The organism is Oryzibacter oryziterrae (assembly GCF_021864535.1).
Classification (GTDB): domain Bacteria; phylum Pseudomonadota; class Alphaproteobacteria; order Rhizobiales; family Pleomorphomonadaceae; genus Pleomorphomonas; species Pleomorphomonas oryziterrae.
In genome coordinates this window covers 112,031-155,462 of record NZ_JAKJIC010000012.1, presented here as the reverse complement: position 1 = coordinate 155,462, position 43,432 = coordinate 112,031, and the positions used below count along the sequence as shown (strand labels likewise).

Below are 43,432 nucleotides of genomic sequence, written 5' to 3'. Positions count from 1 at the left end.
ATGACGGCTTCTCGATCTACTTCAACGAGATCGGCTATGACGGCCGCTTCAACCAGATCCACATGATGGCTGCCTCGAACCTGATGGCCGAGGGCTATGGCTATGCGGCGGAAGGCGACACCAACTGTGCCTCGCTGATGGTAGCGGGCCGGGCGATCCAGGCCGATCCGCAGTTCACCGAAATGTACGCCATGGACTTCAAGCTCGATGCGGCGCTGCAGAGCCACATGGGCGAAGGCAACTGGAAGGTGGCCCGCAAGGACCGTCGCCCCAAGCTGATCGACCGTCCGCTCGGCATCGGTGGCCTCGACAACCCGCCGACCGTGCTGTTCCAGGGCGAACCCGGCCCGGCGACGCTGGTCAGCCTGGTCTCGATCGGCGCCGACAAGTACCGCCTCGTGGTCTCCCAGGGCACCATCCTCGACACCGAGGAACTGCCCGGCCTCGAGATGCCCTACTTCTTCTTCAAGCCCGACACCGGCGTCAAGGAATGCCTCAACGGCTGGCTGAAGAACGGCGGCACCCACCATCAGGTCCTCCACCTCGGCGACACACGCGCCAAGTGGAAGGCCTATTGCGAACTCGCTGACGTCGAATACGTCGAAGTGTGAGCCTATTCGTCGCCCGCGTCCGAGGAGGGGTGGGCGGCGTTTCCTTGGAGCTTCCGTCACACGGAGAGACGTGGCGGAGAGCTCTGACTTCACGATCGCCGGGGAAGGGCGGTCGCGACCCGATCGGCCGGCGCATGACGCGTCAGGTCGGTCAAACGCGGTAACAACGCCGGCGCCTGGCGCCTGGCCATATTTCCAAGTTGGAGGAGACCAATATGAAGAAGACCAATCTGCTCGGTGCCATTACGCTCGGCCTTGGCCTGATGATCGCCAGCTCCGCTTCGGCGCTCACCATCGGCTTCAGCCAGGTTGGCTCCGAGGGTGACTGGCGTCCGGCTTTCTCGGCCGACATGAAGGCCGAAGCCGAGAAGCGTGGCATTGACCTGAAGTTCTCCGACGCCCAGGGCAAGGAAGAGAACCAGCTCAAGGCCGTCCGCGGCTTCATCGCCCAGGGCGTCGATGCCATCATCATCGCCCCCGTCGTCGTGACCGGTTGGGACTCTGTCCTCAAGGAAGCCAAGGATGCCGGCATTCCGGTGTTCCTCGCCGACCGTGACGTCGAGGCCGACAAGGACCTCTACGTGACCCGCATCTCCGCCGACTTCAACCTGGAAGGCCGTCTGGCCGGTGCTTGGCTCGCCCAGGCTTCCAAGGGCAAGTGCGACATCGTCGAGCTGCAGGGCACCGTCGGCGCCGCTCCCGCCATCGAGCGCAAGAAGGGCTTCGAGGCCGTGATCTCCCTGTTCCCGAACATGAAGATCATCAAGTCGCAGTCTGGTGACTTCACCACCGCCGGCGGCAAGGAAGTGACCGAGAGCTTCATCAAGGCGACCGACGGCTTCAAGGGCGTCTGCGCCGTGTTCGGCCATAACGACAACATGGAACTGGGCGCGATCCAGGCCATGAAGGAAGCCGGTCTGAAGCCGGGCAAGGACGTGCTGATGGTCTCGGTTGACGGTGTCGCCGACGAATTCCGCGCGATCAAGGCCGGCGATGCCAACGCCTCCGTCGAACTGCGTTCGGACATCGGCAAGGACATCTATGACGTCGTCCAGGCTTACCTCGACGGCAAGAAGGATTGGCCGAAGTGGGTGGTGATCGCCTCCGACCTGCACACCAAGGATGACGTCGACGCCCTGATGGCGGCCCGCGGCATCAAGTAATCAGGTCCGCAGCTCTCTGCCGGATTGCCATGGTGGCGGTCCGGCAAGGACTGAATTCCGGCGAGGGGAATGTCGCGGGCCAAAAGCCCGATGACATTCCCCTCATCCCTGAACGGGCATCAACAAGGCGGAACGGATGACACAAGAGATCGAGCCGCGCGTGACCATGCGCGGAATCTGCAAGGCCTTCCCGGGCGTCAAGGCGCTCGAGGATGTAGAGTTCACCCTGCATCCGGGCGAAGTCCACGCCCTGCTCGGTGAAAACGGTGCCGGCAAGTCCACCCTCGTCAAGGTGATGACCGGCGTCTATCAATGTGACGCCGGCACGGTCACGCTGGACGGCAAGGAGGTGCACATCTCCTCTCCCGCCGCCGCACAGGACCTCGGCATCAACACCGTCTACCAGGAAGTCAATCTGGTCCCGACCCTGTCGGTGGCCGAGAACCTGATGATCGAGCGCCAGTCGTCGGTCTTCGGCTTCATTTCCTGGAAGAAGACCCGCGAACGCGCCCGCGCTTCGCTCGCCCGCCTCGGCCTCGACATCGACGTCGGCCGGTCGCTCGGCAGCTATTCTCTCGCCGTCCAGCAGCTCGTGGCCATCGCCCGCGCGCTTGATCGCGAGACCAAGGTGCTGGTCCTCGACGAGCCCACCGCCAGTCTCGACGCCCATGAGGTGGAGACCCTGTTCGGCGTGCTGCGCGACATCAAGGCCCGCGGCATCTCCATCGTCTTCATCACCCATTTCATCGACCAGGTCTACGCCATCTCCGACCGCATCACCGTGCTGCGCAACGGCCGCTTTGTCGGCACCGGCCCGGTGGCCGAAGTGCCGCGCATGCGCCTCGTCACCATGATGCTCGGCCGTCAGGTCGAAGGCCACACCGGCGATCGTCCGTCGCCCGACACCATCAAGATGGAAGGCGAGGCGCTGGTCTCCGCCAAGGCGCTCGGCAAGAGCCGCTATCTGAAGTCGGTCGATTTCGACCTGCGTGCCGGCGAAGTGGTCGGCCTCGCCGGCCTGCTCGGCTCGGGTCGCACCGAGACCGCCAAGCTGATCTTCGGCGCCGAGCGTGCCGATCTCGGTGAGATCCGCATCGACGGGCAGCCGGTCTCGCTGCGCACACCCAAGCAGGCGATCAATCTCGGTTTCGGCTTCTGCCCCGAAGACCGCAAGCACGACGGCCTGATCCTCGATCTGACCGTGCGCGAGAACATCGTGCTGGCGCTGCAGAGCAAGCAGGGCATCTTCCGCCGTGTCGGCGAGGCCGAGCAGAACCGCTTGGCCGACGAGATGATCAAGGCGCTCGGCATCGCCACGCCGGATGCCGAGAAGCGCGTCGGCCAGCTGTCGGGCGGCAATCAGCAGAAGGTCATTCTGGCCCGCTGGCTGGTGGCCAAGCCGCGCCTGCTCATTCTCGACGAGCCCACCCGCGGCATCGACATCGGTGCCCACGCGGAAATCGTGGCGCTCATCCGCAAGCTCTGCGCCGAGGGCCTCGCGCTCCTGGTTGCATCCTCCGAACTCGAGGAGATCGTTGCCTTCAGCCATCGCGTGCTGGTCATGCGTGACCGTGAAAAGGTCAAGGAAATCGTGGGCCAGGACATCACGCAGGCCGCCATTGTGGAGGCGATCGCAAACTCATGACCGAATTGAAAGCAAAACCTGAAGCCAAGCGCAGCCTGCCTACGATCGTCTGGCCGCTGCTCGCGCTTGCCGTGATGCTGGTGATCGACGGCATCATCAATCCCAGCTTCTTCTCCATCCGCCTGGTCGAGGGGCGTCTCTACGGCAGCCTGATCGACATTCTCTACCGCGGCACGCCGATCGCCCTGATCGCCATGGGCATGGCCATTGTCATTGGCTCGCGCGGCATCGACCTGTCGGTCGGCTCCGTCGTCGCCATCTCTGGCGCGGTCATGGCCCACTATATCCACGCCGACTGGAATCCCTGGCTGATCGTGCTGGTCACCCTCGGCATGGGTGCCTTCTGCGGCCTGTGGAATGGCGCCCTGGTGTCGCTGCTCGGCATCCAGCCGATCATCGCCACGCTGATCCTGATGGTCGCCGGTCGCGGCTTCGCGCTGATGATCAACGGCCCGGGCATTCCCACCTTCCGCTCTGAATTCTTCGAGAGCCTGTCCACCGGCCAGTTCCTGACCATTCCCACCCGCTTGTATCTGGTGGTTCTGGTCTTCGTGATCCTGTGGGCGCTGCTGCGCAAGACCGCCTTCGGCCTCTTCGTCGAAGCCGTCGGCAGCAACGCGTCGGCCTCCCGTCTCGCCGGCGTCGGCACCCGCGTCATCACCATCGCCGCCTATGCCATCATCGGCGTCTGCTCGGCCACGGCCGGCATCATCATCACCGGCGACGTGCGCGCCTCCGATGCGGTGACCTCGGGCCTCTATACCGAACTCGACGCCATCCTCGCGGTCGTGCTCGGTGGCGCGTCGCTCAACGGTGGCCGCATCTACCTCGCCAATACCCTGGTCGGCGTGCTGATCATCCAGTCGCTCACCACTTCCATCCTGATGAGCGGGCTGCCGCCGGAATATAACCTGGTCGTCAAGGCCATCGTCATTCTGGTCGTGCTGCTGGTGCAGGCGCCGAAGCTTCGCTCAAGCATCGCAGTGCTGTTCGGCTCGCGCGGCGGAAAGGTCAAGTCATGAGAGAGCGCCGGCTTCCCATCCTGGCGACCATTGTCGTCTTCCTGCTGCTCTATGCAATCGGCGGCTTCTACTTCAACAACTTCCTGACGACCCGCGTCTTCGGCAACCTGCTGACTGACAACGCCTTCGTCATCATCGCCGCCATAGGCATGACCTTCGTCATCCTCTCCGGCGGCATCGACCTCAGCGTCGGTTCCATGATCGCCTTCGTCGGCATCGTCATGGCCGTGCTGGTGCGCGACGGCTGGCATCCGCTGACCGCCGCTCTGGTCCTCATCGTCTTCGGCTTCCTGCTGGGCGCGCTCATGGGCTACATCATCGATGCCTTCGAGATTCAGCCCTTCATCGTCACGCTCACGTCCATGTTCATGCTGCGTGGCTTGAGCGCGGTGATCTCGCAGGACTCCGTGCCCATCAACCATCCCTTCGCCGAGGCCTTCGGTTCCTTCCGCATCCCGTTCCCGATCGGCAAGGGCTGGCTGTCAGCCGAGGCTCTGGTGATGATCGCCTGCCTGATCGTTGCGCTGATCATTGCCCACCGCACCCGCTTCGGCGCCAACGTCTACGCCATCGGCGGCGACGCCCAGTCGGCGCTGTTGCTTGGCGTGCCGGTTCGCAAGACCGTGGTCGGCGTCTATGCCCTCAACGGCGTCTTCGCTGTCGTCGCCGGCATCGTCTACGCCCTCTACACCTCGTCCGGCTATCCGCTGGCGGCTGTGGGTGTCGAACTCGACGCCATCGCCGCGGTGGTCATCGGCGGCACGCTGCTCACCGGTGGCGTCGGTCTGGTCATCGGCACGGTGTTCGGCGGCCTGATCCAGGGCCTGATCCAGACCCTGATCATCTTCGACGGCACTTTGGACAGCTGGTGGATCCGCATCGTCATCGGCGGTCTGCTGTTCGTCTTCATCGTGCTGCAGAAGGGCATCATGCGCTCGGTCACCGCGCTGGGCTCGCAAGGAGCGGCCTGACGGCGGCGCGCCAGGGCGCGCCCGCTGGTCCCCCTTCCGGTTCTCCTCGCCCGTGTCGGCGCAAGGATGGGAAGGGGCAGGCCCGTGCCTGCGGTTGCCGCGGTGGGGCATCCCGGCCTCCAGCCGCTGTTACAGGCAACCGCTGACTTCCGCCTGCACGGCTGCCCTTGTGACAGCCTGCAGGCGGCCTTTTTGTGAAGCGGCCCCGGATGGCCGCAACACACCAGAGCAAAGCCCGCGGTCTCCCCAGGAGATCGCGGGCTTCGTTCATTCATCGGCAGGGGCAGGGCAGCCTACATGCAAGAGGGGTTGACCGGCTTGACGGTCACCGTTGCCCCGAACACCTCCTCGAAGGCCGCCCTCAACGCCACATCCGCATCCTCCATCGTCACCGGCAGACCGAGATCGACGAGGCTGGTCACGCCATGCTGGCGGATGCCGCAGGGCACAATGCCGCTGAAATGCTCGAGGTTGGGCTCCACGTTGAGGCTGATGCCGTGGAAGGTCACCCATTTGCGCAGGCGGATGCCGATGGCGGCAATCTTGTCCTCGGCGCCATCACCCCTGTCGGGCCGGCGCACCCAGACGCCAACCCGATCCTCGCGCCGCTCGCCGCGCACGTTGAAACGGTCGAGCGTGCCGATGATCCACGATTCGAGTGCCGCCACGAAGGCGCGCACATCCTTGGCCCGCCGTTCGAGGTTCAGCATCACATAGGCGACCCGCTGGCCGGGACCGTGATAGGTATATTGTCCGCCGCGCCCCGTCGCGTAGACGGGGAATCGGTCCGGCGCCACCAGATCGACCGGATTGGCACTGGTGCCCGCCGTATAGAGGGCAGGGTGCTCCACCAGCCATACGAGCTCCGAGGCTGTTCCGGCCGCAATGGCCGCCACGCGCGCCTCCATGAAGGCGACGGCGGCCGGATAATCGACCGGATCCGCCTCGATCCGCCACTCCACCGGTGGAGAACCGGCCAGAGGCATCAGCTCCACCCTGATTTCGTCACGCGCGTTAACCATTCGGTAACCTAATCCCGTCGAAACTGCATTTTGCCGAAGGGTAGGGCAAATTTTGCCTGCGGCCCTTGGCTGTTTCCGGTCTCGCCGCGCGGTGGCCGGAAAGCCTTGAAGGACTACATAGAGCCTATGACCACCTTCGAAAAGATCAACGTCGACATCTCCGTCGTGCTCGGCGGGCAGACCATGCCGATCCACCAGTTGCTTCGCATGGGCCGTGGCGCCGTGATCGAGCTCGACAAGTCCGTGGACGACGACGTGGAGATTCTCGCCAACGAACATCCCGTGGCGCGCGGTCAGGTGGTCCTGCACGGTGACCGAGTCACCGTATCCATCACCGAGGTGCTTTTCCGGGCGCCGACTTACCGCCGCGTCGACGACGTCAAAAAAATATGACGCGGATTTTCCTCGGTTTTTCGGCCTTTTGCCGACTTATCCCAAACTTCTCCAAATCCCCCCTTGTGCGCTTCGGAATCGTTTGCTAGAGAACCCCCCGCCGGCGCAAATCACCGGCAACTACCAAGATGCGGTCGTGGCGGAATTGGTAGACGCGCAGCGTTGAGGTCGCTGTGTCGCAAGACGTGGAAGTTCGAGTCTTCTCGACCGCACCAAACCCCTTGAAAGTCCTGAGCAGTCAGGGTTTTCAAGGGGTTTTTGCTTTCTGGCGACAGCGGTGTCTGGTCCGCCCGGAAAGCGGCGTCCACGCGCATCCTCGGCAATGATTGGACGCTTGCCGCTTGCGCGACATTCAAACGAAAGAAGGGCGCGACATGGCCGCGCCCGCAAGGTCTCGATCACTCCAGTCGGCGCTTACTGGACGCGGATCGGGATATAGGTCGCGTTGTTGGTCTCGACCTTCTCGGTGACGGCATTGTTGTCGTCGATGATGGCGCCGATCCAGTAGTTGGTGTTGAGCGACAGGTTCGAGGGAATCGTCAGCTGCGTGCGGGAGGTGTACACGTCGCCCCGCGAAAGCGTCATCGATACGCTGCCGATCTTGGTGTCACCGGTCGTGATGGTGTCGTTGGTGCTGACGTAGTACCCGATGTTGACGGTCTTGGTGCTCTTGCCGTTGTTCTCATAGGTGAACTCGGCTTTCACCGCCTGGCCCCGGTTCACGCGGTAGCCCGTTTCCCCCGCCACATTCACCGTCGCCAGGACCGCATTGCTCGAATTGAACATCTGCGTCTTGTCGTGGTCGGAATACTCGCCCGACGCGCCGGCGAACTTCCAGTGCACGACGCCCAGATCCTCCCAGGTTTCACTGCGCGTGCCATAGAGGAATACGGCGCCATCCGCGGCATCTTCGCCGAGATAGGCGGTCGCCGTGGAGCCGTTGACGTGGATGTGCTCGAAGTCCGCGCCCATCACGTTATACTCCGTGTTGACGTGCTTGAGCTTCAGTCCGTGCCCCAGTTCGTGAATGCCGGTGGTCTGGATTTCGCGGCCGGAGCCGAGATAGCGCGTCAGGTTGGCCTTGCTGGTGCTGGCGGTCCACTCGAAGGGATTGCTGGCCGTGTCGTGATAGTCGTAGATCACGTCCACTTCCGTCATGCCGACGTGATTGCCGAAGAACCAGTAGCAGTCGCGCCAGGTGTAGGCGATGGCCGGTGCGCCATCGAGCACGCCATTGTCGGTGGATCCCCAGACTTCGTTCTGCCCGTTGCCAAGGCCGACGCCACCGCTGTCGGTGGCAAGCGAGTAGCGGAAGTTGCTGGGATTGCGATTGAACTTGGTGATCGTGTCGTCCATCCCGTTGCGCCAATATCCCGACGGAAAGCTGGTGGGATCGGCGCGCAGCGTCACGCTGTTGCTCGACCACTTGATCTTTTCATCGAGGCACGAGGTGTAGACGAAGGCGAACGCATGCCCGGCCGTCGCGGCCAGGATTGCGGACGCAAGAAGTCCGGTGCGAATGGTCATGTCTGAAACTCCCTTTGGCATCGGCGCGCACCGATCCCGCACGCAGGCGGTCTCGTGGTCGCGCGACGCGAAAATCGATTAGCGCGGAAGAACGGGATTGCCGCCGTTGTCGGCGAGTGCCTTGAGTTCGGCCGCATCCTGGGCGGAAAGGCTCGACGCATTGGCGGTTGTCGTCGGCGTCTTCGGCGGTCTCAGACTGACCGTCGGGGCAAAGGTGATCTGTGCCTTCGGATCGACGCTGACCACCTTGCTGCGCGCCGGCTTGACGGAGCCATCCCCGGCCACGATCACCGCCGCAAAGGCGTCAAGGGCGATGGGCTTGCGGTTCTGGTCGCCCGTCGGGCTGGGACGGCTGATGCGGGAGCTGTCGCTCCCCTTGGGCGGCGTGTTCGTATCGGCAAAGGAGAAGCTCGTCGGTGCGAACTTCTCATAGTCCGCGCGCAGATCCTCGATCGGGCGCCCGAGCTTCTCGATCTGCACCTGAACGTCCGGGTTCTTGATCAGCTCGTCGAAGTCGGGCCGCGGAAAACTGAACTTCCGGAATGCATCAGGGATCTGGCCCGAAGCATTGATGCGGCGCTTGTCGGCCTGGAACACCGGCGTGCCGTTGTAGTCGTAGACGGCATTCTCGAAAATCCGGTAGCGTCCCGCTTCACAGAAGACCAGCGGGCAGCTGTTGTCGCCGCCATTGCCGGCAAGGAACATGATGTCCTTGTGGCCGGCCTCGAAGTTCGGCACGCCCTCGGCCTGCATGAAGCGGCCCTGTCCGTCGCTGCCGCCGATGAACCGCAGCGTGATGGTCTTGCCAGGGCTCTTGCCACGCAACACCTTGGAGATCTGGTAGGTCACCAGTGTGAAGGGCACCGCAACCGAGGTCTTGGATGCCACAGACTTCGTATACTGGACCGACAGCACCGTGCCGACGAAGATCAGGTTCGACTGTTCGATCAGGCTCAGTGTATTGCCGGAGTTCAGCTCTGGAATGGTAGTGTGTGCCGTGGCTGGTGCAAGCTGTGCAAGGCATGCCGCAGAAAAAAGAGCAGCAGAAAGCGCCATCGAAACGACCTTGGTCATATCGATCTCCCTTAAATGAAGATGTTATTGCTGGCGAACCGCAGGCGACACTGATGGGTGTCTGGAAACAGAATAGAAAATCAAAAGGACGAAAACTGGCTGCCAACACTCAAAAAATAACACATCGTGAATTCTTTACAATATGGCATTTGCTGCAGGCGCCAACGCCGGTTCCTGTCGTGGCGCAACGCGGTATCTCTTGAATTCTCTCATGAATTCAGTTCGTCGCCAGTCAAGGGACGGCTGCGCCGGTGCCTAGCTGGGGAGCGGCCTCGCGCCACCGCCTCATCCCCCCGTCAGGCCCAGCTTGCCCATCTTGTCGTGCAGCGTCGATTTCGGCACCTGCAGCGCCTGCGCCGCGCGGCCGATGTTGCCGTCGGCGCGGGCGAGGGCGTCGGAGATCATCGCCCGCTCGAAGGCCTCCACCGCCTGTGGCAGCGACAGTTGCGCCGATGCGGTCGGCGCCGCCTCGGCGAACGGCGGGAAGCCGCGCTCGATGCCGAGGACGCAGCGGTCGGCCACGTTCCTCAGTTCGCGCACGTTGCCCGGCCAGCGATAGGACATCAGCCGCCCCATGGCGGCCGCGTCGAGCTTGGGCACCGGTCGGCCGTGCACCGCAGCCTGCTCCTCGGCGAAATGGCCGAACAGCAGGGCAATGTCCTCCGGCCGCTCGCGCAGCGCCGGCAGGTTCAGCGACGCGACGTTGAGGCGATAATAGAGGTCGGCGCGGAAGGCCCCGCTCTCCGCCATCTTGCCGAGATCGCCCTTGGCCGCGGCGATGATGCGACAATCCACCGGGATCGGCGTGTTCGAGCCGAGCCGTTCCAGCGTTCGTTCCTGCAGCACGCGCAGCAGCTTGATCTGCACGCTGATCGGCATGGTCTCCACTTCGTCGAGGAACAGCGTGCCGCCGCTGGCATACTCGATCTTGCCGATCCGTCGCTTGGCCGCGCCGGTGAAGGCGCCGGCCTCATGGCCGAAGATCTCGCTCTCCACTAGATTTTCGGGCAGGCCGCCGCAGTTGATGGCCACGAAATGTCCGTTCTTGCGGGCGCTGAGGTCGTGCAGGCAGCGCGCCACCAGCTCCTTGCCGGCGCCGGTCTCGCCGTTGATCAGCACCGAGGCATTGGTGCCGGCGATGTCGCTGATGAGCTGGCGCAGCCGTTCGATGGCCGGGGACCGCCCGATGATCCGCTGGTCGAGCCGGGCCGTCTTGTCGAGCTTGCGGCGGAGATCCCGCACCTCCAGCGCCAGACTGCGCTTTTCGAAGGCGCGCCGCACCACGTCCACCAGATAGTCGGGCCGGAAGGGCTTCTCGATGAAGTCATAGGCGCCGGTGCGCATGGCCTGCACGGCGGTGGAGACGTCGCCATGCCCCGTGATCAGGATCACCGGCAGATCCGGGTCTATCCCCTGCATCTCCTTCTGCAGCGACAGCCCGTCGCGACCGGGCAGCCTGATGTCCGAGACGATCACCGCGGGCATTTGCGCCGATATCAGCCGGATCGCCTTTTCCACCGACTCTGCGCCAACCGTCGAAAAGCCTTCGAGCTGCAATGCCTGTTCGCAGCCAAGCCGCACATCGGGATCGTCCTCGACCACCAGGACATGGGAAGCACTCGACGGCATCAACTCTCTCCGTTCCAGATCGGCAGCACCATGGTGAACACCGCCCCGCCGCCCGCTGCGTTGCGGGCCGTAAGCTGTCCGCCGATATCGCGCAGAATACCGGCGGAGATGGCAAGCCCCAGCCCCAGGCCTACACCCGGCGCCTTGGTGGTATAGAACGGCTCGAAAATGGCGTCGATCTTGTCGTCGGCGATACCCGGGCCGCTGTCGGCCACTTCAAACAAGAGCCTGTCACCCTCGGCCCGGGCCGTGAGGCTCAGCACCTGCCGCGTCTGGCCCTCCATGGCATCGAGCGCGTTGCCGATCACGTTGAGCAGCACCTGTTCCATCCGGTTGGGATCGCAGCGCACCGCCGGCAGCCTGGCGGGTATGTCGCGCTCAACGCTGACAGGTCCGCGCGCGATGCGATGGCTGATCAGGAACAGCGCGTCATCAAGCATGCGCGGCAGCTCGGCCCGTTGCGGCTCGCCGGAGGACTTGCGGGCGAAGGTCTTGAGCTCCCCGGTCAGCCGCCCCATGCGATCCACCAGCGGCTGGATGCGTTGCAGGTTGGTCTGTACGGTCGCCGTGTCGCCGCGCTCCAGGAACTTCACCGCGTTGCCGGCCAGTGTTCCGAGCGCCGCCAGCGGCTGGTTGAGCTCGTGGGCAATGCCCGCCGAAAGCTGCCCGATCACCGCCAGCTTGCCGGCCTGCACCAGCCCCGTCTGTGCCTCGCGCAGGGTTGCTTCGGCCCGCAGGCGTTCGCCGACCTCAAGCTTCAGCCGCTCGTTGGACTGGCTGAGTTCGGACGTGCGCTCCGCCACCAGACCTTCGAGATTGTCATGAGCCTGCTGCAGGGCGATCTGCGCCGCGATCTGCTCGCGCCGGTGCCGCCGCTGTTGCCGCCAGGTCGCCCAAAGGCCGAACACGGCCAGCGTCGCCAGCCCGCCGAGCGCCGCCTGCAACCCCGCCATGTCGTTGGCTTCGCCGAGATTGGTATAGACCGTCAGCTGCCAGGGCGTCTCCGCCATGGCCCGGCTCTCGGCGAGATAGAGGCCGCCCGTGCTGAAGGCCGAGTCCGTTTGCCCCTCCGGCAGACGCACGATCTGCGTCTGTCCATCCAGCCGCTTCAGCACCGTGACACCGATCGGCGCGAGGTCGCGATCGTTGAACTGCTGTGCCGCCACGATCTGCCGTCGCGCTTCAGGGCTCAGCGGCGCCAGCGCGCCGAACTTCCATCCCGGCACCGACGACAGCATCACCACCCCGTGCTCGTCCGACAGGATGGCCGGCGATTCCACCGACGCCCAGGACTTTTCCAGCTGGTCGAGGCTCACCTTGACCACGCCCACGCCGAGAACATTCGCCCCCTCGTGCAGCGCTGTCGCCAGGAAATAGCCCGGCAACTTGTCCGTGGTGCCGATGCCGAAGAAGCGCTCCACCCGGTCGACGCGCGCGTTTCTGTAATAGGGGCGATAGGAGAGATCCCGGCCGACGAAAGAGGTTGGCTGGTCGAAATTGCTTGAAGCGATCACCCGCCCGTCGCGGTTCAGCAGATAGACGTCCAGCGTGCCGATGCGGCTGTTGAGCTTCTGGAAATAGGTGTTCACCAGATCCTTGAGATGGTCGTTCTCCGGATCGATCAGCAGGGCGCGCACGGTGGCGTCAAAGCCCATCACATAGGGGTAGTCGGCGAATTTGTTGATCTCGCGCTCGATGCTCGCCCCGTAGAGATCCAGCCGATGCACCGCATTGCCGCGGATGCCGTCAACGGCTGCGTTGAAGCCGACCGTATAGGTGACCCAGCCCACGCCTACCGCCGTCGCCATCGCCGCCAGTGCAAGGCAGGCGCCACGCCACCAGCGCCGCGGTGTCCGCGCTACGGTGAGAGGTTCAGACAGGGACGCTTCGCTCAACTTTGCCTCGGGTCTGGCAGCTTCTGAAGCGCACTATATCCATTTTGCGGGCCGACGTGCTGTGCGAAGTCAATCCGCCCGTCCGATAGGCGTCGAGCCGGGGCAGGGGGCTGCCTCGGCTCGTTGTCTCGCAGGATCAATGCTATCAGTGGAACATCTTCATCAGGAACACTGCCAGCACCACCATGGTCGCGCCGCCGATACGGGTCGAGATCTGCGCGAAGGGCATCAGGCCCATGCGGTTGCAGGCCGACAGGATGGCCACGTCGCCGGTGCCGCCAAGACCCGAGTGGCAGGCCGTCACGATGGCCGCTTCCACCTCGTACATCTTCAGAACCTTGCCGATGAACCAGCCCGAGGAGACCATCGCCAGCACGGTCACCGTGCAGATGACGAAGTAGGCCGGGGTGAAGGCGGCGATCAGGTCGTTCCAGGGAACATAGAGCACGCCCAGGCCAACCAGCAGCGGGAAGGTCATGTTGGTGGTCATGAACTTGTACATCTGGTGCGCACCGGTCTCCATGCGGGCCGGGATCAGCTTGGACACCTTCAGCAGCGCGGCGCCGAGGATCATGATGATCGGGCCGGGAATGCCGATGAAGGGCGACAGGAAGCTGCCCAGGATGAACATGGTGCAGGCCATCAGCAGGCCGGCGCCCATCAGCGACAGGTCGAGCGGCTTTTCGGCGGTCATTTCCTTGAGCAGTTCATTGTCGTCGCCCGAGCGGACCAGCAGGCCTTGACCCGAATACTGCGGGTGCTTTTCGCCATAGCGCTTGAGCACGCCGGCGGTGACGATGGCGACCACATTGCCGATCAGCGCGGCCGGGATCAGCTGGGCGATCATCGCAGCCTGTTCGGACGTCAGGATCTCGGCATAGGCGAGCGAGAGCGGCAGGATGCCTTCGCCGATGCCACCGGCAATGATCGGCATCACGATGTAGAAGAACGTGTGCTTCATATCATAGCCGAAGACGAGACCGGCGAGCGAGCCGGCAGCGACGGCGGCCAGCGTGCCGATGGCCAGCGGCACGAACATGCGCAGGAAGCCCTGGATCAGCACGCGCCGGTTCATGCCCAGCATCGAGCCGGTCACCAGACAGGCGATGTAGAGATAGAGGAAGTTCGACGTCTTCATCACCGCCTTGATGGCGTCCGTCGTCGGCTGGTTCATGATCTGGTAGCCCAGCATGGCCGAGGGGACGAACAGGCACAGAATGGCCGAGCCGCCGATATTCTTGAGCACCGGAACCCGCGCGCCGATTTCACCCAGCAGGAAGCCAAGCACCATGATGGCCGCAAAGCCGCCGATCATGTCGGCCGGCAGCTTGCCGACCACCGAGGCGCCGAACACCACGGCGGCGATGGCCGCGTAGATCGGCAGCGGCACCGGGCCGACCTTGTAGTTGAAGATGGACGACAGGAGGTTACCCCCGCCGAGTTGTACCTGGGTTGGCGACTGTGGAATGTCCGTCATGGTCTTTCCTCCGGGCGGCGCAACGGCCGTTTCAAACGTTTCGTCCCTTGCTGCTGCGCTTGCCGAGAACCGGGTCGGGCGACTTGAGTTCTTCTGTGCGCAACTGGCATCCTTTGCGACCGGGTCTCCGTCCGCCCCTCCCGTCAGAAAGGGCAGCCCGTTCGCTGCCATTTGCTTCCGCATGGATCGTGCCAGTTTTAATCTTTCGCTAACGCCTTGTTTTATCGTTTTAATTTTCCCCGGCTCGCATCTGGTCGTCCGGAAATCCGGACAAACGCCATCCTGCAGCGTCTGGAAGTCCGGACGAAATGCGCTGGCCCCGACTTTGGCGGTCAGGCGAAACGCTCGTGTAACGCCTTGTGAAATAAGGATTTTATCGCAAGCGTTTCCCCTTGCGACTTTAGTCGTAAAAGGGCGTCCACTGTCCCGGCGCCACACGGCAAGTTGCGGGCCAAGACGGATTGTCGCCCTCTGTGAGAAAACCGATATTCTCCCTTGCCTTGCCACAATTTGCCTATTTTACTCGCCCTGGAGATGTCGCTGCTTCGCACCGATTTCGCCTAGCATTTCATCCTGATCGCCGACACGAACCAGCGGGAGACGCGCCATGGCCCAAACCGAGCCCAACGCGCCGATGAACCTCGAATTGCCGCTTCCGGCACTCAGGGACGAGGAGGGCGATCTCAACAGCCTCTTCCTGGACGAGCTCACGCGTGCCATCGAGGCCGCCGACGCCCGCCGTACCTGCGAGCTGGCCGGCGATCTGCACGAGGCCGACGTCGGTGATCTCATCGAGGCGCTGGCGCCGGACGAGCGCGCCACCTTCATCCAGCTGCTCGGCAAGGAGTTCGACTTCACGGCCCTGACCGAGGTGGATGAAACCGTCCGCGTCCAGCTGCTCGAGGAACTGCCCGCCGACGCGGTCGCCGAAGGCGTCCGCGAGATGGACTCCGACGACGCCGTCTATCTTCTCGAAGACCTCGACGACGAGGATCAGGAGGAGATTCTCGCCAAGCTGCCCTTCATGGATCGCGTCGCGCTGCAGCGCAGCCTCGACTATCCCGAAGAAAGCGCCGGCCGGCGCATGCAGACCGATTTCATCGCCGTGCCGCCCTTCTGGACGGTGGGGCAGACCATCGACTATCTGCGCGACCAGTCCAATCTGCCCGAAGAGTTCTACGAGATCTTCGTCACCGATCCGGGCTTCCGCTTCCTCGGCGCCGTGGCGCTGAACCGGCTGTTGCGCGCGCCGCGTCACACCAAGATTTCCGAGGTCTTCAACGACGATCGCCAGCGCGTTCTCGTCACCGAGGACCAGGAGGAAGTCGCCCGCTTCTTCGAGCGCTACAATCTCGTTTCCGTCGCCGTCGTCGACGAGGCCGAGCGGCTGGTCGGCGTGCTCATGGTCGACGACATCGTCGACGTCATCCAGCAGGAAGTGGAAGAAGACATCCGCGCACTCGCCGGCGTCGGCGACGAAGAGATTTCGGACAGCGTCTTCTACACCCTGCGCACCCGCTGGGTCTGGCTGGTGATCAACCTCGCCACGGCCTTCCTCGCCTCCGCGGTCATCGGCGAATTCGACGGGTCCATCCAGAAGATGGTGGCACTGGCCGTTCTGATGCCCATCGTCGCCTCGCAGGGCGGTAACGCCGCCACGCAGACCATGACGGTGACCGTGCGCGCCATCGCCACGCGCGATCTGGACGCCAACAACGTCTGGCGCATTTTCGGCCGCGAATTAAGTGTTGGTTTACTAAATGGTATGACTTTCGCGCTTATGGTCGGAACGATCGCGGGCGTTTGGTTCCACGACGCCATGCTTGGTGTCGTCTTCGGTGCGGCAATGATCATCAACATGGTCGCCGCAGCTTTGGGCGGGATGCTCATCCCGCTTGGAATGGACCGCCTGAACATCGATCCGGCCGTGGCGTCGGGGGCCTTTGTGACCACCGTGACGGACGTCGTTGGGTATGCTTCGTTTCTCGGTCTCGCAACATGGATCTTGGTAAGCTGAAAAGTTTCGTGGCCGGCTGGCCGCTCGTCGGCAAGTTTGGTCGCAAGTCGCTTCGCAAGGGAAATGTCCGGCGCCGCAAGGTGCCCATCTCCAGGAAAATCGAAAGCGTCGGGCGTTTCGACCGCCTGCTGATGATCGCCGCGCGTCTGGTCAATCCCCTGGCTTTAGGCGGCGTGGCCATTGGCATGGCCTCCTGTGCCTTCTTCGACTATGAGCCGCCCGGACCCGAAGACTTCCCGGTCAAGGGCATCGACGTCTCCTATTTCCAGGAAGACATCAACTGGAATGCCGTGCGCGCTTCCAACACCGCCTTCGCCTGGATCAAGGCGACGGAAGGCGGCGACTGGAGCGACGAGAAATTCCCCGAGAACTGGTATGGCTCGGCCGCCGCCGGTGTCGCCCGCGGCGCCTATCACATGTGGTACTTCTGCCGCCCGGCCTCCGAACAGGTCGCCTGGTTCATCCAGCATGTGCCCTATGACGCGACGGCGCTGCCGCCGGTGCTCGACCTTGAGTGGACCGCCTCCAAGACCTGTCCCAAGCGCCCCTCGCGCGCCGAACTGCTGCCCGAGCTCAATCAGTGGCTCACCGACATCGAACGCTTCTACGGCAAGCGGCCGGTGATCTACACTTCGATCGCCTTCTACCGTGAGCGCCTGGCCGGGGCCTTCCCCAACCACCTGATCTGGATCGCCTCCTACAAGGGCCATCCCTATTACCGCGCGCCGAATCTCAAGTGGCAGTTCTGGCAGCACACCGAGAACGGCCGCGTTCCCGGCATCCGCGGTCGCGTCGACCGGAACGTCTTCTACGGCTCCGAGAGCGAGTGGGAACAGTTCCTCGCCGGTCAGCTGGCCATCAACGACGACTGACGGAACGACATCGTCCGGCACCGGGCTGCAGGCAAGCCGACGACAAAACTTGCCTGCATCGACCCACCGAGACCTCTTCCGGGCTAAGAGTGAGCCGTTGCCTCATTACGCCCGGAGATTTTCATGAAGACCATCATTTTCGCGTCGCTTCTCGCTGGCCTGCCGCTGGTCAGCTCGCAAGGTCACGCTCAGGACAATGGCGATCGCAAGCCGACCGATGCCGACCGCAAGGTCATCGCCGCCTGCCTCGACGAGAGCTGGAGCAACCACCGCGCCCCCACCGGCTGCATCGGCAAGATCTCCGACGCCTGCCTCGCCGCCAACACGGAGGATGGCGACGAACCGGTCTTCGAGTGCCTCGAGCGCGAACGCGTGGTCTGGGACGAGTTGCTCAACGCCAAATACAAGTCCGTGATGGAGGCCTCCCAGGGCGATCTCAAGAAGCAGCTCAAGGCCGTGCAGCAGTCCTGGATCAAGACGCGTGACATGACCTGCGATTGGGAACATGCCTCCTGGGAGGGGGCGCCCATGGGCAACACCGCCTATACCAGATGCACCCTGTACGAGACCGCCTATCGCGCCGTCACCCTTTGGGGATGGGCCGCTTTCGAGCGCCGCTGATCGCAACCGCTAGCTCCGGCTGACTTTCTTCGATAGGGTCGGCCACCGGTTCTGTTTGTTCCTGGGAGGAATTTCATGAAGTCGATGTTCGCTGCCGTTCTTTTCGGCGGTCTCCTCATTTCCTGCGCTCCGTCTTTTGCGCAGGAAGACAATCCGGCCACGCCCACCAAGGCTGACCGCCAGGCCATCGAGGATTGCATCCAGTCCTCGTCCGAAAGCGGCTACTCCCTTGATCGCTGCATCGGTACGGTCGCCGACCCCTGCCTGCAGGAAGACGGCAACGACAGCACGCCCATGATGGAAGCCTGCTCCGACAAGGAAGCCACCATCTGGGACGACCGCCTCAACGCCGCCTACAAGCAGCTGATGGGCAAGCTGGACGACGACCGCAAGGCGACGCTCAAGGCCCAGCAGAAGGCCTGGATCGCTCTGCGCGACCAGACCTGCGAGATGGAAGCCTCCTTCTGGGATGGCGGCACCGGTGCCGGCCCGGCCGCGACCGCCTGCTATCAGCGCGAAACCGGCCATCGCGCCCTTACACTCGAGGGATTCCTTTCCTATCTGCAGGAATGATCCGGGCCGCGCCGATCCTGCCCGCGACCGCCGCGCGCGCTCCCGCCGGAGTGCGCAGGCTTACGGTCGTTTCCCGTTCACCCTGTCGCACGGGGCGGGTTGCGGTCGGCGTCTCGGATGCGCTACCAATAGCGCCAGAGTGATTTGCATCCAACGGGTTCCCGGCGCCTTGCCGGGGGCCGAACGTCGAAGAAGGTCCCCATGATTTCCAAGGGTCAGGCATATGCTCGTCTCGACGACGAGGACGAGAAGGACGAAAAGGGCAAGGAAGCTGCCGGCGCGCCGCAGGTGGACAAGTATCTCTTCAAGTCCCGCACCGTTCTCATCACCGGTCAGGTCAGCCAGGAGATGGCCAAGGAGGTGACGTCGCGCCTTCTGGCCTTGGCCGAGGCCAGCAATGAGGAGCCGATCACCGTCATCGTCTCGTCCCCCGGCGGCCACGTCGAGTCGGGCGACATGATCCACGACATGATCCGCTTCGTCCCCGCTCCGGTGAACATCATCGGCACCGGCTGGGTGGCGAGCGCCGGCGCGCTGATCTACGTGTCCGTGCCCAAGGAGCGCCGCTTCTGCACGCCGAACACCCGCTTCCTGCTGCATCAACCGTCCGGTGGCGCCGGCGGCATGGCCACCGACATCGAGATCCAGGCCCGCGAGATCATCAAGATGCGCGACCGTCTCAACAAGATCTTCTCCGTGGCCACCGGCCAGAGCATCGAGAAGATCGAGAAGGACACCGATCGCGACTATTGGATGAGCGCCGAGGAAGGCATCGAATACGGCTTGGTCGGCAAGGTCATCCACAACGCGACCGACATCACCGGCTGATCCGGTTGATCACGAAGAGAGGGCCCGGTGCGTTTCAGCGTGCCGGGCTTCGTGTTATGGTTGACGAGGAACGTGACACGTCCGAAACCGTTTCGGGGGAGATTGGGATGCGGGGCTTGAAGATCGTTGCGGCTTGCCTGTGCTCCATGATGGTTTGCGGGAGCGCGCTGGCCCAATCCGCCAGTCCCTATGACATGACCTACAAGGTCCGCGCCGGCAAGGACACGCCGCTCTATGCCGACATGAGCGAGAAGGCGGCTCGCAAGGGCACGCTGCCCGGCGGCGCCACCGGCATCATCCTGCGCTGGTGCCGCGACGAGATTCCCTTCGGCTCCTGGCAGTTCGGCAGCAAGGCCAGCCAGTTGAAGCTGCTCGACCAGCGCTGGTGCGAGATTTCCTACAAGGGCGCCGTCGGCGACGTGCCCGGCTCGGTGCTGTCTCCCGAATGAGGGCGTGAGCCGGCCCGTTCGGCGCATCCGGCACATCATTCGCCTTGAGTGGCGGGGACAGCGACGAATTTCCGGGTGACTTCAACGCGCTGATGCGGCAGCATCTGCTGCGATTGGTTGATGGGATCAGCGGGGAAGGGGAGGCGAACCGGCATGTTCTACGCGCTCTCCAAGCTCGGCTTCATGCTGATCCGCCCGTCCAACGCCTTCATCCTGCTGATCTTCGCCGGTCTCCTGCTGCGCGGCCTCAATCACGTCCGCCGTGGCAACCAGTTCGTCGTCATTGCCTTGTTGTTGATGGCCGCCAGCGCCTGGAGCTGCCTGCCGTCCCTGCTGATGTATCCGCTGGAGCAGCGCTTCTCCGCGCCCGCCCATCCCGAGAGCCTCAACCCCACAGGCATCATCGTCCTCGGCGGCATCATCGACACGCACCTCTCAACCGAGCGGGGCGCGCCTGAGTTCGTCGACGGTGCCGAGCGCCTGATCGAGGCCGCCGCGCTGGCGCGCCGCTACCCCGCCGCCCGCGTCATCTTCACCGGCGGCTCCGCCACCTTCGTCGACAGCACCGACACGCCCGAGGCCGAGTTCGCCCGCCAGGTCTTGATCGATTTCGGCATCGCCCCCGAGCGGATCACCCTCGAGAAGCGCTCGCGCAACACCCGCGAGAACGCCGCCTTCACGCTCGACGTGGTCCAGCCGCAGGCCACCGACAGCTGGATCCTCGTAACCTCCGCCTTCCACATGCCGCGCGCCATGGGCACCTTCCGCGCCGCCGGCTGGAACGGCCTCACCGCCTGGCCGGTCGACTACCGCGTCGAACCCCACCCCCGCCTCCTCGAAGCCCAGTTCGCCAGCGACGGCCTCTTCCTCACCGACCTCGCCATCAAGGAATGGATCGGCCTCACCGCCTACCGCTTCGCGGGATACACGGATGCGCTGTTCCCCGCGCCGGGGTGAGGGGGACTCCACAAGAGACGCAGTATGTTGGTTGGTGCGCGCATAGGAAGCACGTGTTGTGAGTTGTTCGATGGCTCTTGCACCCAGGACAAAATCGGGGGGGCGGAAAAATGCATTGTGAAATTAGAACAATAGTTTCACATAGTCAGCTTGCAATATTTGCGAAAAATATCGAAAATCCTTTCAATGACTGGACAGAGCGGCATGCTTTACAGGGATTTTCGTGGCGTCCCGGGAGTGTTTCATTTCGCACAATCGCGGAGTCTGGCGAACATATCATTGATGTCCTTGTTTGCGATCAACTTCCGCACCCAATGCCGGAAGCGGTACATGCAATAGAGGTGCCATTTGATGTCCCTCCAAATGGAGGCGTTGAAGTTGGAAGTATAATAGAGACGACGCCCGTGCCTTTGAAGGGTGGTGCCTATCTATTGAGATGTGAATTCCTGCAGCCGAGGGGTGAGATAGGTACTCGCGGGCGCTTAACCTTTGCTCGCGCTGAAAGCCCGCGCTTTTTTGTAGTCAGGGCTGATTCAGAATTATCAGTTGGGCACGAACTTCTCAAAACAGCCAAGCCAGCGGTCAGCTAGATAGCAAGCATGCAGGATGGCCTGGCAGTTGAATTGAGTTGAGCCTGCTGCCTACTTCCTTCGACAGCATGGAGACTGTCCCCCCTCACTCATAAGGTATCCGCACCGCTGGGTCCGCGTCCGTGAACACCGCCTTGTTGCGGGTCACCAGCACGCCGCCGATGGCGCGGGCGCAGGCCATGGTCAGGGCGTCGCCGAGGCCGATGTCGCTGTTGCGGCGGATGGAGGCGGCGATTTCGGCGACGCTTTCGCCGATCTCCACCACCTCATAGCCGTCGAGATAGCGGCGTGTCGCCGCGATGGCGTGGTCGGGCGCGCCGGCGAGCACTTCCATCCAGGTGAGCCGGCTGATGGCCGGGTGCACGTGGCTGGCGATTTCCGCATGCGCCTCGGGCCGGCCGTTGAGATGGTCCACCAGCACGCAGGTGTCGATCAGTACCTTCACCATGACCGCCGCATCCTGTTGCGATAGGCCACGCCGTCCTCGCCGCTCTTCCACAGGCCGAAGCCGTCGATCGGCCCCGGGTGCGGCTGCTGGGCCAGATAGAGGTCCACCGCGTCGCGGATGATCGACGCGCGCGACACCTGCCGCTCGGCCGAGAGCTGGTTCAGCGTGTCGATGGTTTCGTCGGTGAAGTCGACCAGAAAACGCATGGCCACGGTCCCACGTGAATATCTTCGAAAGATATCACGCCGGCCATGCTTCACAATTGGCCGAAATGACGAAATAAATCAGATACATGAAACTACTTAGGCCGAAGGCGATCGCCGCCCGTTCAGGCGAGCCGCAGCACCGCATCCTTGAGCCGCACATGCAGCTCGTGCGCGCCGTCCTGCCCATCGCTCCGGTAGCCGAAGTCGAGCTTCAGCGGCTCCACCGCCAGCCCGTGCGCCCTGGCGTGTTCCAGCAGGCGGCCGAAGCCGAGATGAATGTCCGTCACCGGTCCCTCGTGCCGAAGGCGCAGATAGCGCCCGGCCGGGAACACCACCCGCTCCATGCCCTCCGGCAGGTCGCTCGCCGCTGCCGCGAGATAGCCGACAAGTTCGCGATAGACGCCGCCCGTCTCCGATAGCGAGGCTTCAAGGAAGTTGCTGGCGCCGGTCGGTGCGGCGAACAGGCGGCGCCAGGCCGCCGGCACCGCTTGCGGCAACTCCGTCCAGGGGGCTTCAACGACGAAGCCGATCACCATCAATTCCGGCAGGGCGACGGTCTCGATCATGATGCGTCCCGCCTCAATCCTCGTCATCGTCGAGGAAGTCGAGATCGTCGTCGTCGAGATCCTCGGCCTCGAACACCGGCATCGCCTCGCCGTCCTTCAGGAGACGGATCGAGTAGAGCCCCTTGATGCGATCGGGATCGATCGGCTTGCCCTTGCGCAGCAGAACCACCTTGCCGTCCTTGGCCAGACGCACGGCCTCGTCTTTCACCGGCTTCATCAGCCGGCGCCAGACCTTCTCGTCCTTGCCGCCGATGGCGCGCGCCACCGCGTCGGGCTTCAGGCCGCGCGCCGGAAGGTCGGCGTCTGCCGCCATGCCCATCAGCTTTTCACGGATCTGGCCCGCCTTCACGCGGCGGGGATCGAAATCATCTGTCATGCGAACTCTTTCAGGGCTTTGACGGAATCGGAAAAGAACTGTCGGCGCACCAGCACCGCCAGCAGGAAGCTTGCACTCAGGAACAGGGCGGCCGGGCCGATGAACCAGCCGAGAAAGCCGATCGACATGAAGAAGGCGCGCAGGCCGCGGTTGAAGTTCTTGCCGGCGATCACCGTGATGGCGGCGCAGCGGTTCACCGCCCGCTCCATCTCCGGCGTGCCCAGCTGGTCCTTGTAGGGCAGGGCGCCCAGCAGGATCGAGGCATAGTTGAACATGCGATAGGCCCAGCCGAACTTGAAGAAGGCATAGGCGTAGATGGCGATCAGCCCGATCACCTTCACCTCGAAGGCCGCCCGGTTGGCGGGGCTGAGCGTCACCGGCAGGTTGGCGACCACACCCACGGCAAGATCGATTGAATGCAGCAGCGTGAAGCCGCCGCCGATGGCCAGCAGCGATGTCGAGGCGAAGAAGGCCGTGCCATTCTGCAGGCCTGCCATGATCGCGGTGTCGATCATCCGGAGGTCGCGCCCCGAGCAGCGGGCGATCCACTGATGCCGTGCCGAGTTGATCGCGTTGCTCAGCGCCTTGTCTTTCCAGGGGCTCTGCTCCGTCAGCCAGGATTGGCCCAGCCATGTGGCCAGGAACCAAAGCACGGCGGCAATGTCCCAGGAGGTGAAGGCGTCCATGTCGGATGTGTCTCTCTTTGCGTGAAAGGGCGGGCCGTTCAGCCCGCCTCGGCTTCCGCCGCTTCATATTCCGACGATAGCTCAAGCCACTCCTCTTCGGAATGGTCCAGTGCGCGCACGTGGTCTGCGCGATCCTTGGAGAGCTTGCTGCCCTTGGCGGGATCCTTGGTGAAAAGGTCGGGAGCCGCCAGCGCCGCATCGATCTTGGCGATGTCGCGCCTGAGCTGTTCCATCTTGGTTTCCAGCGTCTGGATCTTCTTGCGCAAGGGGGCCAGCTGTGCCCGCTTCTCGGCCGCCAGACGTCGACGGTCGGCATTGGTCAGCTTGCCGTCGTCCCCCTTGTTGCCGCCCTTGTCGCCGTTGGACGGCCCGGAGATGACATAGCGCTTGTAGTCGTCCATGTCGCCGTCGAACGGCGCCACGCGCCCGTCCGCCACCAGCCACAGCCGGTCCATGGTGGCTTCCACCAGATGCCGGTCATGGCTGATCAGGATCACGGCGCCCTCGAAGTCGTTGAGCGCCGCGATCAGGCTCTCGCGGCTGTCGATGTCGAGATGGTTGGTCGGCTCGTCGAGGATCAGCAGGTTCGGCCCGTGGAAGGTGGCAAGGCCCAGCAGCAGCCGCGCCTTCTCGCCGCCCGACAGCTCGCGCGCCGGTGTATCCATCTTCGAGGTTTCCAGACCCATCTGCGCCACGCGGGCGCGCACGCGGGCTTCCGGCTGGTCGGCCATCAGGCGTCGCACATGCTCGACGGCGCTTTCATTCGGCCTGAGTTCGTCCAGCTGATGCTGGGCGAAGAAGGCGATCTCCAGCTTGCTCGCCTTGGTGATGTTGCCCGAGAAGGGCTGCAGCCGGTCGGCAATCGCTTTGGCCAGCGTCGACTTGCCGTTGCCGTTCTTGCCGAGCAGCGCGATGCGGTCATCGTCATCGATGCGCAGGCTGAGGTTTCTGAGCACCGGCTTGCCGGGCTCGTAGCCCAGCTCCACCTTGTCGTAGACCACGATCGGCGGCGCCAGCTTGGCCTTGGGGTTGGGGAAGCTGATCGCCTGCACGTGGTCTTCGACCACCGCGCCGATCACCTCCAGCTTTTCCAGCATCTTGATGCGCGATTGCGCCTGCGTCGCCTTGCTGGCCTTGTAGCGGAAGCGGTCGACGAAGGCCTGCAGGTGCTTGCGCTGCGCCTCCACCTTCTCGCGCGCCTTTTCCTGCAGCAGCATCTTCTCCTGCCGCTGGCGGGCAAACGAGGTGTAACCGCCCTTCCACAGCGTCAGCCGCCCCTGGTCCAGATGGCAGATGTGATCCACCGCCGTATCAAGCAGGTCGCGGTCGTGGCTGATCAGCACCACGGTATAGGCATAGCGCTGCACGTAGTTGGTCAGCCACAGTGTGCCCTCAAGGTCGAGATAGTTGGTCGGCTCGTCGAGCAGCAGCAGGTCGGGCTGCATGAACAGCACGGCGGCCAGCGCCACGCGCATGCGCCAGCCACCCGAGAAGTCGGCGCAGGGCCGCTTCTGGTCGTCGGCATCAAAGCCGAGACCCGACAGGATGGTCGCCGCCCGCGCTTCCGCCGAATGCGCCTCGATATCCGCCAGTCGCACCTGGATCTCGGCAATGCGATGCGGATCGTGCGCCGTCTCCGCCTCGGCCAGCAGCGCCGTCCGCTCCACGTCCGCGGCCAGCACGAAGTCGATGAGCGATATGTCCGACCCCGGCGCCTCCTGCGCCACCCGCCCGATCCGCGCCCCGCGCGCCAGATCGATCGACCCGCTCTCGGCCGAAAGCTCGCCGGCGATGATGTTGAACAGTGTCGTCTTGCCGGTGCCGTTGCGCCCCACAAGGCCCACCTTCGCGCCATCATGGATGGTCACGGAGGCTTTCTCGATCAGGGTGCGTCCGCCAATGCGGTAGGTGAGGTCGTTGATGATCAGCATGGCCGCGGATTTGGCCTGAAAGCGACCGAAAGGCAAGAAGGGAAATGAAGTGTTTCAAACCAAAGGCATCGGATTGTGGGCTTGGTTGCTCCGGTGCGGGGTTACCCTGTTGCCGAAAGGGGCGCATGGCCTCCTTTTGCAGTCACGGGTGGATCTCCTTAGCTATACGCCTGGTCCACAAACGCGCACCGTTTTCATTGAGGTGGGCAAAATCGGCAAACAGCTCATCGCCGAACTCGCCAGGCTCGGGCATGTCTACGATCGTTCCGCCGTGTTGGGTACAGATCTGGCGCACCGAGTTCTGCCACTGCGCCAAGTTGTCCGGGCCAAGCACTGGGATGGACTGTGCCCTCAGGGGCGGCTCGGCGACGACGAGGCGAATGTTTTGACCGCGCGCGAGGTCCGCCAACTCAGCGAAGGCTCGATACGACCCTTCCTTGGTCCGAATCGGGCTGTAGCGATATCCGTCCCATCGCGTTTCCTGGGTCTCGAAGTTGGTGGCCGAAAACAGGGCAGCCCCTGACGCGTCAAACCTCAGCGTCTCGTAGATGGTGTTGCCTTTGGCTTCGCGTTTGCGTGCCTCTTTCATGTCGTGAATGAGGTCGTATGGGTTGAACTCGGCAATGTAATTGATCAGCGCGTCCCCTTGGCTCGCACGCGCCATGTAAGCTGCAATACGATCGAAGTCTATGTCCGTACCGGCATCGGCGAAGTCAAAATCGCCGTAGTATACTGGGTAGATGATGATCGTAGGTTTGCATTTTGTCAGAATGATCTTGAGCAAACTGAGCGTCTGTGGCACGCCCAGAGACCACGCCCCAGCATTTGTAACCTGCTTGAAACCAGTAGCTTCCAGTTCCCTATAATCAATGCCGTTTAAGGCCATGGACGAGCCGATCACAAGCGTGTCGCAGCTCGGGTTTGCCAGTCGGGTTTGAAGCCAGCGCACCTTTTCGTTCAGAGATTTATTGCTGGAATAGTGCAAAGCCGGCAGGTGCTGGCGGTTCACGACCATGTAGCCGAAGAACAAGCCCGTCAGCACTCCAAATGCCAGGACAAAGCCGCCAAGAAATATGGCCCAAGGGTGTTTCATAGGTGTCCGCGCCTTAGTCACATTCCTAGAACTGGAAATAGAGGAACTCTGCCTTGCGCCGCAAGAGCGTCAAACACACGAAGAAGGCTATGCCCAGGACTATGCCACTAAGCGCGATGCCAGTTGCCATCATCTTTCTGCGCTCGAATATCCGTGCAAATCTCGGACTTAGCCCTGCGGTATCTGCCTTGACCGCCTGCCCGAGAAAGGTGGCGATTTGTTGCGAGTTTGGCATGGCAATCAGCACAAGAGCGGCAAATGCCAGCCTTGCGAATCTGCTGGGTGACCGGATTTCCTGCCCGGCAACTTGAAATGCTGCATCGGTGAAGGCAACGCCATGCGTCGATAGCCATTGGCCTGCGGCGCCCAAGGTCGCCCCCATTGATGTCGGTAGCACAACACCGGAGATCCCGGTCATTGCCGAAAGGATCGCCACCGCCTGCGTCCAGTCTTGTGCGCGGAAAAACACCCAGCCCACTACGACAGCCAGGAAGGTGCAAACCCAGCCGAAGGCCTTGCCAGCGGCTGTTGCCGGGGCGTCCTGAGAGAACAGATGGCGCCAAGCGTGGTTGATCACAAGATACAGTCCGTGCAGGCCGCCCCAGATGACAAAGGTCCAGTTCGCTCCATGCCACAGTCCTCCGAGCAGCATGGTCACCATGAGGTTCATGTAACGACGGCTCTTTCCATTGCGATTTCCTCCAAGGGGAAAGTAGAGATAGTCGCGCAGGAACTGGGACAGAGACATGTGCCAGCGACGCCAGAAAGTGATGATGTTCGTCGATTTGTAAGGAGAGTTGAAATTGAAGGGGAGGGTGATACCGAACATTTTCGATATTCCTACCGCCATGTCTGAATATCCCGAGAAATCAAAATAGATCTGGAAGGTATAGGACAGGGCTCCGATCCAGGCCGCAAGGATCGGCGGATTTGCGCCCCCGGAAACGTGGTCAAACAGAGCTGAGGCAAAAGGGGCAAAGGAATCGGCGATGACAATCTTTTTGAATAAGCCAACCACGAAATAGAAAATGCCGATGGAAAAGGATTCGATGTTGAACCGGTACGTGCTTTCGTTGGCGAACTGCGGCATCATTTGCTTGTGATGCAGTACCGGACCGGCGATCAAATGCGGGAAATAGGTTACAAACAACGCGTAATGAATGACATTGCGCTCTTCTGAGATCTTTCGCCAAGTGTCAATCAGGAATGCAATTTGCGTAAATGTAAAAAACGAAATTCCAATAGGTAGTTCAATATTCATTGTTGGAAATAGTTTGGATAAACCGTCAATCGACGTAACGAAGAAGTTGTAATATTTGAAAAATCCAAGCGCGATGAGGTTGAGTGTGATTGCTCCACCGAGGGCTACAATGCCGTGAGTTTGTCCGCGCCACCGTGAGATCAGGAGGGATGCCAGGTAGTTTCCTATGATTGAGCTTGCCAACAGCGGCAGAAACTCAATTTTCCAATAGGCATAGAAACAAAATGAGGCAAATGTTAAAAATATCGCCGCGCCGCGCCGGTTGAAATTTCCGAGTAAGAAGAACAAAATGACTGTGATCGGGAGGAATATAAATATAAATTCCACTGAGTTGAATAGCAAGATGAAGACCTTCTTTGCTTTTCCAATTTTCGGAAATTAGATGGTGCTGTGTGTTGCCCCTGAATTCGATGATATTGGTGAGCCTTTGGTTGTGTTGCTGTGTCGCGGTCAGGTTAGGTAGCTTTTCTCGCTGATATCTATCCGCGCCCGCCATGAAGTCAAGCACTTCCGCCTCATAGGACACTTTGGCTTGCGCAGCTTGACCGCGCTCTTGACTGGACCATGGAGCGTAGGGACGAAGCGCCCCGCGATAGTCACCTTTTCTAGGGGCATGAAGCAATTCCGCAGCGGACTTGGTTGCAGGTTGAGTTGCGTGCCCCCCCGACAGGTGGATTAGTTCCTCAGTCATCAAGGAGCGAAATTTCTCCCCATTGAGCCTGCGGACCAGTCATCCCCGCGCGCCGCCTCACCTAAAAGTCGCCTTGACCGATTTAATCGCCCGCCTGTCGCTTGCCGCCCCTTGCTCTCGCCGGCGGGGCGGATACAGTCTTCCCCCGACGCGCCGCCAAAAGTCCCGCACACGCAAGCCGGCCGGGCGGTCATCAAGGGGAACCCGCTCAAAATGAAGACGATTTACTCGCCCAAGCATGTTCTTCACTCCGGCAACCACGAGCTTGTTGCCGGTGAGATCGTGCCGGCTTTCGAAATGCCGTCCCGCGCCGATTTCATCCTCGATCGCCTGAAGGCCGTGGCCCTCGGCCCGATCATCGACACCCCCGCCGAGCATGACATCGCCATCGCCAAGCGCGTCCATGCGCCCGATTTCATCGATTTCATGCCGACCATCTGGCCGCGCTGGGTCGAGCTCGGCCACACCGGCGCCGCCATTCCCTTCACCTGGCCGACGCGCGGCCTGCGCGGCGACGTGCCGCCCAAACATCTGCACGGCCTGCTCGGCTATTATTCCTTCGATGGCGGTGCCACCTTTGTCGAGGGTACCTGGGAGGCGATCAAGTCGTCCTTCGACGTTGCCATCTCCGCCGCCGAACTGATCAAGGCTGGCGAGACTTCGGCCTATGCGCTCTGCCGTCCGCCGGGGCACCACGCCGGCTCCAACTTCATGGGCGGCTACTGCTTCATCAACAACATCGCCGTCGCCGCTCAGTGGTTCCTTGACCAGGGCGCCAAGCGCGTCTCCATCCTCGATGTGGACTATCACCACGGCAACGGCACGCAGCAGATCTTCTACAGCCGCTCCGACGTACAGGTGGTCAATCTCCACGCCGATCCGCTGCTTGAGTATCCCTATTTCCTCGGCCACAAGGACGAGACGGGCGAGGGTGCCGGCGAGGGCTTCAACATCAACTATCCCATGCCCTTCGGCACCACTTATGCCGAATGGGGTGCCAATCTCGACGATGCCTGCGCCAAGATCGACGCTTACGGCCCGGATGTGGTGCTGGTCTCGCTCGGCGTCGACACCTTCGAGAAGGACCCGATCTCCAAGTTCAAGCTGAAGCGCGAGGACTACCCCAAGATCGGCGCCCGCATCGCCAAGCTCAACCGCCCGACGCTGTTCGTCCAGGAAGGCGGCTATGCCGTCGAGGACATCGGCTTCAACGCCGTCGGCGTCCTCACCGGCTTTGCCGGCCGCTAGAGCGCTTTTCGACCTGACGGAATCATCAGGTCGACAAGAAGTCGCTCCAGATTCAAAAACTTGAGCATCCGCCGGCCCCGCTGCTGACAGCAACTGGCAAGGCCTGGGCCTAATCTTCCTCCTGTCGGACACACCCCGACAGGAGGCTCACATGCTTGATCATATTGGATTTCCCGTAGCCGACTTCGAGAAGTCGCGCGCCTTTTACGATCACGTTCTCGCCGCGATTGGCGGCGCTCGTCTGGTCGACGTCACGGCCGAAATGACCGGCGGCTCGCAGCACGCCGGCTATGGCTTCGGCGACAAGCCGGACTTCTGGATCGGTGACGGTGGTGCCCCGCTGAGCGGCAGCCTGCACGTCGCCTTCGCCGCGCCCAACCGCGCCGCCGTCCGCGCCTTCTACGAAGCCGCCATTGCTCTCGGCGCCCGCGACAACGGTCCTCCCGGCCTGCGTCCGCACTATCACCCCAACTATTACGGCGCCTTCGTCTTCGATCCCGACGGCCACAACATCGAGGCGGTCTATCACCTGCCGGAGTGACCTCTGGCTCTGAGGTCGCGGCAATGGCGAATGCCTTCAAAGGCTTGCGCCGGTCATCTCAACTCACTCTCTCCCCCCTTGAGGGGGAGAGTTGGCGAGGGGGGTAAACCCAGGGAAAACAAGGGCGCACCACCCTTCGTCTGTCACGCCCACTCTTGCCCCCTTCGCCACTTCCTGCCACCATCCCCGCCAACAAATCACGGGAGGGGGCGTCATGGTGCGTTGGAGCAAAGGCAACTGGGCAGCTTTGTCGCTTGCCCTGCTCACCGTCGCCGCCTGTCAGGCGGAGGGGTTCGACATGAAGTGGCGCGTGACACGCATCGAAGGCGTCGAGCTCAACGGTATCGTTCCGACCCTGTCGCTCGACGGCGACAAGGTGACCGGCTTTGCCGGCTGCAATCGCCTCACCGGCAATGCTGATCTGCAGGGCAGCAAGGTGCGCTTTTCCGGTCTCGCCACCACGCGCATGGCCTGCAAGGGTCCGGCCATGGCCGTCGAGCGCGCCCTGCTGCAGGCGCTCGAAACCCGCGCCGTCTCGGTCGAGTTGGGCGAGAACAGTGCCAAGCTGCTGGACGCCGAGGGCAAGGCCGTCGTCGACCTCGCCCGCGCCGATTGATACCAAGTGCCATTGAAAATTCCACTTGGTATTCCGTATTCGAATTTCTCATGCCTTTGACGCAAATGAGAAATTCGAATTGTTCTCAATGAGCCAATGCGTCAGCATTCTGGCGAGTTGGTATGATCAGCCGATCAGTCCGATCTGCGCGTAACCGCCAAACGGCCGCTCGAACCTGAGGCGCTGACCGTTCGCACGGGCCAGCGCCGCCATTTCCGCTTCCAGCTCCGCCCGCGGGCTCACGTGGAACAGCTTCAGCCAGCCATGCAGCAATGCGCGGGGCAGGGCTCCCAGGCCTTCACAAAAGCCGAAGTCCACCACGGCGAACACGCCGTCCTCGGCGGTCAGAGCCAGGCCGTGCCTGAGCGCCGCCCGCCAGTCCGGCACCATGGACAGCGTGTAGGAGAAATACACCCGGTCGAACCGTGCCCGCCCGAAGGCCGGCGACGGATCGAACACGGTGGCGTCGCCCCGCGTCAGCTGCACCTGCGCGCCGGCGCTGCGCACATTGCGCTCCGCCGTCTTTAGCATTTCTGTCGAGATGTCGAAGCCGTGCAGCCGGGCTCCCGGATAGCACTCGCCCACCTTGACGAGGTTGCGCCCGGTGCCGCAGCCCATTTCCAGCACGCTGCCGCCCGGCGGCACGCCGAGGGCGTCGATCATCCGGTCGCGGCCGAGCAGATAGGGCTTGCGCGTCAGGTCATAGACATGCCGCGTCAGCCGGTACATGCGGTCCATGGCCACCGCATGGTCGGCACTGGCCGCCCCGCTCACGCAGCCACCTTGCGCGTATAGAGGTGGAAGCCGCCGTAGATCGACGAGCGATCGCGTGCCACATAGCCCGCCACCGTCGAGGGATCATAAGCCCACTGCTCGCGGATCGCGGCCGGCAGGGCCGCCTCGATCGGGCTGTCCAGGCCGGCGGTGCGGAAGATCACGCGCGCGCCCGGCTTGGCGGTGCGGGTGATCTCGGTCCAGAGGTCGGCCATCTGCGCGTGGGTCATCCAGTCCTGCGCGTCGAGCAGCACGTAACCGTCGAGGCTCTCCGCCTCCATTTCCGACAGGCGCACCGTCATCGACTGCTGCGTGGCTTCCACCCGGTCGGCGTTGGCGCGCAGGGTGTCGAAGGAGTCGTGGGCGAGATAGCGCGGAATGGCGCGGCGGTCGGCGCGGTCATAGCCGCGGCCGAAGGCCTGCCAGGCGAAGTAATTGTCTTCCATCGGGAAGTCGCAGGCGAGCCGCTCGAGGCGCTGCTTGAGCAGATCCGCCACATTGCCGCCGGCGTCGGCGCTCAGATAGGCATATTGCGCCGGCGGAATGCCGAGGCCGTAGAGCGACACCGGCATGCGGCAGAGCCAGCGGACGAACTTGCTGTCGAACACCGGCGCCAGATTTTCCTCGAACAGGCGGCGCTGGTCGTCGAGACCCTGCGCCGTCAGCATCAGGCGCGGATTCTTGCCATAGGCCTTGGCCAGGAAATGCGTGATACCGATGAAGCGGCCGAGCAGGCCGTAGCGATAGATGTTGCGCGTGAAGATCGAGATCTGCCGGCGGCCCATCAGCCCGCGCGTCTCCCAATAGGCGCGCGCATCTTCCGGCAGCGCGTCCTTGACGAAGCGGTCGTAACGGGCGGTGTTCTCCTTCTCGTCGGCATGGCCGAAGAAGCGGAAGAAGGCCTCATGGCCAGGCAGGGCGCGCACGGCGGTCAGCTTCAGCTTGAGCAGCGCGATATGAGCCGGGTTGAGATCCACCGCATGGATCTTGGCCGGGCTGGCCGTCAGGTAGTTCATCACGTTGCAGCCGCCCGAGGCGATGGTGATGATGCTCTTGCCCGGTCCCAGCTCCAGCGCCGCCATGTCCACATCGGGATCTTCCCAGATCTGCGGATAGACAAGACCGGAAAAAGCCAGCGTGAACAGGCGTTCCAGCATGCCGCGCTTGGACGTGATCTTGTTGGCGTGCACGGCGTCGGCAAGCAGCTTGGCGGTCTTTTGCTTGGTCATGATGGCCTATCGGGTTCGAATGCGGATCAACGTTCGAGCGATGACGAGCCATCAAACCGACTCACCCATCCCTTCGCCGTCTAGGCAAGGGCTTGTGCCACGCTTCCATGACAGCAATGAGTCTGAGGCGGCTAAGGGGCTTTGCGCAACCGGCTTCCTCTGTAAAAGAAGCTTCGCCGAATGCCGATGACTGTTTGCCCGCAGGGCTAACCGTCACCTGGTCTCAGGTGGAAAACCAGCCTTCGCCAAACACCACAAGGTTGTCATGGTCCGCGGAGGCGGACCATCCACGCAGTCAGGACAAGAAAGTCCGAAGGTCCGCATCGGTTTATCGCCGCGCGCCTGCCAGCGTCTGGCGGACCACCTCTTGGCAGGGCGCGGAATCCCCATCCCGCACCCATCCCCAACCTTGACAAATCCGCCTTGCCGTGCGCTTGTCGCGCCGGTGCAAATCGGCCCCCGTTTGGGGCTTTTTGCGTTTGTATTTCTGCAAAAGAACAACAGGATCGACCATCATGCATGCCTACCGGACACACACCTGCGGCGAACTACGTGCTTCCCACGTCGGCCAGAATGTGCGCCTGTCCGGCTGGGTGCATCGCGTGCGCGATCATGGAGGCCTGCTGTTCATCGACCTGCGCGACCACTATGGCATGACCCAGTGCGTCGTCGATCCCGACTCCGCCGCCTTCAAGCTGGCCGAGTCCCTGCGCTCGGAATGGGTGATCAAGGTTGACGTACTGGTGAAGGCCCGCACGCCCGAGACCGTCAACCCGAACCTGCCCACCGGCGAGGTCGAGGTGTTCATCACCGATCTCGAAGTGCTCGGCGTCGCCAAGGATCTGCCGCTGCCGGTGTTCGGCGAGCCCGAATATCCCGAGGACGTGCGACTCAAGTACCGCTTCCTCGACCTGCGCCGCGAGACGCTGCACGCCAATATCGTCAAGCGCACCAAGGTCATCCGCTCCATGCGCCGCCGCATGGAAGACTCCGGCTTTGCCGAATATTCGACGCCGATCCTCACCGCCTCCTCGCCGGAAGGCGCGCGCGACTTCCTGGTGCCCTCGCGCATCCATCCGGGCAAGTTCTACGCCCTGCCGCAAGCGCCGCAGCAGTACAAGCAGCTGTTGATGGTCGCCGGCTTCGACCGCTATTTCCAGATCGCCCCCTGCTTCCGCGACGAGGACCCGCGCGCCGACCGTCTGCCGGGCGAGTTCTACCAGCTCGACCTTGAGATGAGCTTCGTCACCCAGGAAGACGTCTGGAACACCATGACGCCGGTCATCACCGCCGTCTTCGAGGAATTCGCCGAGGGCAAGCCCGTCACCAAGGACTGGCCGCGCATTCCCTACGACGAGGCGATCCGCAAGTATGGCTCCGACAAGCCCGACCTGCGCAACCCGATCATCATGGAAGCGGTCACCGAGCATTTCGCCGGCTCCGGCTTCAAGGTCTTCGCCCGCATGATCGAGGCCGATCCCAAGACCGAAGTCTGGGCCATCCCCGCCAAATCAGGCGGCAGCCGTGCCTTCTGCGATCGCATGAATTCCTGGGCCCAGGGCGCCGGCCAGCCGGGCCTCGGCTACATCTTCTGGCGCACCGAGAACGGCGCGCTCGAAGGCGCCGGCCCGCTTGCCAAGAACATCGGCCCGGAGCGTACCGAGGCGATCCGCACCCAGCTCGGCCTCGGCGAGGGCGACGCGGTGTTCTTCGTCGCCGGCGATCCGAAGAAGTTCTACAAGTTCGCCGGCGAGGCCCGCAACCGCGTCGGCTTCGACCTGAACCTCGTGGACACCGAGCGTTACGAGTTCTGCTGGATCGTCGACTTCCCCTTCTACGAATGGGACGAGGAAGAGAAGAAGGTCGAGTTCGCCCACAATCCCTTCTCCATGCCGCAGGGCGGCCTGAAGGCGCTTGAGAGCCAGGACCCGCTCACCATCAAGGCCTTCCAGTATGATGCCGTCTGCAACGGCTACGAGATCGCCTCCGGCTCGATCCGTAACCAGAGCCCCGAGACCATGGTCAAGGCCTTCGAACTCGTCGGCCTCTCCAAGACCGACGTCGAGGAGCGCTTCGGCGGCATGTACCGCGCCTTCCAGTATGGCGCCCCCCCGCACGGCGGCTGCGCCTTCGGCATCGACCGCGTGGTCATGCTGCTCTGCGGCGCCCAGAACCTGCGCGAGATCACGCTGTTCCCGATGAACCAGCGCGCCGAAGACCCCCTCATGGGCGCCCCTTCGGAAGCCTCGCTCAAGCAGCTGCGCGAACTGCACATCAAGCTCAACCTGCCCAACTGAGGGTAGTGAAGCGCTTCACTGAAAAAGGCGGGTCATCACTGGCCCGCCTTCTTGTTTTTAGAACATCTTGTTTCCGATGAGAGAATCCCCTTTTGTATTGAGGATGAACATCTGCATGGAGGAGTCGAAGTGGCCCTTTGAATCTCCAACAGTGACGCTGCACGTGTTCTTGTTGACAAGTTTCAATGTGCCAGTCTGCTTGTCACCACTGCGGCACGTCGTTGTGAGCGTCGCGACGGTTGCGCTTTTTGCAGAGATCGTTCCGGTGCAGACGGCACCGGTCGGAGACATATAGTTTTCACCCGCTGATACCGGTTCGTATTGGAGCCAAGTGACGCTCCATTTGCCGGTGGCATTTGTCAGCGAGCATGCCGCTTGAGACGAGGTGGCTGTTGCGACAATCAAGACAGCCGCGGTGACGAGTTTTCCGAACATCTGGGTCTCCACTCCACGCCTTTGGGAACTCAAAGGTGGTGTCGCACGGACCCTATTTCAGAGCTTCGCTCCATGCAACCGTGTCTGATAACGCAGTCAGAGATTGTTGTTTGGAACTTTTTTAGCCTAGCAAGCTTTGCTCAAGTTCTGAAACGTACGGCACTCCCGCCTCTACAAGCCCCGCCGACGCAAGCGCCATCAAGAATGACGTGGGCCGGGAAGGGGCGACCTTCCCGGCCTTTCTTGTTTTTGGGATCACCCCAAGGGCTCCAATGACCTTTCATCCCCAAAAACCAAAAAACGCGCCGGGGAGGAACCGGCGCGCTTTCTGGGGGAGGATTGGGAGGAGGAAACGTCAGGCGTTCACTTGTCCTGAGCGTCGGCGCGATACTGCAGGAAGCGCTCGAGCTGGCCGGCCTGCGAACCCGTGCCGGCGTCGTGGGTGCCGACCAGCGGCTGGTCGGTTCCGACCGCAACCTTCACGATGTCGCCCGAGCTGTCATTGGCCGACGGATCGTAGAAGGACACCAGCGCGCCGTAGGACTTGGCGTCGGCCTTGGCGGCGTCCGCCTGAGCGGCGGCATTGGCACCCGGAACCACGGTGACGATCTCGCCGGAAGACGAGTTGGCCGACGGATCCCAGTAGGTCACGCCATTGGCAAAGGCAAGGCTCGGAGCAGCCAGAGCGGCGAGGGCGACGGCGGAGAGAACGAACTTCTTCATGATGGACATCCCGTTGTTTGAAGTCATTGCGCATTTGCGCAGAGAAGACTTGGAGGAAACCTTGAACATTTGGCTGGCGGCGTCTGGTTTTCTTTCGCCGCCGCTGATGATCTCAAGATAGGGACGATCCGATCACGTAAATAGGGGGCTACGCGTCACTTGACGGCGACGGGAAACGTGAACAAGCGGAACGTTTCCGTGATCGGCGGCACCCGGCTGTCCCTCGCTGGGGCATTGTGAAACGGCCGAACAGTCGCACGTCTCCGCCGCCACTCCGATCGGCCGCGCCCGCGATACCCGGCTTCGCCTCCCCATCGGAAAACGGCCAAGCCACAAGCACAAAGGCCGGGACGTGGCGAACGTCCCGGCCTTCTTGCGTTCGATACCTGCTTTCCACAGGTTTCACTGATTGACGGTGATCGTCGGATGCAACGCTGCGACACCGTATTTTGGGTCGACACCGCCAAAGCTGGCCACTTCCCCAAGTGTCAGCGGGTGCTCCGGCGTGATCCGCACCGTCAGCGACTTGGGGTCGAGCAGGAAGGTCTTCAGCGGTTCCCGCAGCAAGCCCTGCACGTCCTTGTCCTTGATGGCCATCGGCAGCAGCGCGCTCAATCCGTTGGCCACCGTCTTCTGGAACTTGGCCGGGTCCTGCTTCATGCGCTTGGCCTGCACCTCGAAGGCCTTCTCCACCACACCACGGTTGGCGAAGGTGATCGACGCTCCTGACAGCATTACCTTGTGAATGGCGGCCTGCAGCTCCTCCTTGGGTGTCGCCAGGATCGACGCCGGCAGCTTCGAAAGCTGCAGGTCGACATAGGCGTCGAACAGGTCGTTGGCCTTCAGATGCAGGGCCTTGAGGTAGAACTCTTCTTTGGCCGTATCCCATTCCAGCGTCAACTCTACCGTGTAGTTTACATTGGCAATCCCGGCATCGACGAGCCACTGACCGGTGGGTGTCCCCGCATAGGTGCTCACCGGCGTGGTGAAGTCGCGAAGCGCCACATCCACATAGCGCGGCAGCCCGTTGACATAATCACGCGCTCTCAAGTCCAGCGAAGCGCTCGACACGTTGCCCGCCGGGTCTGTAAACTCAAAGCCGGAATACTCAAGGTGCCCAAGCTGCGGCAAGCCTGCCAGCAGCTTCGAAACGAAACGGCCGCGGTCCTGCTTGGCAATCGACTGCTTGGCCATTATCGCCGCGTCAATCAGCGGGTCCCAGTCCGGCGCCTTGACGTCTTCGATCGCGAAGCGGCCAAGCGAATACTCCATGCCGTTTGCCAGCTGGATGTCGAGTTTATTGTAGGCGTAGCTGCCAAGGCCCGATTCATTCAACGCATGGAGGTCAAGTGATCCGAGTTCCACGCGAACGTCTTTGCCGTGGGTGAAGGAAATATCCTTCACCGTCGCGCTGTCGATCTGGGCCAGCAGCCCCGTGATTGCCGGGATCATGCTGCGCACCGTCGGCTCGGGATTGGCCTTGAACGAAGAACTGGCGTCAAATATCGGCGTCATGATCTCGATCAGCGATTTGGGCGCGAACCGAACCCGCTGGCCGCTCAGCTCCATCGAGCCGACGATCAACTTGGCGCCCATCATATCGACTTCGAGGTCTTCCATCCGGCCAGAGCGGATAAAGGTGGCGCTCTGCGGCAGCTGCGACCGATCCGTGGCAGGATCGATCACGTCGATGAGGGCGCCATAGTTCACGCCAAACAGATCGGACGTACCCAGCTTCGCTGACAGCAGCGTCTTGCCGTCAAACTCCATCGCCTCGGATACGCTGTCCATGTGAGCCTGATCGAAGGAGAGGCCGTGCATGCCGGAGACCCACCGGCCCTTCCAGGTGATGTCCGAGTGCGACTTGCCCTGGGTCGCAACCAACACAACTTCGGGGCTGTCGACCCGTTCGGCGGAAACGCCGCGCATCCATCGCAGGACCACCAGCGCCTTCTCCGTTAGGGTAGCGTCAGGCTTGATGGTCAGTCGCGTCGCCGGCAGCGTCACACGTTGGAAAGCCACATTGCGCAGGGTGATGACTTCGTCGGCGGGAAGGGTCGGGTCCTGATCGAGGCCGGGGACGTCGACATTCGGTTGGCCAAGATTCGCCTGCCGCTCTTTGAAAGCCTTGACCTGGGCTTCGTGCTGCTTGCGCATGGCGTCCGCCATCGCAGGCGAGATCTTTTTGATATCGAAGTGAATGTTGAGTTCGGACAGTGCGGCGCTAATCCGTTCCGCGGTGATGCTTCCGTCGGCGTGCCTCTGCGGGCGGACAATCGTCACGCCCTGGAACGTGTCGACAATGTCGCCTTGTCCCGGCGTACCGAAGGTCAGCTTGTCGATCAACACCGATTGCGTCGTCGGATCGAAGGAGCTGCCACTTATTTGCACGGCGACCCCTGGCTGCCCGATCTGCAGCAACTCGGCGACCAGCGTTTCCTGCGGGGAGGCAGCCAGCGCTGCAGAAACCTGAAGCGCTCCAGCAAGCAGAGCGCCAACGACCAACTGTCCGACCCGTATCATGCAAGACACCATTCTTTGGCAAGAAAACGTACCGCCAAGACCGGTATAGTTGCAGCACAGCGAGTGCAAGTCGGATTTCACCTTGCCGGGATTGTGCGCAGGCTTTCTCCCCTTGCGCAGGGCGACAAGGTGCGAGGAGGGTTAAAGAGCCGTTGAGTTACATTGGCTTAAGGCGCCGGAAGCCCTGGACTTCATCTCAGGACCGACGCCGTGAACGCCATCGGGGAGGGCCATCCGCTCGCTCCCTGTCGCTACAACCTTTTGGGATGACGCCAACAGTTGCGCCATCCCAGCCGGGTTCCGTCAGAATGTCTTGTTGCCAAAGGTCGAGACACTGGTGCCGACGTTGACGATGAACATCTGCATGTTGGAATCGAAATGCCCCTTCGCAACGCCACCAACCACCATGTTGCACGTCGCCGTGTTCGTGATCTTGATGGTGTTCACCTCAACAGGGTTCTTGCCACATTTCACCTTGATGCTGCCGCTGGTCGGTGTGGACGCGGAGATCGTTGCCGTGCAGATCTCGCTTTCGGCCACGGATACGCCATTCACCTGGGTCCGGTTGTGATCAAAGTTGGTGGCAAGCCAGTTGCCAGCTGCCGATTTGAGATTGCAGGCGGCTTGAGAGGCTGAGAGCGGGAGACAGACAAGCGCAGTCGATAGGATGAGCTTTGCAATCATGATGGACCTATGTTGAGTTCTTGGTGGTAGTTATTCGTGATTTGCAACCTTAAATCTATCTCGCTTGATCGGCATTGCAAGGGAAAAGCGACCATCAGTGCGGGTTAATTTGTCATTGGTGTGCATTCGCGCGGAGTGAGCGCCGGTTTGCGATGACCAGCATCCCCCAAACGCAAAAAGGGCCCGCGTTGACCGCGAGCCCCTGATTGTCAGCTGAAATCGACAGCCACACTCACTCGTTGGCCTTCACATCCACGTTCAGCAGCTTGAACAGGGCGGTCGGCGTGGTCGTGTCGACCGTCTGCAGCTTGGCAAACGAGATCGGCTTGTCCGGCTGCACCGACAGCGTGATCGACTTCGGGTCGTTCAGGAACACCTTGATCGGCCCTTCGAAAGCCTTCTGGATGTCCTTGTCGTCGAGGAAGGTCAGCATCAGCGGAATGGCGTCGGCAGTGGACTTGCGGAACTTCGCCGGGTCCTGGTTCAGCTTCTTGGCCTGCTGCTCGAAGCCCTTCTCCACGATGCCGAAGTTGCCATAGGTGATCGAGCCGCTGACGAACGTGCCTTCCTGCACCCGGGCTTCAAGCTCGTCGGGCTTGTCGAGCATGGAGAGCGGCAGGTTGCCAAGGTGAACGTCGGCCGAGACCATGCCCATGTCCTTGGCGCGCAGCGTCATGTCCTCGAGGGCGACGTCGCCCGTCTCGGTATTCCAGGTCAGCGTCATGCCGCCGGACAGCGAGATGGTTTCATAGCCCATGTCGGTCAGCTGCTGCTTCACGTCCGGATCGGTGATGACCGAGGTGGGGAAGTGCACATTGGTGATGGTGATGTCCTCACGCTGCGGCAAGGCCTTGAAGTAGTTGCCGAGCGTGATCGCCGCCGCATCCCAGCCGAAGCTGAGATTGTCCGGCAGGTCCACCGACAGCGCCCCCGCCTCGATGAAGTCGATGCGCGTGCCGCCTTCCAGCACCGCGTCACGGATCGCTGCCGGAGTCGGCTCGCCGCCATTCTCCGCCGAGGACTTGCCCAGGTTGATCAGCGACATCAGGCTGCCGAACTTGATGTTCTGGAAGGTCAGCAGCGACAGGCTGCCCTTGGCGCTGGCCGTCTTGGATTCGGCGTCCATGGTGCGGAAGGTCAGCGCGCCGATACCGTTGGCGTCGACGTTGTTCAGGTTCATCGAGCCGATGCCGAAGGTGAAGTCCTCGCCGGCCTCGACCTTGAAATCGCTGGTCTTGATGAAGTCGACGCCCATCAGCTGGGTATAGCTGGGCAGAACGTCGGTAATCACCGTGAACGGGTCATTCTCCAGCGACTTCGGATCCTTGAAGATCTTTTCCAGCGAGGAGACCAGCGGCTTCTCGGTCTGCCGCATGTAGACGCTGTCCGCTTCGAAGTTGCCCAGCGACATCGTGCCGCCGTCGAAGTCCACCGAGAGGTCGTTGATGCCATACTGGCCGTAGACCACGCGACGCTGTCCGTCGCCCTTGCCGTCCTTGTAGGCGGCCGGATCGATCGCCTCCAGCATCGCATTGGTGTCGATGCCGATCACATAGGCACCACCGATCTTGAACGACTTGAACGGTCCGCCGGCTTCCACCGGCTTCTGCTCGTAATTGGTGAAGCCCGCGCGCTCGGCCCGGCCATCATGCATGCCCGAGACGTAGTACATTTCGTAATTGGCGGTGAAGTCGCCTTCGCCGGCGCCCTTGGTGGTCACCGAGACATTGTCGGCCTCGATCCAGTCGGCGCGGAATGTCGTCGTCCAGCGGGCAATGGCGAAATACTTGGAGAACAGGCTGTCGCCGGACTTGAAGTCCGGCCCGGTCATCGGGAACACTGGGCGCTCATAGGTCAGCGTCTCCACGTCCACCGCATAATCCACCACCGGAGGCGGCGTGTTGGTTGCCGTCTCGGCGGGCGTATCCGTCGCCGTCGAGCCGTCGCCTTCGGCCTTGTCGGGGCTGGCGATGTCGCCGCCGACAGGCGGCGTCTGCTTGTTCTTGTGACTGTCGCGGCTCGACCCGTGCTTCTTGTTCGATGCCGATTTGTCCGCCGGCGCGTTGGAGGTCTCTCCCGAGTTGCCGTCGGTCGCAGCGGCGTCGCCGCCGTCGGTCGCCGTCGCGTCGCTGCCACCGGTGGCGCCGCCTTCGGTCTTCTGGATCAGCTCGGTGAACTCAGGGAACCACTTGGCGACGTCGAAATGCACCTCGATGTGGTAGCCCGACGACCGGATCGCATGGGCGGCGAAGGTGTTGGGGCCTTCAAGATGCGGGTCCTCGAAGGCAATGTTCTTGACCTTGAAGGAGAACAGGTCTTTCTCGATGTTGCCGAGCTCCACATTCTCCAGCACCACCGCCTGGGTCGTCGGATCATAGGACGTGCTGCCCACCTTGACGTCGAGACCGAGGGACGTGCCGTTGAGCCATTTCATCACTAGGTCTTCCCGGGCGTTGCCCGCGAAGGCGGAGGTGCTCAGCAAGGACAGGGTCAGCGCGGTACCGGCGCGTAGAATTTGGGTGCGACGCATGGTGAATGTCTCTTCCTTCAAAGGGAAGCAGCCGCCGATCGATTAGGTGGCGGGCTTCAAACAACGTGACGACAAATCCGGTGATCGGCAAAAAATCGGCAAGCCCGAAGACCTCGAGGCACGGCTTGCACGCGACCGAACACAACACATCGAACTGAAACGTAAGACGACTTTGCCGGCAGCGACCCTGCGGCATAAAGCTCTGCGCTCGGTCCGGCTCCAGGCCGCGATCTCGATGCGCTCACGCTGTGGCAGGGCAGGCGACCGGGTACAACTAAGGGAACGACAGTCCCTGAAAACGGCCGGCCGGGCGATGCACGTTGCACCGCCCGGACAGCCTGGTCCAATCACTTGGCCGGAGCGGTACCGGCGTCGCCACCTTCGGTGCCAGCGTCGCCGCCGTCGGTGCCGCTGTCTTCGTCACCGTCGTCTTCCGGCTGGTTGGCCACAACGTCAGCCTTCAGCGTATCCGGCAGAGCCTGCGGCTCGGTCTGGGCCTTCATGAACACGTCCATCAGCGAGATCGGCGTAGCCGGGGCAACGGAGATGGTGATGTTCTTGGGGTCCTTGAGGAAGGTGGTGGCGCCAGCGGCCAGCTTGTCCTGGAAGCCCTGGTTGCCGACAACCGTCAGCAGCAGCGGCAGGGCGCCGGTGATCTGGTCGACGAAGGCGGCCGGCTCCTGGTTGGCAGCCTTGGCCTGCATGGAGATCACGCGGCCGGCCAGCGACGAGTCATAATAGGACAGCGCAGCTTCCTTGAGGGTCACCTTGGTGGCAATTTCCGGCGGCGGGTTGGGCTGGGCCAGCTGCTTGAGCACGTCGGGGCTGAAGCCGCCGAGCACGCCGGTCAGCGTCACCGAGCCCATGTCGTCGCCCGAAACGGTCAGCTCGTCGATCGACAGATCGCCGCTGTCCTGGTCCAGGCTGCCGGTGCCGTAGAAGTTCAGCGACAGCTTGTCGTAACCCATGGCCTTGAGCTGCTGGGCCGTGGCATCGCCTTCGCCGCCGGCAATCGCCGGGTCGATCTGCACGCCTTCAATGGCGAGGTCAACGCCATGCGGCACGTCGTTGGCGTAATCCGACAGGTCCAGGCTGATCGAGTCGATCTTGGTCGCCGGCTTGCCGGTTTCGGTGCTGGTGATGCCCTGGATGGCAACCGAGTCAACCTTGTTGCCGGTTTCCTTGCCAGTGAACACCGCATTGTCGAGCTCGAAGGATTCGATCTCGTAGGTGTTGTT

General features: G+C 62.5%; 42 protein-coding genes and 1 tRNA gene (1 of these 43 only partly in view). 20 read left to right on the top strand and 23 right to left on the bottom strand.

Features of this window, described 5'->3' with window-relative positions:
* The 5 genes from L2I41_RS14315 to yjfF all read left to right on the top strand — a co-directional run.
* Nucleotides 1–611, top strand: a 611-nt coding sequence (locus tag L2I41_RS14315) for an L-arabinose isomerase family protein (RefSeq protein WP_237154252.1), incomplete at its 5' end; no start/stop codon positions are given.
* A gap of 215 nt (nt 612–826) precedes the next feature.
* On the top strand, nt 827–1,774 hold the full coding sequence (locus tag L2I41_RS14310) for an ABC transporter substrate-binding protein (RefSeq protein ID WP_237154251.1): 948 nt from the start codon (nt 827–829) through the stop codon (nt 1,772–1,774).
* A gap of 136 nt (nt 1,775–1,910) precedes the next feature.
* Nucleotides 1,911–3,419: a sugar ABC transporter ATP-binding protein gene (locus L2I41_RS14305; protein WP_237154250.1), complete on the top strand. Its 1,509-nt coding sequence runs from the start codon at nt 1,911–1,913 to the stop codon at nt 3,417–3,419.
* Nucleotides 3,416–4,441: an ABC transporter permease gene (locus tag L2I41_RS14300; protein WP_237154249.1), complete on the top strand. Its 1,026-nt coding sequence runs from the start codon at nt 3,416–3,418 to the stop codon at nt 4,439–4,441. Before L2I41_RS14305 ends, L2I41_RS14300 begins: the two co-directional genes overlap by 4 nt.
* Nucleotides 4,438–5,412 (top strand): galactofuranose ABC transporter, permease protein YjfF, encoded by a 975-nt coding sequence (gene yjfF, locus L2I41_RS14295; protein WP_237154248.1) that lies wholly within the window; start codon nt 4,438–4,440, stop codon nt 5,410–5,412. The genes L2I41_RS14300 and yjfF overlap by 4 nt, the downstream gene beginning before the upstream one ends.
* Nucleotides 5,413–5,705: 293 nt before the next feature.
* On the opposite strand, the gene lipB is transcribed toward yjfF, so the two are convergent.
* Complete coding sequence (gene lipB, locus L2I41_RS14290) at nt 5,706–6,434, bottom strand: lipoyl(octanoyl) transferase LipB (RefSeq protein WP_237154247.1); 729 nt, start codon at nt 6,432–6,434, stop codon at nt 5,706–5,708.
* A gap of 126 nt (nt 6,435–6,560) precedes the next feature.
* On the opposite strand from lipB, the gene L2I41_RS14285 reads away from it, so the two are divergent.
* Together L2I41_RS14285 and L2I41_RS14280 are read left to right on the top strand one after the other, a co-directional pair.
* Nucleotides 6,561–6,827 carry a FliM/FliN family flagellar motor switch protein gene (locus L2I41_RS14285; RefSeq protein WP_237154246.1) on the top strand — a complete coding sequence of 89 codons (267 nt, stop codon included), beginning with the start codon at nt 6,561–6,563 and terminating at the stop codon, nt 6,825–6,827.
* A 130-nt stretch (nt 6,828–6,957) separates the two neighbouring features.
* Nucleotides 6,958–7,042, top strand: a tRNA-Leu gene (locus L2I41_RS14280).
* Between the two features lie 199 nt (nt 7,043–7,241).
* Here L2I41_RS14280 and L2I41_RS14275 read toward each other — a convergent pair.
* The 5 genes from L2I41_RS14275 to L2I41_RS14255 form a co-directional block, all read right to left on the bottom strand.
* Complete coding sequence (locus L2I41_RS14275) at nt 7,242–8,354, bottom strand: hypothetical protein (protein WP_237154245.1); 1,113 nt, start codon at nt 8,352–8,354, stop codon at nt 7,242–7,244.
* A gap of 78 nt (nt 8,355–8,432) precedes the next feature.
* Nucleotides 8,433–9,428 carry a hypothetical protein gene (locus L2I41_RS14270; protein ID WP_237154244.1) on the bottom strand — a complete coding sequence of 332 codons (996 nt, stop codon included), beginning with the start codon at nt 9,426–9,428 and terminating at the stop codon, nt 8,433–8,435.
* A 285-nt stretch (nt 9,429–9,713) separates the two neighbouring features.
* Nucleotides 9,714–11,057, bottom strand: coding sequence for a sigma-54-dependent transcriptional regulator (locus tag L2I41_RS14265; protein WP_237154243.1), 1,344 nt, complete (start codon nt 11,055–11,057; stop codon nt 9,714–9,716).
* Nucleotides 11,057–12,952 (bottom strand): sensor histidine kinase, encoded by a 1,896-nt coding sequence (locus L2I41_RS14260; protein WP_237154242.1) that lies wholly within the window; start codon nt 12,950–12,952, stop codon nt 11,057–11,059. Before L2I41_RS14260 ends, L2I41_RS14265 begins: the two co-directional genes overlap by 1 nt.
* A gap of 145 nt (nt 12,953–13,097) precedes the next feature.
* Nucleotides 13,098–14,429: a 2-hydroxycarboxylate transporter family protein gene (locus L2I41_RS14255; protein WP_237154241.1), complete on the bottom strand. Its 1,332-nt coding sequence runs from the start codon at nt 14,427–14,429 to the stop codon at nt 13,098–13,100.
* 607 nt (nt 14,430–15,036) lie between these two features.
* Here L2I41_RS14255 and mgtE point away from each other — a divergent pair.
* The 8 genes from mgtE to comJ all read left to right on the top strand — a co-directional run bounded on the left by mgtE (nt 15,037) and on the right by comJ (nt 21,336).
* Nucleotides 15,037–16,446 (top strand): magnesium transporter, encoded by a 1,410-nt coding sequence (gene mgtE, locus L2I41_RS14250; protein ID WP_237154240.1) that lies wholly within the window; start codon nt 15,037–15,039, stop codon nt 16,444–16,446.
* A complete protein-coding gene (locus L2I41_RS14245; RefSeq protein WP_237154239.1) occupies nt 16,428–17,318 on the top strand; it encodes a glycoside hydrolase family 25 protein in 891 nt (296 codons plus the stop codon). Before mgtE ends, L2I41_RS14245 begins: the two co-directional genes overlap by 19 nt.
* A gap of 123 nt (nt 17,319–17,441) precedes the next feature.
* The gene (locus tag L2I41_RS14240) at nt 17,442–17,939 is read left to right on the top strand and encodes a lysozyme inhibitor LprI family protein (RefSeq protein WP_237154238.1); all 498 of its coding nucleotides are present in this window, start codon (nt 17,442–17,444) and stop codon (nt 17,937–17,939) included.
* Between the two features lie 75 nt (nt 17,940–18,014).
* Nucleotides 18,015–18,512 carry a lysozyme inhibitor LprI family protein gene (locus tag L2I41_RS14235; protein ID WP_237154237.1) on the top strand — a complete coding sequence of 166 codons (498 nt, stop codon included), beginning with the start codon at nt 18,015–18,017 and terminating at the stop codon, nt 18,510–18,512.
* 201 nt (nt 18,513–18,713) lie between these two features.
* A complete protein-coding gene (locus L2I41_RS14230) occupies nt 18,714–19,340 on the top strand; it encodes an ATP-dependent Clp protease proteolytic subunit (protein WP_237154236.1) in 627 nt (208 codons plus the stop codon).
* A 107-nt stretch (nt 19,341–19,447) separates the two neighbouring features.
* Nucleotides 19,448–19,789, top strand: a complete 342-nt coding sequence (locus tag L2I41_RS14225) for a hypothetical protein (RefSeq protein WP_237154235.1) — start codon at nt 19,448–19,450, stop codon at nt 19,787–19,789.
* Nucleotides 19,790–19,942: 153 nt separating this feature from the next.
* Nucleotides 19,943–20,746, top strand: coding sequence for a YdcF family protein (locus tag L2I41_RS14220; RefSeq protein ID WP_237154234.1), 804 nt, complete (start codon nt 19,943–19,945; stop codon nt 20,744–20,746).
* A 110-nt stretch (nt 20,747–20,856) separates the two neighbouring features.
* Complete coding sequence (comJ, locus tag L2I41_RS21640; RefSeq protein ID WP_390634247.1) at nt 20,857–21,336, top strand: competence protein ComJ; 480 nt, start codon at nt 20,857–20,859, stop codon at nt 21,334–21,336.
* A gap of 85 nt (nt 21,337–21,421) precedes the next feature.
* Here the strand turns inward: comJ and L2I41_RS14215 are convergent, their stop codons facing one another.
* The 9 genes from L2I41_RS14215 to L2I41_RS14175 all read right to left on the bottom strand — a co-directional run bounded on the left by L2I41_RS14215 (nt 21,422) and on the right by L2I41_RS14175 (nt 28,594).
* On the bottom strand, nt 21,422–21,784 hold the full coding sequence (locus L2I41_RS14215) for a PIN domain-containing protein (RefSeq protein WP_237154233.1): 363 nt from the start codon (nt 21,782–21,784) through the stop codon (nt 21,422–21,424).
* Nucleotides 21,778–21,990 (bottom strand): ribbon-helix-helix domain-containing protein, encoded by a 213-nt coding sequence (locus tag L2I41_RS14210; RefSeq protein ID WP_237154232.1) that lies wholly within the window; start codon nt 21,988–21,990, stop codon nt 21,778–21,780. The genes L2I41_RS14215 and L2I41_RS14210 overlap by 7 nt, the downstream gene beginning before the upstream one ends.
* 122 nt (nt 21,991–22,112) lie before the next feature.
* Nucleotides 22,113–22,556, bottom strand: coding sequence for a GyrI-like domain-containing protein (locus tag L2I41_RS14205; RefSeq protein WP_237154231.1), 444 nt, complete (start codon nt 22,554–22,556; stop codon nt 22,113–22,115).
* Nucleotides 22,557–22,569: 13 nt separating this feature from the next.
* Entirely contained in the window at nt 22,570–22,932 is a 363-nt protein-coding gene (locus L2I41_RS14200; protein ID WP_237154230.1) for a DUF3253 domain-containing protein, read from the bottom strand.
* A complete protein-coding gene (locus L2I41_RS14195) occupies nt 22,929–23,618 on the bottom strand; it encodes a DUF599 domain-containing protein (protein ID WP_237154229.1) in 690 nt (229 codons plus the stop codon). The genes L2I41_RS14200 and L2I41_RS14195 overlap by 4 nt, the downstream gene beginning before the upstream one ends.
* A 38-nt stretch (nt 23,619–23,656) precedes the next feature.
* The gene (locus L2I41_RS14190; protein ID WP_237154228.1) at nt 23,657–25,549 is read right to left on the bottom strand and encodes an ABC-F family ATP-binding cassette domain-containing protein; all 1,893 of its coding nucleotides are present in this window, start codon (nt 25,547–25,549) and stop codon (nt 23,657–23,659) included.
* A gap of 142 nt (nt 25,550–25,691) precedes the next feature.
* A complete protein-coding gene (locus L2I41_RS14185; protein WP_237154227.1) occupies nt 25,692–26,642 on the bottom strand; it encodes an SGNH/GDSL hydrolase family protein in 951 nt (316 codons plus the stop codon).
* A 25-nt stretch (nt 26,643–26,667) separates the two neighbouring features.
* Nucleotides 26,668–28,191 carry an MBOAT family O-acyltransferase gene (locus tag L2I41_RS14180; protein WP_237154226.1) on the bottom strand — a complete coding sequence of 508 codons (1,524 nt, stop codon included), beginning with the start codon at nt 28,189–28,191 and terminating at the stop codon, nt 26,668–26,670.
* Nucleotides 28,100–28,594: a hypothetical protein gene (locus tag L2I41_RS14175; RefSeq protein ID WP_237154225.1), complete on the bottom strand. Its 495-nt coding sequence runs from the start codon at nt 28,592–28,594 to the stop codon at nt 28,100–28,102. Before L2I41_RS14175 ends, L2I41_RS14180 begins: the two co-directional genes overlap by 92 nt.
* Nucleotides 28,595–28,807: 213 nt before the next feature.
* Here L2I41_RS14175 and L2I41_RS14170 point away from each other — a divergent pair, with 213 nt between their 5' ends.
* From L2I41_RS14170 to L2I41_RS14160, 3 genes are all read left to right on the top strand, one after another.
* Complete coding sequence (locus tag L2I41_RS14170) at nt 28,808–29,842, top strand: histone deacetylase family protein (RefSeq protein WP_237154224.1); 1,035 nt, start codon at nt 28,808–28,810, stop codon at nt 29,840–29,842.
* Between the two features lie 151 nt (nt 29,843–29,993).
* The gene (locus tag L2I41_RS14165; RefSeq protein WP_237154223.1) at nt 29,994–30,383 is read left to right on the top strand and encodes a VOC family protein; all 390 of its coding nucleotides are present in this window, start codon (nt 29,994–29,996) and stop codon (nt 30,381–30,383) included.
* 214 nt (nt 30,384–30,597) lie between these two features.
* The gene (locus tag L2I41_RS14160) at nt 30,598–30,999 is read left to right on the top strand and encodes an META domain-containing protein (protein WP_237154222.1); all 402 of its coding nucleotides are present in this window, start codon (nt 30,598–30,600) and stop codon (nt 30,997–30,999) included.
* Nucleotides 31,000–31,125: 126 nt separating this feature from the next.
* On the opposite strand, the gene L2I41_RS14155 is transcribed toward L2I41_RS14160, so the two are convergent.
* Together L2I41_RS14155 and L2I41_RS14150 are read right to left on the bottom strand one after the other, a co-directional pair.
* The gene (locus L2I41_RS14155; RefSeq protein ID WP_237154221.1) at nt 31,126–31,773 is read right to left on the bottom strand and encodes a class I SAM-dependent methyltransferase; all 648 of its coding nucleotides are present in this window, start codon (nt 31,771–31,773) and stop codon (nt 31,126–31,128) included.
* Nucleotides 31,770–33,002 carry a BtaA family protein gene (locus L2I41_RS14150; RefSeq protein WP_237154220.1) on the bottom strand — a complete coding sequence of 411 codons (1,233 nt, stop codon included), beginning with the start codon at nt 33,000–33,002 and terminating at the stop codon, nt 31,770–31,772. Before L2I41_RS14150 ends, L2I41_RS14155 begins: the two co-directional genes overlap by 4 nt.
* 515 nt (nt 33,003–33,517) lie before the next feature.
* On the opposite strand from L2I41_RS14150, the gene aspS reads away from it, so the two are divergent.
* On the top strand, nt 33,518–35,299 hold the full coding sequence (aspS, locus tag L2I41_RS14145) for an aspartate--tRNA ligase (protein ID WP_237154219.1): 1,782 nt from the start codon (nt 33,518–33,520) through the stop codon (nt 35,297–35,299).
* A 57-nt stretch (nt 35,300–35,356) separates the two neighbouring features.
* Here the strand turns inward: aspS and L2I41_RS14140 are convergent, their stop codons facing one another.
* Both L2I41_RS14140 and L2I41_RS14135 read right to left on the bottom strand, forming a co-directional pair.
* Nucleotides 35,357–35,734, bottom strand: coding sequence for a hypothetical protein (locus tag L2I41_RS14140; RefSeq protein ID WP_237154218.1), 378 nt, complete (start codon nt 35,732–35,734; stop codon nt 35,357–35,359).
* A gap of 363 nt (nt 35,735–36,097) precedes the next feature.
* Complete coding sequence (locus L2I41_RS14135) at nt 36,098–36,457, bottom strand: hypothetical protein (RefSeq protein WP_237154217.1); 360 nt, start codon at nt 36,455–36,457, stop codon at nt 36,098–36,100.
* Between L2I41_RS14135 and L2I41_RS21490 the strand changes: the two genes are divergently transcribed.
* Nucleotides 36,456–36,578 carry a hypothetical protein gene (locus L2I41_RS21490; RefSeq protein ID WP_255720233.1) on the top strand — a complete coding sequence of 41 codons (123 nt, stop codon included), beginning with the start codon at nt 36,456–36,458 and terminating at the stop codon, nt 36,576–36,578. The genes L2I41_RS14135 and L2I41_RS21490 overlap by 2 nt on opposite strands.
* Nucleotides 36,579–36,859: 281 nt before the next feature.
* On the opposite strand, the gene L2I41_RS14130 is transcribed toward L2I41_RS21490, so the two are convergent.
* From L2I41_RS14130 to L2I41_RS14115, 4 genes are all read right to left on the bottom strand, one after another.
* A complete protein-coding gene (locus tag L2I41_RS14130; RefSeq protein WP_237154216.1) occupies nt 36,860–38,980 on the bottom strand; it encodes an aq_1923 C-terminal domain in 2,121 nt (706 codons plus the stop codon).
* A 303-nt stretch (nt 38,981–39,283) separates the two neighbouring features.
* Complete coding sequence (locus L2I41_RS14125; protein WP_237154215.1) at nt 39,284–39,520, bottom strand: hypothetical protein; 237 nt, start codon at nt 39,518–39,520, stop codon at nt 39,284–39,286.
* A gap of 376 nt (nt 39,521–39,896) precedes the next feature.
* Complete coding sequence (locus L2I41_RS14120) at nt 39,897–42,194, bottom strand: aq_1923 C-terminal domain (RefSeq protein ID WP_237154214.1); 2,298 nt, start codon at nt 42,192–42,194, stop codon at nt 39,897–39,899.
* Nucleotides 42,195–42,541: 347 nt separating this feature from the next.
* Nucleotides 42,542–43,432: the 3' portion of an aq_1923 C-terminal domain gene (locus tag L2I41_RS14115; protein WP_237154213.1), read on the bottom strand. The gene runs 324 nt beyond the window's last position; the window shows 891 of its 1,215 coding nt (coding positions 325–1,215); the start codon falls outside the window, past its right edge — the gene reads right to left on this strand; the stop codon is at nt 42,542–42,544.

Coding starts and splice junctions, on each gene's coding strand:
- L2I41_RS14310 (WP_237154251.1), top strand. CDS start 827: ATGAAGAAGACCAATCTGCTCGGTGCCATTACGCTCGGCCTTGGCCTG.
- L2I41_RS14305 (WP_237154250.1), top strand. CDS start 1,911: ATGACACAAGAGATCGAGCCGCGCGTGACCATGCGCGGAATCTGCAAG.
- L2I41_RS14300 (WP_237154249.1), top strand. CDS start 3,416: ATGACCGAATTGAAAGCAAAACCTGAAGCCAAGCGCAGCCTGCCTACG.
- yjfF (WP_237154248.1), top strand. CDS start 4,438: ATGAGAGAGCGCCGGCTTCCCATCCTGGCGACCATTGTCGTCTTCCTG.
- lipB (WP_237154247.1), bottom strand. CDS start 6,434: ATGGTTAACGCGCGTGACGAAATCAGGGTGGAGCTGATGCCTCTGGCC.
- L2I41_RS14285 (WP_237154246.1), top strand. CDS start 6,561: ATGACCACCTTCGAAAAGATCAACGTCGACATCTCCGTCGTGCTCGGC.
- L2I41_RS14275 (WP_237154245.1), bottom strand. CDS start 8,354: ATGACCATTCGCACCGGACTTCTTGCGTCCGCAATCCTGGCCGCGACG.
- L2I41_RS14270 (WP_237154244.1), bottom strand. CDS start 9,428: ATGACCAAGGTCGTTTCGATGGCGCTTTCTGCTGCTCTTTTTTCTGCG.
- L2I41_RS14265 (WP_237154243.1), bottom strand. CDS start 11,057: ATGCCGTCGAGTGCTTCCCATGTCCTGGTGGTCGAGGACGATCCCGAT.
- L2I41_RS14255 (WP_237154241.1), bottom strand. CDS start 14,429: ATGACGGACATTCCACAGTCGCCAACCCAGGTACAACTCGGCGGGGGT.
- mgtE (WP_237154240.1), top strand. CDS start 15,037: ATGGCCCAAACCGAGCCCAACGCGCCGATGAACCTCGAATTGCCGCTT.
- L2I41_RS14245 (WP_237154239.1), top strand. CDS start 16,428: ATGGATCTTGGTAAGCTGAAAAGTTTCGTGGCCGGCTGGCCGCTCGTC.
- L2I41_RS14240 (WP_237154238.1), top strand. CDS start 17,442: ATGAAGACCATCATTTTCGCGTCGCTTCTCGCTGGCCTGCCGCTGGTC.
- L2I41_RS14235 (WP_237154237.1), top strand. CDS start 18,015: ATGAAGTCGATGTTCGCTGCCGTTCTTTTCGGCGGTCTCCTCATTTCC.
- L2I41_RS14230 (WP_237154236.1), top strand. CDS start 18,714: ATGATTTCCAAGGGTCAGGCATATGCTCGTCTCGACGACGAGGACGAG.
- L2I41_RS14225 (WP_237154235.1), top strand. CDS start 19,448: ATGCGGGGCTTGAAGATCGTTGCGGCTTGCCTGTGCTCCATGATGGTT.
- L2I41_RS14220 (WP_237154234.1), top strand. CDS start 19,943: ATGTTCTACGCGCTCTCCAAGCTCGGCTTCATGCTGATCCGCCCGTCC.
- comJ (WP_390634247.1), top strand. CDS start 20,857: ATGCATTGTGAAATTAGAACAATAGTTTCACATAGTCAGCTTGCAATA.
- L2I41_RS14215 (WP_237154233.1), bottom strand. CDS start 21,784: ATGGTGAAGGTACTGATCGACACCTGCGTGCTGGTGGACCATCTCAAC.
- L2I41_RS14210 (WP_237154232.1), bottom strand. CDS start 21,990: ATGCGTTTTCTGGTCGACTTCACCGACGAAACCATCGACACGCTGAAC.
- L2I41_RS14205 (WP_237154231.1), bottom strand. CDS start 22,556: ATGATCGAGACCGTCGCCCTGCCGGAATTGATGGTGATCGGCTTCGTC.
- L2I41_RS14200 (WP_237154230.1), bottom strand. CDS start 22,932: ATGACAGATGATTTCGATCCCCGCCGCGTGAAGGCGGGCCAGATCCGT.
- L2I41_RS14195 (WP_237154229.1), bottom strand. CDS start 23,618: ATGGACGCCTTCACCTCCTGGGACATTGCCGCCGTGCTTTGGTTCCTG.
- L2I41_RS14190 (WP_237154228.1), bottom strand. CDS start 25,549: ATGCTGATCATCAACGACCTCACCTACCGCATTGGCGGACGCACCCTG.
- L2I41_RS14185 (WP_237154227.1), bottom strand. CDS start 26,642: ATGAAACACCCTTGGGCCATATTTCTTGGCGGCTTTGTCCTGGCATTT.
- L2I41_RS14175 (WP_237154225.1), bottom strand. CDS start 28,594: ATGACTGAGGAACTAATCCACCTGTCGGGGGGGCACGCAACTCAACCT.
- L2I41_RS14170 (WP_237154224.1), top strand. CDS start 28,808: ATGAAGACGATTTACTCGCCCAAGCATGTTCTTCACTCCGGCAACCAC.
- L2I41_RS14165 (WP_237154223.1), top strand. CDS start 29,994: ATGCTTGATCATATTGGATTTCCCGTAGCCGACTTCGAGAAGTCGCGC.
- L2I41_RS14160 (WP_237154222.1), top strand. CDS start 30,598: ATGGTGCGTTGGAGCAAAGGCAACTGGGCAGCTTTGTCGCTTGCCCTG.
- L2I41_RS14150 (WP_237154220.1), bottom strand. CDS start 33,002: ATGACCAAGCAAAAGACCGCCAAGCTGCTTGCCGACGCCGTGCACGCC.
- aspS (WP_237154219.1), top strand. CDS start 33,518: ATGCATGCCTACCGGACACACACCTGCGGCGAACTACGTGCTTCCCAC.
- L2I41_RS14140 (WP_237154218.1), bottom strand. CDS start 35,734: ATGTTCGGAAAACTCGTCACCGCGGCTGTCTTGATTGTCGCAACAGCC.
- L2I41_RS21490 (WP_255720233.1), top strand. CDS start 36,456: ATGATGGACATCCCGTTGTTTGAAGTCATTGCGCATTTGCGCAGAGAA.
- L2I41_RS14135 (WP_237154217.1), bottom strand. CDS start 36,457: ATGAAGAAGTTCGTTCTCTCCGCCGTCGCCCTCGCCGCTCTGGCTGCT.
- L2I41_RS14130 (WP_237154216.1), bottom strand. CDS start 38,980: ATGATACGGGTCGGACAGTTGGTCGTTGGCGCTCTGCTTGCTGGAGCG.
- L2I41_RS14120 (WP_237154214.1), bottom strand. CDS start 42,194: ATGCGTCGCACCCAAATTCTACGCGCCGGTACCGCGCTGACCCTGTCC.